This is a genomic window from Pseudoalteromonas sp. FUC4, from assembly GCF_008370255.1.
Classification (GTDB): Bacteria; Pseudomonadota; Gammaproteobacteria; order Enterobacterales; family Alteromonadaceae; genus Pseudoalteromonas.
The window spans coordinates 1-57,671 of the sequence record NZ_SEUI01000005.1; the positions used below are offsets into that span (position 1 = coordinate 1).

Here is a 57,671-nt window from a genome sequence, read left to right on the forward strand (position 1 = left end):
AACCGCTGGTGTTCGGGTTGTCATGCCAATGGCATTGCCCGGTAGCTACGTTCGGAACTGATAAGCGCTGAAAGCATCTAAGCGCGAAGCAGGCCTCGAGATGAGTTCTCACTAGACTTTTAAAGTCTCTGAAGGGCCGTTGAAGACTACAACGTTGATAGGCAAGATGTGGAAGTGGTGTGAGCCATTAAGCTAACTTGTACTAATTACCCGTGAGGCTTAACCATACAACGCCAAACGCGTTTTATGTGATAGTTTATACAGARGTTAATATGACTAAAGTAGATATTTACTGAAAGACTTAAAAAATATTATCAGATATTTTCCAAATTCAGTTAGTGCGTAGCGATACGAACTGACAACCTAATTTGCTTGGTGACAATAGCGTTTTGGACCCACCTGACTCCATGCCGAACTCAGTAGTGAAACGAAACAGCGCCGATGATAGTGTAGCATTTGCTATGTGAAAGTAGGACATTACCAGGCTTCAAATTCAGTCGAAGGACTTTAATCTTAATAATTAAAAATAAGAAAATTGAAAAGAATTTTCTTGGTGACAATAGCGTTTTGGACCCACCTGATTCCATGCCGAACTCAGTAGTGAAACGAAACAGCGCCGATGATAGTGTAGCATTTGTTATGTGAAAGTAGGACATTACCAGGATTTAATTAAGAGAAACCCGTTACAGCAATGTAACGGGTTTTTTGCTATCTACGATTTAATAAATACTCAGTAGCAGGCGCTCTTGAACATCTACATCCAGTGCTCCATAAAAAGCGGTTCCAATTGATGATAGCTTGTCGTATTTCACTGTAGATCTTCACCGCTGTTGGCCTACAACATTACTTGGATCTAATTAAAAGGAACCCCTTACAGTAGTGTGATGTTTTTTAATCTAGTAAAACCTATCTATAAATTCAACAACAAAACTAGGTGCACTTAATAGTGCGTGCTAAAATCCAATTTTTATGAATGATGATATAGAGGTCTAGATTGCCTACAGCTGATTACCAAAAGGTGCTTGATGAAATAGCACATGAAGTGCGTCCTTTATTATCACAGGGGAAAGTAGCTGATTATATACCGGCGCTTGCCGAGGTGGATCCTGAGCAATTTTCTATCGCTATTTATACAACTGATGGTAAGACTGTATGTGCGGGGGATTGCTCTCAACGTTTTACCATTCAGTCTGTTTCAAAAGTTATGACACTTACTATGGCACTACAGCGTTATGGTGATGAACTTTGGCATCGAGTTGGAAAGGAGCCTTCAGGTACAGCCTTTAACTCGCTTACACAGCTTGAGTTTGAAAAGGGGATTCCTCGTAATCCATTCATCAATGCAGGCGCAATTGTAACGTGTGATGCATTATACAGCCGCTTATCTGCGCCAATGCATTCTATGCTCGAAACGTTCAGGTTATTAGCTGGTAATAGAGGCATAGTAATTGATAAAAAAGTTGCTAATTCTGAGTATGAATTTAGGCATCGAAATGCTGCAATGGCGCATCTAATGAAGTCGTTTGGTAATTTTGAAAATGAAGTTGATGATGTTTTATGGTCTTACTTTAACTTTTGTTCTATTGAGCTTAATTGTATTGAGTTAGCCAAAGCTTATAATTTTTTAGCTAATAAAGGTGTTGATAATCGTTCGGGAAATCGTGTTTTAAGTAGCCGTCAAAACAAGCAGCTAAATTCGCTTTTATTTACGAGTGGTTTATATGACGCTGCGGGTGATTTTGGTTACAGAGTTGGCATGCCAGGTAAGTCGGGAGTGTCAGGGACTGTTTTAGCTGTGTTACCAAATAAGTTTACTGTAGCTGTTTATTCGCCGGGGCTTAATTCGTTTGGTAATTCTGTTGCAGGAATCGCAGCGTTGGAGCTGTTATCTAAAAAACTCGATATTTCTATTTTTTAGCTAAACGAAAGGGAGCAGTAATTGCTCCCTTTATAATTTATTGTTCCCAATAAACCTGCTCTAAACAATCTTCGCGTTCAGGTAAGCCACGAGATAAACGTGGAGAATGCTGAACTAATACTTCATAGCTGGCTCGGTTAGCATATTTACTAATTTGCGATAGTGACGAATAAGTAATAGCTTGTTGTTGATGCTTAGCTGAGTTTGCCACATTAAGTTTATGATAAACATTCGCTGATAAATCATGTAGTACAGCGGCTAATGCACAATCACCTGCACCATTGGTGTTTTTGATTGAATCAGGTCCACCCATAAATGGTGCTGTATGACTATATGCTCTGATAGGTTCATCACATTCTTCTTTACGCATTGCTCGTGAAAATTCGTAACGGTTAAAATCAGGTATTGCACCTGGTAATAACGGGTATTCGGTTTCACGCTTTAAACTTTCGTCAACGTAGCCGGCCATAAACAAGCCTTTTTCGCCAGCGGTGCAAATAACTAAATCTACCCAATCAAGTGCTTTATCAGCAGCTAAAAGAGGATCTTCAAAACCCGTAATGGCTAAACCTTCTTCTTCGTTCATAGCAAGAATATCAACATGCTTTTCAACAAAGTTTGCCCACCAGGTCGGGTCTTGTTCAATTAAGAATTTAGTTCCGAGTGTTAGCACAACTGGCACACCTGCATCATTAGCGTATTTTACCGCTTGCATGGTGGCTTCAGTCATCGTTTCACTACCTTGCGTACGCATAAGGTAGGCACTGATCACTAATGCTGATGAATTTTCAATAAGGTTTTTATCGATAGATTCAGGACGTAAGTGATTCATTAGGCCCGCACTTATTGCAAAAGTACGCTCACCTGTTTCATCAATCAATGTAAAACAACGACCTATAGGCCCATCTACTGGTTGAAGATAGTTTAAATCTACACGGCTTGAGGTATTACATAAAAAGCGGTAAGCATAGCTACCTATTTTTATATTTTCGCTCATTACGCCTAATAAAACTGAGCGATCATCTGCAAGTACAGAGTAGTTGTGCATAGTGTTACCAATGGTCCCACCGGCAAACTCAAAATCAACCATATCGTTTAATTTTAAACGATCGTATAAGGCGTTTGTTATGTCGCTATCAATAACTTGTGACATACCTCTACGTAGTTGAAATTCGTCAAGGAAAGCTTGATCAACTTTTGCCTCTATATCAACAACGATCTGATCGATACCCGTAATATAACTACGTTGTAATCGCTCTGTTGCGTTAAGTTGATTGGTAAGTGGATCTTTGGCTTCCACTGGAAAATAATGTTTATGCCTGCGGCGTCCAGGAAATTTCATTTGCTACCCGTGTTGTGAGCTAAATAAAAAAAGCGTGAGATTATAGCGTAAATCCACACGAGTGAGCCATTACAAACAGGTAAATATCGTTTTATTTTTGCAATAAAGTAATGAATGACGCACTTTAGGGTGCTAACTAGGTATAATTACAGCATAAAAAGTTATTTAAGTAGAAAGAATGAACGAGCCATTTAATGATTCCTACTGGATGGAGCAAGCGCTTTTGTATGCAAAGCAAGCAGAGTTGCTTGATGAAATTCCTGTTGGGGCGATTGTAGTAAAAGATAACCAGCTAATTTCAGTGGGGTACAACCGTTCAATAACCGATAACGATCCATCTGCTCATGCCGAAATGATTGCAGTGCGAGAAGCTGGAAAAGTACTTAATAATTATCGATTAATTGATTGCACGCTATATGTAACGTTAGAGCCTTGCTCTATGTGTGCGGGCCTGTTGGTGCATAGCAGAATAAAGCGTTTAGTATTTGGTGCCCTTGATGCTAAAACAGGTTCTGCAGGTTCAATTATGAACTTATTACAAGAACCTAAGTTAAATCATCAAGTAGAGGTGTGCGGTGGTGTTTTAGCACAACAGTGTGGTGATACTATTTCGAATTTTTTTAAGCGTAGAAGGGCTCAAATTAAAGCAGCTAAAAAAGCTGCTCGTGATGAACAAATAAATAAGCTTAGCTAAAGTTAACTAGCGATTGGCTCTATTTCTATTTCAGTCATTTGCTGCATAGCAAACATTCGGCGGCGCCAGATGATTTTTTTGTGCAGTTTTCTTAGCATAACACGACGGCGTGTGGCTGTTGAATAAATCACATTGCGCTTTAATTTTTGTGTGCGTCTACGTTTTAGCATGTTTTCTCCTAATGCAAGAGTGAGAAAGGCGCAGGGTATATCTTATAAAATAATAATATACGAGTAATACACATTAGTGATCATTTGATGACAAGTAAACAGATATTTAATTTACTTAAATTTTGCTTAACGACTTGCTCAAAAAACTGATATCTATACAAATATTAGTTATTGTTCTCACTGGGTTGTTCGGGCTCAATTATAGGCTGTTTTTTTGTTTGCGCTTCATCTTTGTTACTTCTATCGTCACTTTCTTCATTTAGCTTTGGCTTGGTATCAGTATCAGTTATCTGCTTTGTGATTGGTTCTGGTTCAGGCTCTACAGCAATAGCATTATTCTCATCTAGCCACACAAGTGCATCGTAATAGCGACGAATATTATCAACATATTTAACTGCGACATCGCCACGCGCATAACCATAGCGAGTTTTGCGGTAATAGCGCTTTTTAATTAACAGCGGCAAGCGTTTTTTTACATCAGCCCATTTATCAGGGCTTGCGCCTTGCTGCTCGGTAATTATACGCGCGTCGTTAACGTGCCCCCAACCTACATTGTAAGCCGCTAGTGCAAGCCATGTTCTATCGGGTTGCGGGATTCTGTCGGGAATACGTTTAATAAGCTTGCTTAAGTATTTAGCGCCACCACGAATATTTTGCTCTGGCTCTAATCGGTTAGTAACACCCACTTGTTTTGCTGTACTGCGGGTTAACATCATAATACCGCGGACGCCTGTTGGTGATTTAGCGCGAGGATTCCACATAGATTCTTGATAGCTAAGTGCCGCTAATAAACGCCAATCAAGGCTACCAGCATATTGTTCAAACCATGGTTGGTATGTTGGTAAGGTTTCTTTTATAGCTTCGATATAAGCAAGGGTATTTACATAGTTAAATTGGCGTACATGGCCAAAGTATTTTTCTTCAAGCACGTAGAGCTGATTACTCTGCTTTATATCGCCAAAAAATGGCACTAATAAGGAATATAAAGAATCATCTTTTGATTTGTTAAGTATCCATGCAATCGGGTCGTTATGACTAACAGAAAAACCGATACTTAAATTTGGATGATAACGGCGAAACAGTGATAACGTATGCGTATCAGCGAGTGTGTAATCTATCTCGCCATCAATAACTGCTTGAAGTAGTTCTTCTTCATCAAACTCTTCGCTTTCTATCCAAGTAAGATCTGGATTGTTTTTTTTCATTTTTTGCAGAGTAAGCGAATGACTACTTTTAGCGATAACAGTAAAGTTGCCATCTAAGTCGGCAAACTCTCGAGGACGAACACGTCCTTGCTTATAAACTAACTTTTGGCTGATTGTTCTGTAAGTTGGTCCATAACGGTATTGCTCTGCACGGGTTTTATTATAGGTAAGTCCTGAGGCAATTAAATCTAAATCACCGCTTTCAAGGCGTTCAAACATATCGGATAAGTTAAAAAATGGCACTATTTCAAGCTCTACACCTAAATATTCAGCAAATGCTTGAGATAGCTCATATTCAAAGCCTTGTTCACCTTGAACGGCTTGATAATAATTACTAGCACTTGCAAGTGTACCCACACGTATTTTGTTTTGCTCTTTTATTTGGGCGAGTTGAGTCGGCTGCTCTTGCATATCACATGCACATAACAGCATAACTAAAGTAATGATTATTATTAGTTTTTCTTTGAACATTGAGTGCCCCTTAAGCTCGCCAGCCACCGTTATAGCAAAACTAAGCCATCGCGTCACTTTACCTTTTATTTTATTAACCAAAAGAGGCTATAAATAAAGCTAAAAAGTTAATTTTATGAAAAGCGTAATTTTGAGTTAAATCTGAATGCTAATTGGACTATAATGCGTGCCTAAAATATCGTTCAATCCCTAACCCCGGATGAAATTACCTATGTTGATCCTTCGTGGTGCACCAGCACTTTCAGAGTTCAGAGTTAATAAAATTTTAGCGCGTTGCCAACAATCGCAACTTCCAGTCACTAACGTATACGCCGAGTATGCTCACTTTGCCGATTTAACATCGCCGTTGAGTAGCTCTGAGCAAACCAAGCTTGAAAAACTATTAACTTATGGTCCAACTATTGCTGAGCATACCCCAGCTGGCAAACTTGTACTTGTTACACCTCGCCCAGGTACCATTTCACCTTGGGCATCTAAAGCTACCGATATCGCCCACAACTGTGGTTTAAAGCAGGTTCATCGTGTTGAACGCGGTATTGCTTATTATATTGAAGGTGATTTAAACGCAGAACAACTTGTACAAGTAACTGCGTTATTACACGACCGCATGACTGAAGCCACACACAATGAACTTGAAGATGCGGCTCAGCTGTTTCGCAGTGATGCCCCACGCCAAATGTCGTCTGTCGATATTTTAGGTGGTGGACGCGAAGCACTAGCAACAGCCAATGTTGAACAAGGCTTTGCGCTTGCTGATGACGAGATAGACTACTTAGTAGAAAATTTTACAAAGTTAGGACGTAACCCTAACGACATCGAATTGTTTATGTTTGCACAAGCGAACTCAGAGCATTGTCGCCATAAAATATTTAATGCTGACTGGACAATCGATGGAAAAGAGCAGCCAAAATCGCTGTTTAAAATGATTAAAAATACGTTTGAGCTAAATCCTGAAAATGTATTGTCGGCGTATAAAGATAACGCGGCAGTAATGAAAGGCTCAAAAGCGGGTCGCTTCTTCCCAAATGCGCAAGGTGAATATGCGTATCATCAAGAAGACATTGAAATATTAATGAAAGTTGAAACTCATAACCACCCAACAGCTATCGCGCCATTCTCTGGTGCGGCTACAGGTTCTGGTGGTGAGATTCGCGATGAAGGCGCAACTGGTCGTGGCTCTAAGCCAAAAGCAGGCTTAGTTGGCTTTACTGTATCAAATTTACGTATTCCAGGTTACGAGCAGCCGTGGGAAAGCGATTTTGGTAAGCCGGGTCGTATTGTAAACGCACTTGATATAATGACAGAAGGTCCACTAGGTGGCGCTGCATTTAATAATGAGTTTGGTCGTCCTAACTTGTTAGGCTACTTCCGTACTTACGAAGAAAAAGTAACAAGCCATAATGGTGAAGAAGTACGTGGTTACCATAAACCAATTATGCTTGCCGGTGGTTTAGGTAATATTCGCTCTGATCATGTTCAAAAAGGCGATATTCCTGTTGGCGCTAAGTTAATTGCGCTAGGTGGGCCTGCAATGAACATTGGTTTAGGCGGTGGTGCTGCATCAAGCATGGCCTCTGGTCAATCAAACGAAGATTTAGACTTTGCTTCAGTACAACGCGAAAACCCAGAAATGGAACGTCGTTGCCAAGAAGTTATCGATAAATGCTGGCAGCTAGGTGACGAAAACCCAATTGCATTCATTCACGATGTAGGTGCTGGCGGTTTATCAAATGCGTTCCCTGAGCTTGTTAATGATGGCGGACGTGGTGGTAAGTTCCAATTACGTAGCATTCCTAACGATGAGCCAGGCATGGCACCACACGAAATTTGGTGTAATGAATCACAAGAACGTTATGTACTCGCTGTTGGCGTAGAGGACTTTGATCGCTTTGAAGCAATTTGTAAGCGTGAACGTGCCCAGTACGCTGTTATTGGTGAAGCAACAGCTGAACCTCACTTAACAGTGTCAGACAGCCACTTTGAAAATAACCCTGTTGATTTGCCGCTGGACGTATTATTAGGTAAAGCACCTAAAATGCACCGCGATGTAACGTCAAAGCACGTTGTTGGCAAAGCGCTTGATATCACATCAATAAATGCAGCAGATGCAGCGCAGCGCTTAATGCGTTTGCCAACCATTGCAGAAAAAACATTCTTAATAACAATCGGCGATCGCTCAGTTACGGGTTTAGTAGCACGCGACCAAATGGTTGGTCCTTGGCAAGTACCTGTTGCTAACTGTGCAGTAACTGCGGCAACGTATGATACTTACCACGGTGAAGCTATGTCACTCGGTGAGCGTACTCCGGCTGCATTACTTAATTACGGTGCATCTGCTCGTTTAGCTGTGGCAGAGTCGTTAACTAATATTGCTTGTGCAAATATTGGTAGCCTTGAAAACATTAAGTTATCGGCAAACTGGATGGCAGCAGCGGGTCACCCAGGTGAAGATGCTGGTTTATATGAAGCGGTTAAAGCCGTAGGGGAAGAGCTTTGTCCTGCGCTTGGTTTAACGATTCCAGTAGGTAAAGATTCTATGTCGATGAAAACGACATGGAAAGATGAAGGTGACTCACAAGATAAGTCAGTAACATCGCCGCTTTCACTGGTTATAACTGCGTTTGGTCGTGTTGACGACGTACGTAAAACAGTAACGCCACAACTACGTACAGATAAAGGCGATACATCGCTAATATTAGTTGATTTAGGTGCGGGTAAAAATCGCATGGGCGCATCAAGCCTTGCGCAAGTTTATAAGCAATTAGGTGATGTAACCCCTGATGTTGATAGCCCTGAGTTATTAAAAGGCTTTTATAACGCAATGCAAGCGCTTGTGGCTGATAGTAAGTTACTTGCTTATCATGACCGCTCAGACGGTGGTTTATTTACTACAGTTGCTGAAATGGCGTTTACGGGTCATACCGGTGTAACGGTTGATTTAGCAGCTTTAACAGGCTCTGACATTGAAGCGCTTTATAACGAAGAGCTAGGTGCGGTAATTCAAGTTGCAAATGCTGATTTAGATGCAGTAAATGCGGTGTTTGAACAACATGGTATAGCAGCAATTAGCCACAACATTGGCACGCTTAACAGTGACGATACGATTATATTTAACCGTGGCGAAAATACAGTACTTAATCATACGCGTACTGAGCTTCGTACTATTTGGGCTGAAACAACGTATCAAATGCAAGCACGCCGTGATAACCCTGAGTGTGCTAAGCAAGAGTTTGATGCTAAATTTGATGCAAAAGATCCAGGCTTAAACGTAAAACTTAACTTTGATTTAAACGAAGATATAGCTGCACCATACATTGCAACCGGTGCTAAACCGCAAATGGCTATTTTACGTGAGCAGGGTGTTAACTCTCATTTAGAAATGGCGGCAGCGTTTAATCGCGCAGGTTTTGCTGCTGTTGATGTACACATGAGCGATATTTTAGAAGGTCGTTTAACACTAGAGCAATTTAAAGGTTTAGTGGCATGTGGTGGTTTCTCATACGGTGACGTACTTGGTGCGGGTGAAGGTTGGGCTAAGTCTATTTTGTTTAACGACATGGCACGTGATCAGTTCCAAAACTTCTTCCACCGTGAAGATACCTTTAGCTTAGGTGTATGTAACGGTTGCCAAATGTTATCAACGTTAAAGGAGTTGATCCCTGGTACTGAACATTGGCCGCGCTTTGTAACTAATAAATCAGAGCGTTTTGAAGCACGCTTTAGTTTAGTAGAAATACAAGAGAATCCGTCTGTATTCTTTAACGGAATGGCTGGATCGCGTATGCCAATTGCAGTTTCTCATGGTGAAGGTCATGCTGAGTTTGCAAACTATGCAGCCACTAAAGCGGCGCTTGATAGCGGCACTGTAGCGGTTAAGTTTGTAGATAACTACGGTAACCCTACAACGCAGTACCCAGCTAACCCTAATGGTTCTCCAGAAGGTATTACCGGTATTACGTCAACAGATGGTCGCGCCACTGTAATGATGCCGCATCCAGAACGTGTATTCAGAAGCGTTGCCAACTCTTGGCATCCTGATGAGTGGAGCGAGGATAGCCCGTGGATGCGTATGTTCCGTAACGCACGTAAAAACGTAGGTTAATTATATTTACGTTTATACAAGTTAGATTCATAATCTTACTGTAAAATTAAAAAGGCTGCATTGTGCAGCCTTTTTTGATTAGTATAGTTTTAGCTAAAAGCACAAAGCATTTAAGGATAGTATGTTTAAGCGAATTGGTTTAATTGTTGGAGCTGTATTACTAAGTACCTTGCTGCTTGGTTATTTATTTCGCTTGCCGTTATTACAGTGGACTATAGCGCCTGAGCTTAAAAAAGCAGGCATTACGTTAAGTTGTCTCGATTTTTCAATTACGCCTGAACTAAATATTCATGCTGATAAAGTGTGTTTAAATTATCAAAATCAACAGTTACAACTTACTGGTATTACTGCAAATACAAAGCGTGTAGATATTGAAAATGCAGTGCTAACAGTTAATCCACTCCCTAAAAGTGATAATGCTAATCAGCTAGCTAAAAATCTCGATTTAGCACTTCCCTTAAATCGCCCATTAATCAATATTAAACAGCTTGTAGTAAAAAGTGATGAGCTCAATAAGCCACTTAAAATAAGCATATTAGAACCCGAACTAAATAAATTTAATGTCTCGGGTGATATAAACGCGAGCGCAATTTTGACTGCTAATAAAGTAAGTGGTCAGTTTGAAATTAATGACACTCTTTTAAAGCACGTTATAAACACTAAAAATGCATTAATTGCAGATGCTAACTTTAATACTCAGCAAGCATTTAGCTTTGATGGTATAGAACTTGAGTTAAATGGCGATATTAGCTCCCAGTTTGCTCACACGTATAAACAGTGCAAAGTTAACGTATTAACTACGGGGAAGTTGGCGACGCATTTTAATTTAAATAGCCAAGCGTTAATATTTAATACCGATTTGCTTAATAACAAAATTAATTTAACGCCAAGTTGTACGAATTTAATTCCGCCAAGTGAATACGCAGGCTTTATTAGTAAACAAGTGCCTTTAAATTGGCAACTAAAACTCCCTCAATCAATTAGCTTAGAGAGTAGTGAGTTGAGTGTACCTGTAATTAATTTGGTAAGCGTGGGCGATAAGCAATTTGATATTTTAATAACAGATACAACACTAAATATTAAATCTCCATTTGAAGACTTACAGACGACTTTATCAGCTCAAATAAATACACCTGATATAAATAATATTAACGTTAATGCTCAGTTATCTGACGCTGCAATTAAAGGCGATTATGGCGTTATGCTTGAAGGCTTGCCTGAGTTTACACCTGCAACAGCGAATGGGCTTAGCCTTAGTGGTCACTTTGATATAAGTGAGTTTATAGACTCAAAACCAGTCGGGCTTATAAATGCTAAATTAACGCTTAATAGTGTAGATGCGTTTGATATAAATGCAGTGCAATACCAAGGTGATTTAACAGCAAAAATGGACAAACAGTTAAACGCAGAGGTCGCGTTAACTCAGCAGTTAAAAAGTGCAGAATATAAAGAATTTAAAGTCACAGATATAAGTAACACATTAACAGCAAATGCTAATTTAGGCGTAGGTGAGTTATTTGCTGATCTAACAGCAAAAACAAATATAAAGGCTGTTAATAGCCCTGACATAAAACTTAATAATATAAAAGTAGAGTCTACGGGGCTACAAAGCCGTGCACTAAAAGCCACGCATCACGCATTTATAAACGATGTTGAGTTAGTGATAAATCATCATATGTCCTCGCAAGCTCATCCGTTTGAAGTGGTTATTCCTGAACAAAGTGCGCTGCCGTTAAATGCGTTTATCAGTCAATTTGAGCCACTTGCACAGTTAACAGAGGGCGAATTTAATGGCTATATTAGTGGCGATGTAAACTTACAACGTGCATCGTTTAATATGGGGATTAGTCATACAAGTGCACTGTATAACGATTACCTTGCAAGTGACTTAAACAGTGTATTTAGCGGGGAATATAATTCAGGTAAGCTTAATGTAAAACCAACTACCTTTAATTTAAATGAGTTTAGAGCGGGTGCCGTAGTTAAAGCGATTGAAGGGCAATGGCAAGTTAATAACAATACTGCGCTTATAAATGATGTAAAAGGAAATGTGTTTGGTGGCGAGTTTTCTTTAGATACCTACAAAATAGGGAAGCCAAACCAAGTTGCTAATGTTAAGTTTGAAAATATTGATGCAAGCAAACTTGTTACACTCGACGATAAGTCGGGCATTGTATTAACGGGACGCTTGGCGGGGTCTTTACCTGTTCACTTTGATAGTGGAAAAATTGAAATAATTGACGGTAGCTTATTTAGCCAAGGAACAGGTAATTTAAAAATTACCAATAATGCCGCGTTTGATTCAGTGATGCAGCAACAGCAAGAGTTACAACCTGTGTTAGGGCTATTAACTAATTTAGATATTCAAAAACTTAATAGCAGTGTGGCACTAAAAAATGATGGTTGGTTAAAACTAGGGGTTAATTTGCAAGGCTATAATAAAGCAGAGCAGCAGCAGGTTAACTTTAATTATAACCACGAAGAAAACGTATTTACACTTTTGCGCGCACTGCGTTTAAGCGACGAAATTACACAGAAAGTTGAGCAACAATACTCACAAAAAGGAAACTAATAATGAGACAGTCGTTATTGATAAAAGTACTGCTCGCGCTGAGTGCTATTAGTGCACTAAGTGCTTGCACGCATCGTGTTGAGGTGTCTGCTAAAGAGCCCATTACTATTAATTTAAATGTGAAAGTTGATCACGAAATTCGCGTAAAAGTAGATAAAGAACTCGACAATTTATTTAGTGACGACAGTGAGTTATTTTAAGGAGCTAGAACATGAATACGAAGAAAAAATTAAACATTATTACGTTAGTTAGTGCAGTATGTATGTCGTTCTCTGCGTGGGCTATTAGCCTTGATGACGCTAAAAACCAAGGTTTAGTAGGTGAAGATAGCTCTGGTTATTTAGGACTTGTTGTACAAAACGCAGAGGCAAAAGCCGTTGTTGATGACATAAATGCAAAGCGTAAAGCGCAGTACTTAAAGCTCGCTAAAAAGAATAACTTGTCACTTTCACAAGTAGAGGCACTCGCCGCTGCCAAAACAATTGAAAAAACCCAAAGTGGTCATTACGTTGAAGTAAATGGTAACTGGGTTAAAAAATAGCGATCCCAGCTAGCTTTACTTTGCTAAAGCTAAGAATAAAATCAAGAATAAAACCGAGCCTCTAAGCGCTCGGTTTTTTACAGCCTTCGAGTAACTGCTGCCAAAAATCAATCCCCTTACGTCTTGCTAAGTTTATATTATGCTCAGGAATAGATTCAGGCTCGTTATAATTATCAAGTGCTTCGCTCATGCTTGCTTCGCGGATTAAATGCAAAGTAGGAAAGGGCGCTCTATTTGTGTAGTTTGCGGCATCGGTTTCATCACTGTCAGCAAATACGTAGTTAGGGTGAAAGTTAGCGATTTGATACTTCCCTTCAAAGCCTTGCGCGACTAAAAGTGCATTAGCTAAATCGACCAAGTCTAAAAAGTCTTCAAAGTCACTAAAGCCGTTGTCAAACATGATAAGTGTTGTTTCGCGCTCTGGTTCACGGTCAAGCTCAACACATTGCTCAAGCATATCCATTACAGCATCATCCATACTCGTTGCTGAGCTTACTATGTAATGAATACAGTTATTTTCTACTTCTTTTCGAGCAAACGGGCAAAAGTTATATTTAACAATAACAGATGATACCCATTCGCGGGTTTGGCTTATAGCTATGTTGGTCACGGTTTTGGCTCTAAATATTGATTAATAATGGTAAGTGTTTTTTGTATAGCACCTTGGTTTTTAGTTACGCATTGCGCAGCTTTAATACCTAAGGTTTGGCACGCTTTTGTGTTTTGGCTAAACGTTATAAGCTGCTTTGCGAGTTCGTCGTTACTATCAACCACTACAGCGCCTTTAAGTTTTATTAGCTCGGGGTAAACATGATTAAAATTGTATGTGTGTGGGCCTGTTATTACACCTACCGAAAACGCAGCGGATTCTAGTGGGTTATGCCCACCTCTGCGAATTAAGCTGCCGCCAATAAAGCTCACATTTGCAGCGCCATATAAACACTGTAACTCACCAAGCGTATCAGCAAGGAGTACTTGCTCATTATTATAGTTATTTTGGCTACGACGGCTAAAGCTAAGTGGGCTTTGTGTTAAAAGCTCTGCCACTTTGTCAAATTGCTCTGGATGGCGCGGGGCAATTATAAGTAATGCGTTCGGTTGCTTTTTTAGTAACTCTTGATGGGCTGAAAGTACCAGCTCATGTTCAACAGGATGTGTTGAGCCTGCCACCCACACAAAGCGTTCATTACTACTATAAAGTTGTTTAAGGTTGAGTACTTTGGCTAATTGCTCTTCACTTGGTGTTATATCAAATTTTATAGAGCCTGTTACATGGCTTTTTGAAGTTTCGAGACCAAGCTCTATAAAACGCTCAGCATCTGTTTTGTTATGGCTCGCAAGTACTGTAATTGAGCGCATAATAATGTGCGTTAATTTGGCTACCTTTTGATAACCCTGCTGTGACTTCTCTGAGAGCCTTGCATTGATAACAAGTACCGGTATATTTTTTTTGTGACTTATCGCCATTAAATTTGGCCATAGCTCGGTTTCTAAAATACATAATGCTTGTGGCTTAATACGCTTTAAAAACCGGGCTGTCGCAAACGGAAAATCGATTGGTAAGTAGCTACACGCCACAGTATTTTTAAACTGGTTAAGTATTTGCTCTCTGCCTGTTGGGGTATTACAGGTTATAAGTATATTTAAATTTGGATGCGCGTTTTGAAGCGCTTTAATAAGCGGCGTTGCGGCAAGTACCTCACCAACAGAAGCACAATGAAAAACTAGAGGTTTGGTTTTAGTCGTAAATAAAGACTTACTGACAAACCCAAAGCGCTCTTTAAAGTGTGCACGATAGCCTTGGTTTTTTTTACCTCGTAAAATATAGAGATAAAATACAATCAGTGGGCTAATAATAATTAATGCGAATGAGTAAAAAATGCGTGCCATACTGATCTTTCTTAAAGGGAAGTGGCGCTAGTTTACCGTGAAATAGCCGTTTTCTAAACATACTCGCAATAAAATATGGTCTGGGTTCAGTTATAACCCGATAAAATGCACACAATTAAATAAAATTATGGAATAATGGATTTAATTTTTCCCTGCTATTTCAGTTCCTAGAGGAATTTTTCATGTCAATTATCGATTCAGTGGCAACTAGCTACGTTGAAACATTAAACCGTCATCAAGCATTATTTGAAACGATGGAAGCTTATCATCAAGAATCTATGCAACTGTTAGAAGCATGCCACAGTGCATTACAAGCTGGTGGCAAGATTGTTTGGTTTGGTAACGGCGGTAGTGCAGCCGATGCGCAGCATTTAGCAGCAGAATTTGTAGTGCGTTATAAATTAGAACGTGGTCCGCTTGCCTCAATGGCATTGACGACTGACACCTCTATTTTAACAGCACACAGCAACGATTATCACTTTGATACGGTGTTTGAACGTCAAGTCCAAGCGCTATGTAAGCCAGAAGATTTAGTGATTGGTTTAACCACATCAGGTACTAGTAATAATATTAATTTAGCATTAGAAGCTGCAAATAAACTAGGCGCTTTTACAGTGGCATTAACTGGGCGTGATGGCGGTAAAGTAAAAGACATTGCTAAGTTACCTATTATTATAAAAAATGACGAAACAGCACGTATTCAAGAAGCTCACATGTTTATAGGTCACTGGTTATGTGAAGCCATGGATATGGTGGTTGCGGAGCAGCAGTAATGGATTTATCGTTATTAAAAAACTTATCAGCGGCACGAATATTAGTTGTTGGCGATGTAATGCTAGACCGCTATTGGTATGGTGATACAGGGCGTATTTCACCAGAAGCACCAGTACCTGTTGTTAAAGTAAGTAAATTTGAAGACAAAGCGGGCGGCGCAGCTAACGTTGCAAAAAATATAGCGCGGTTAGATGCAAAAGTTGGCTTACTGGGCTTAATTGGTGAAGACGAAAGCGGGCAGATTTTAGAGACTATCCTAAAAGGTGAAAAAATAAGCTCACAATTAGTCAGTGTATGTGATTTACCGACTATTTCGAAAATGCGTGTTATTAGCCGCCACCAACAACTCGTTCGTCTTGATTTAGAAGAAACATTTACCGAGCAACATAGCCAACTTTTATTAAACCGTTTAGAGCTTGTACTTGATGAATACGATTTTATTGTGTTCTCTGATTACAGCAAAGGATCTTTAAGCTTAATTAAAGAGATGGTAAGCCTTGCTAAAAGTGCGGGTAAAACAGTTTTAATCGACCCTAAATCGCCAGATTTACATTTATATGAAGGTGCTGATTATATTACACCTAATTTACATGAGTTTAAGTTAGCGGGTGGTCAAACCGATTCAGAAGAAGCTTTAGCAGCAAGTGCGCGTGATTTAATTAGCAAAAATGGCATTAAAGCCATGTTGCTTACGCGTTCTGAGCAAGGTATGTCGCTTATTAATGCAGATGAAAAATTTGATTTTGCAGCGCAAGAGCTTGAAGTAAGCGATGTAACCGGTGCCGGTGATACGGTTATAGCTACACTCGCTGTTATGCTTGGCGCGGGCATGGAACCTAAAGATGCTGTCGAAATTGCTAATTTAGCCGCAGGTATCGTTGTGAGTAAGTTTGGTGCAGCAACGGTCTCGCCAGAAGAGCTAAGCCGCAAGCTTGGTCAGTATTTACATACTACGGGTGAGCATTACCAAACCCCATTTGATGATGTACTTCAGCATATTGAATTTGCAAAACAAAACGGTGAAACCATTGTATTTACTAATGGCTGCTTTGATATTTTACATGCGGGGCATGTACGTTATTTAGCACAAGCTAAAGCACGAGGCGATAGACTCGTTGTTGGATTAAATAATGATGAATCTATTACGCGTTTAAAAGGGGCAGAACGTCCTATTAACCCGCTAGATGAGCGTGCGATGGTACTTAGCGCACTTTCATCAGTTGATTGGGTTATTCCGTTTGGTAGCTTAGATGAAAACGATACTCCCGCTAAATTAATTGAGCAAATAAGCCCTGATATTTTAGTTAAAGGTGGCGACTACACCGTAGAGCAAATAGCGGGTGCTGAGCATGTACTTCGTCATGGCGGAAAAGTTGAAGTGCTTGAGTTTTTAGATGGGTGTTCAACATCAAAAGTAATTAGTAAAATTAAACAGTAACTACTGATTTAATTAAAAAAATACAAAAAAGGGATTAAAACAGTGTTTTGATCCCTTTTTATTTTTAATAAAGTAACTTATTAAAAATTGAATTCATACTTAGCAAATGCAGAAGTATCGTTTTCAGCACCGTCATTGTTTGATGCAAATGCACCTAAAGTGACGCGCCCCCCCATAGAAAGCATTCTGTAACGTACTTCTAGCTGTTTAGAGTTAAACCCAGTTTTAGTGATGGTGTTTCCTAAGTCAGGATTGTTAGGATAACGATCGCGATTGTCACTATTATAATCAACACTGCGCAGTTTTACCTGCCAATCATTACCATTTGACAGTTGGCCTAATAAAGTTAGAACAACTGATTGTGCATCATTATCATAAGTTGAACCAATTGTACGGCCGTGGTAGCGATAACCAGATTTGTAATCTGAGTGCTCATAGTAGCAATTTTCATTTGTAGACTCTGCTGAACATGAAACACCTGTATCTATATATTCAACATTTACTAATATATTTTGATCGTATATTCGTTGTGTCGTTTGCACACCAAATAAATAAGCTCTATCGGCTGGCTTAAACTGTGAACTAGCATCTTCGCCAATCGTACTGGCATATACAGCATAAGGTTGATTAAAAAGTGTATCTGACCAACGAACGTCAATACCCGCTAGCTGATTACCAATTTTTGACTCTAATTGGCTATCGCAATTATCAGTGCCATCAATACATGCCGTTTGCCCAGTGATAACATCAATAAAGTCTCCTGCAGAGCTTGGTTGACCTTCGCCAGCCCATTGAGCAGACCAACTCACGGAAATTTCTAATTGTTGCATTGGACGAATGTTTAATCTGCTGCTCCAAAGTAAAGCATCAGGAACAACACGCGTTGATTCAAGCTTTGCCATTTGTGCAGTAAAGCCCCATTGGCCGATCCAACTTAACCATGGTGTTTCAAAAGCGGTACTTTTTTCTCGAGTAACACTAAGCGCAGGTAAAGGTTTTGCATTACCAGACATAATTAAGCTGTTATCAACACCTGGGCCCCAAAATTGTTCAACAGCACCCGCTCTAAAAATCCAGTTACCTAAGCGATATGCTAAGTAGCTGTCATCAAATGAGGTGTCGTTACAATCAGTTAAAGCTTGCACATCAGTGGCTATATCGTCAGTCGTTTTCCCATCAACTAAACATTTTTTACCATCTTTACGATAATTTACAGCTATTTTAGCCGCAAAGTTATCACCTAAATAGGAATAAGCAGCAGAAAGCTCGGTCTCTTGAGTATCAGTTGCACCAAAGCTCGTTGCTACAATAGGATCTGTCGCTGCAAATGCTGAAAATTGAACGCTATGCGAACTACTATTCTCTGATTTATAACGGTGTTTAACGCGTAATAAAGCATCCTGTAAACTTGGAGATAATTGCTCCAGCGGTATGCTTTGCACATCACTTATAAAACTCTTCCACATAAGCGGGTAGGTGGTTACAGGCGCCAAAATAACACCCGCATCAGCTAATTGTTGAATATCAGCTCTTAACCCGTAATCATCAGGCTTTACCCAGGGTTCAGCATTTACTGATGCGCTTACTGCGCAAAAAAGAGTAGAGAGAAGAAAAATTCTGTTTCGCAAAGTTCAGATCCTTGTGATTTATATTGTGGCTAAGTTTATCAATCAAAGCGGTGGAATGCAGTAAATAATCAATTTTTTGGCGTTAATTTAATGCATAAAAATGTAACCTGTCTATCGCATGAAGTATCTGATTGGTATACTACTGCTCAAATAGGAAATTGAGAATGCAATGAGCAACAAACGACTTTTATTTATTCCAGTATCATCGCCAGAAGGCATTGGTGAGTATATGCGCTCGTTGTTGTTAGCTCAAAGTTTACAGGCAGAAGTTGCTGATTCTCTCGATATTCATTTTATATTAAATAAGCATACTCCTTATGCTAAAACTTGTCCTTTTAAAACTACACTGCTCGAACACTCAGCAACTAAAGAGCTAGATTCAGTTTGCGATTTTATAACGCAATTTAAACCTGATGTCGTTGTTTTCGATTGTGCAGGGCGCGCGGGCCACATGAAAGCAGCTAAAAAGGTAGGTGCTAAAGTTATATTTATTTCTCAGCATGCTAAAAAACGTGCTAAAGGTTTAAAGCTTAACAGGGTAAATTTAATTGATGCACATTGGGTGGTTCAACCTGATTACTGTATTGAACCACTTACATGGACAGAAACTACCAAGTTAGACATGTTTTCTTTGGCGTATCCTCGTAATGTTGGGCCTTTTGTTGCATTTGCTTCTTGTGTGCAAAAGCGGGATGTTTTAAATCGCTATAATTTAGTACCGAATGGCTACTTTATTGTTAATGCGGGTTCAGGCGGCCATAGTGTAAACAACCTAAACTGCGCTGATGTATATTTTGAAGCTGCACTCAAAATAACTAAACTCACAGGCCTAAAAGGCGTTGTTGTTTTTGGTCCAAATTATAATCAAACCATTCCCAAAAGTGATGAGCTAATTTGTTTAACAAGCTTGCAAAACACTGATTTTTTAGCATTAATGAATCAAGCTAAAGTTGCATTACTGAGTGGCGGCGATACCCTACTACAAGCAATTGCCGTTAAAACACCTATTGTTGCATGTGCAATTTCTAAAGATCAAAATACACGTTTGGATCACTGTGTTAATACGGGTGTTGTAATTAAAACAAATCTTGATATAGATGAAATCACTACAAACATAGCTCAAGTTATTACCGAGCCTTTTTATAGTCAGTTTATTGATAAATATAACCAGCTTGATAATTCAAATAGTTATGATGTAATAATTAATGGTATAAAAAATATGCTTATAGGAGATCGCTTATGAATATAGTGATTGTAATTGATTCACTAGTAGGTGGTGGTGCTGAAAAAGTAATGCTTACTTTGGCTGAAAAAATGGCGAAACTACAGCACAATGTCACTATATTATCTCTTGCGAGCAACGCTGAGTATGACATCCCTGATATAGTTAAAGTTGATAGCCTTTTTCCTGATAGAGCATCTAAAGTAGATAGATTTTGGCAGCGAAAAAGCAGTATTTTGAGATTAGAAGCGTGGTTTGAAAAAAAACAAAGAGAGATTGGCAATATTGATCTAGTGCTTTCTAACCTTGATAGAAGTAATAATTTACTTGCGCCTAGTAATATCAAAAATGTTCACTTTGTTATTCATAACTCCGCCAATGCAGAGCTTGCACGTCAAAAAAAATTAGGTCCATTTTCATATTTATATCTTAAAAAAAGTAAACAAAACTTAAATGGTAAATCACTTATTTGCGTATCAAAGGGTGTTGAAAAAGAAATAACACAAGGGGATTTAATTAACCCAAGTGCAATTGCGACTATTTATAACCCGTTCGATTTTGAAAAAATAAGACAGCAAGCAAATGAGCAAAATAACAATATCCCAAATGAGCCCTACTTAATTCATGTAGGAAGGCTCGCCAAACAAAAACGCCACGATATATTATTTGCAGCATTTGCAAAGCTTGATAAAAAATACAAGTTAGTCCTTTTATGCAATAAACCTGCAAAAGCGTTAAAGCTTGCACAGCAATATGGCATAGAAAAACAGTTAGTAGTGCCTGGATTTCAACAAAACCCCTACAACTGGATTAAGCAGGCCAAAGCATTATTGCTGAGTTCTGATTTTGAAGGACTTCCAACGGTATTAATCGAGGCTTTAGCGGTGGGTACTCCGGTAGTTAGTACTAATTGTACATTTGGACCAAGCGAGATATTAACAGGCGAGCTGAGTAAATATTTAATACCCGCTGGACAAAGTGAGGCATTAGCCAATGCTGTTAAGTTGATATTAACTGACAAACCTAATCTAGAAAACGCTGAAATTCTAAAACAAGTACAGGCAGAGCAGGTCGCTCTGCAGTATTTAGCCTTGGCTAACTAAGTTAACTTATATTAGGTTAACTGATATTGGCGAGCGCTTTAGAGTAGTTGCTATGCAGAGTTTGAAAGTCATTCACTTGCCAATTAAATGACTCGTTTCGACCTTGTTCTTTTAAAAATGAGCGCTCAAGTCGTTCCATATTACTTTGTTGCCATGGTGGATTAGGTGTTTTTATTTCACCTCTATCAAAGTCGATAATATACACATCACCAGTCTCATCAAACAAAATGTTATTAATGTTTAAATCGGCGTGATACACACCTTTTGAATGAAATAGCGCGATTGTTTTAGCAATGCGTTCCAACTCATCTTCAGCCAATGGGCGTTCAATTAATATATCGAGTACACTTTTAGCGCCTTTAACAGCCTCGGTAATAATATCACCACGATAAATTAATCCGCTGCGGGTTACTTTAGCTGCAATAGGGGTGGGTACGTTTAAACCAAGCTCTAAAAGTTTACTCATTAAGCTAAACTCTTTATACACGCGGGTTTGTTCAAGCCCAGGGTATAAATATTGATCGCTTAGTAATTTACCGACTAAACCACCACGCCAATAATGCCTCAGCACGGCTGTTAATTTGTCTTGTTTAAAAAACCATGCTGTTGCTCTGCCTTTTTTAGCACCCACAATTTTATTTTGTTGTTGCCAATAATTTGCATCAAACCAATCGAGGGTAATTTGGCTTGTGTATTTAGAATGGCTTAATACAGTGTGATTGCCTTGCACGTGTTGTTTAAACATAGCTCTGCGTAATTGCTAAATAATATGTCTATATTAGCGCGTTTTAAAGCGCAGGATAAGTGCTTGCAATAGCGTGATTATAATTTAAGATCGGCTTTTGTATTTAATACCTAAGGGAATGTGTGACTCAAGCTCCTAATTATTCATCTATTTGTATATTAAGACTCTCAGCCATTGGTGACGTATGTCATGGTGTGAGTGCTGTACAAGCTATTCAAAAAGCACACCCTAATGCAAAAATCACCTGGGTTATTGGCAAAATAGAAGCCATGCTACTTGCTGACTTACCTGGTGTTGAGCTGGTGGTATTTGATAAAAAGCAAGGAAAAGCAGCACTTAAAAGCTTAAAACAACGCTTTAAAGGTCAACAGTTTGATGTGTTACTTAATATGCAAGTTGCACTAAGGGCTGGGTTTGTAGCGCGTTGTATTCCGGCAAAAGTAAAAATTGGTTTTGACTGGGCGCGCTCAAAAGAATTGCACAGTTTATTTATTAATAAACGAATAGAGCCACAAGCTCAGGCGCACGTTCTTGAAGGCTTTAAAGGTTTTGCAAAAGCCATTGGTGTTGCTGATTATAAACCGAGTTGGAACATGCCATATACCGAGCAAGACCAAGCGGTTGCAGATGAGTTACTAACATCAGAATACCTAACTAATAAACTATTAGTAATATCGCCCGCAGCTAGTAAAGCGCAGCGTAATTGGCTCGCTGATCGTTATGCCACATTGGCTGATTATGCAAGCGAGCAAGGCTTTAAGGTGGTATTGACGGGTGGTCCAACAGAGCTTGAAATTAACCTAGCAAATAGCATTATTGAGCACAGCAACACGCCTATTTTAAATCTAGTAGGTAAAACAAAACTCAAAGAGTTGTTGTGTGTGTTAAAGCGTGGCAGCTTAGTGCTTGCGCCCGACACGGGTCCTGCACATATGGCAGTAACAGTTGGTACGCCGGTTATTGGTTTATATGCACATTCAAACCCCGCACGCACGGGTCCTTACTTATATCAAGATTACGTGGTTGAGGTTTATCATCAAAATTTGCTTAAGCAAACAGGTAAAACAGCTAAGCAAGTACCGTGGGGTACGCGTGTAAAAGGCGATGATTTAATGAGCCAAATTACAGTTGATGATGTAAAAGCGATGTTTAACCATGTCGTACAAAAAGAGTCTTTGTAATGAATGTACAACAAAAAAATAAAGCACTTTTTTTAGACCGAGATGGCGTGGTAAACGTTGATCATGGTTATGTGTATCAAAGCGATAAATTTGAATTTATTGAAGGTGTTTTTAGCACCTGTAAAATATTTTACGATGCAGGCTATAAAATCATAATCGTCACTAATCAATCTGGAATTGGTCGAGGTTATTACAGCGAAGCTGATTTTTTAGCACTGACCGAGTGGATGAAAGACCAGTTTAGTGCTCACAGCATTGAAGTTATCGATGTGTATTTTTGCCCACATCACCCTAAAAAAGCGCGCCCTGAATATTTGAAAGAGTGCAGTTGTAGAAAGCCTGCGCCAGGTATGTTATTACAAGGCATACAAGAGCATAACATCGACCCTGCTTGCAGTATTATGGTGGGCGATAAACTCAGTGATATGCAGGCTGCGAAAAAAGCAGGCATAACTACACGCGTTTTAGTGCGTTCAGGGCAAAGCTTTGATGAAAGCGCTAAGCAAGAAGCTGATTTAATTATCGATTCTATAAGCAGTTTACCTGCACTTTTAAACACATAAATAAACTAAATAGACTTAGCTGTAAACTGGCAGGAATTACTTCCAGTTTAGGGCGTTTGCGACGAACTGCAAACCGTGCATTTTACCCATTAAACTTTTACAATACCCCGCATAATAAACCGCCGCGAAAGTGCGGTTGTTTACCCGTTCAAATATATGGAGAACCTAGATGAGAGCATCTGCTTTTTTTAGCCAGTTACAACAGCAAATTGAAGACGTAAAAACCGAAGGTTTGTATAAAAACGAACGTATTATTAAGTCCCAGCAGCAAGCTCAAATTGAAGTTGCATCAGGTAAAGTAATCAACTTTTGTGCTAATAACTACTTAGGTTTAGCTAATAGTCCAGAGCTAATTGAAGCGGCGCAAAATGGTTTAAATAATCATGGTTTTGGTGTGGCTTCAGTACGTTTTATTTGTGGCACGCAAGATATCCATAAAACGTTAGAGCAAAAAATCAGTGCGTTTTTAGAAACAGAGGATACGATTTTATATTCTTCATGTTTTGACGCAAATACAGGTTTGTTTGAAACTATTTTAGGCGCAGAAGACGCTATTATTTCTGATTCATTAAATCATGCATCAATTATCGACGGTGTACGTTTATGTAAAGCTAAGCGTTTTCGTTATGCAAATAACGACATGGCTGATCTTGAGAAGCAACTTATTGCAGCAGATGAAGCAGGCGCTAAAACTAAACTAATTGCTACCGATGGAGTGTTTTCTATGGACGGCGTTATTTGTAATTTAGAAGCTGTGTGCGACTTAGCCGATAAATATGATGCGCTTGTAATGGTAGATGACTCTCACGCAGTTGGCTTTGTTGGCGAAAACGGTAAGGGTACACCTGAGTACTGTAATGTATTAGACCGTATAGATATTATTACCGGTACATTAGGTAAAGCGCTAGGCGGTGCATCAGGTGGTTATACATCAGGTAAAAAAGAAATTGTTGAATGGTTACGTCAGCGTTCACGTCCATACTTGTTCTCAAACTCATTAGCGCCTTCAATTGTTACTGCATCAATTAAAGTACTTGAAATGCTTGAAAATGGCGGCGAGCTTCGCGCTAAACTTTGGTCAAACGCTAAATATTTCCGTGAGCAAATGGAAGCTGCTGGTTTTACGTGTGCAGGTAAAGATCATGCAATTATCCCTGTAATGCTTGGAGATGCCAAAGTAGCCTCGTTAATGGCTGATAAATTACTTGCTGAAGGCATTTACGTAACCGGTTTTTCATTCCCTGTAGTACCAAAAGGGCAAGCGCGTATTCGTACACAAATTTCAGCGGCGCATAGTATTGAGCAACTCGATACAGCTATTGATGCATTTACCCGTATTGGTAAAGAAATGGGCGTTATTTAATTTTATTTTAAACCGAAGCCTCGCTTCGGTTTTTTAGTTGAGTGTGGATTATGAAAGCATTATCTAAATTAAAAGCAGAACCGGGCATTTGGATGACAGATGCACCAAAGCCAGAAGTGGGTCACAACGATTTACTGATTAAAATTCGCAAAACAGCTATTTGTGGTACCGACGTACATATTTACAAGTGGGACGAGTGGGCAAGTAAAACCATTCCAACGCCTATGGTTGTTGGTCATGAATATGTTGGTGAAGTCGTTGATATGGGTCAAGAAGTTCGTGGCTTTCAGGTTGGCGACCGCGTATCTGGCGAAGGGCATATTACGTGTGGGCATTGTCGAAATTGTCGTGCTGGACGTGTACATTTATGCCGTAATACAACGGGTGTAGGTGTAAACCGTGAAGGTGCGTTTGCCGAATATTTAGTTATTCCTGCATTTAACGCATTTAAAATTCCAGATAATATTTCTGACGAACTGGCTTCTATTTTCGACCCATTTGGTAACGCAGTTCATACCGCACTATCGTTTGACTTAGTTGGCGAAGATGTACTTATCACTGGTGCAGGCCCAATTGGTATTATGGCAGCAGCTGTTGCAAAACATGTTGGTGCTCGCCACGTTGTAATTACCGACGTAAACGAATACCGCTTAGATTTAGCTCGTAAAATGGGGGCTTCACGCGCTGTAAACGTGGCAAGCGAAAAACTTGAAGATGTAATGAAAGAGCTAGGTATGACAGAGGGCTTTGATATTGGCCTTGAAATGTCAGGTGTGCCAAGTGCTTTTAATTCAATGCTTAATAACATGAACCACGGCGGCAAAATTGCCATGCTAGGTATTCCACCATCAGATATGGCGGTTGACTGGAACCAAGTTATTTTTAAAGGCTTAGTGATTAAAGGTATTTACGGTCGCGAAATGTTCGAAACGTGGTACAAAATGGCAAGTTTGATTCAATCTGGTCTTGATTTAAACCCAATCATTACTCATCAATATTCTGTGGATGACTTCCAAGCTGGCTTTGATATGATGATTTCAGGTCAGTCAGGTAAAGTAATTTTAAACTGGGACTAGTTTAAACTTATTTTACGAGAAGGGCGGCTTTAGCCGCCTTTTTTATACTATTAATTAAAGAGACTTCAATGGCATTTAAACATATTTCTATAGCGCAAACGTTAGAACTTTTAGATAAAGAAGACGTTGTAATTGCAGATATTCGCGATCCTAATTCGTATCAAGCAGGTCATATCCCAGGTTCTGAGGCACTTTCTAACGGTAATATTGCCCAGTTTATGATGGAAAAAGAATTCGATCAGCCAATTATAATTGTGTGCTACCACGGTATGAGCTCTCAAGGCGCAGCTAGCTACTTAGTTGAGCAAGGTTTTGAAGACGTTTACAGTATGGATGGCGGCTTTACAGCTTGGGAAGCTGCTTACAGCGAGAAAGTAGAGCGATGATAGAGCTTGGCAGTTTAAATAACCCGCGCGCCGCACAGGGCTTTATAGATTATTTAAAAAGCCAAGGTTTAGATGCAAAGATACACTCGGCAGATGGCAGTAATGTCATTATTAGTGTGACTGAGGAGGACTTTCATCAAGTTCAGCCGTTATGGGCTGAATTTACACAAAACCCTAATCATGAAAAATACCTACAAGCATCTTGGGATGTAGGCAGTACGCAATCGCCGCTTAAATATCAAGGGCAATCGCTCAATCTAATAGCCCGTTTTAAAGCGCTCAGCTGGTTAAATCAAACCGTAAGTATTGTAAGCGTAATAATTTATTTTGCTTTTTTACTAGGTGGTTTTGAGACCATTTACACCATGATGCAGTTTAAACCTACGCAGCCTTTAAGTTGGTTAACGCCTGCGTTCGTACATTTTAGCGCGATGCATATAGTGTTTAACTTGATTTGGTGGATGTCGCTTGGTGACAATATTGAAAAACAATGTGGAAAACTAAGCTTAATAGGCTTATTTTTAGTGACTGCACTTATTAGTAATTGGGCACAATATTTAATGGTTGGTCCCAACTTTGGTGGCCTAAGCGGTGTGGTATATGGGTTACTTGGTTTTTGTTGGATTCATAGTTTTTTAAATCCTAATAAACCTGCGCTGGTCAGTACCGCAATTATTGGCTTTATGTTGATTTGGCTAATACTTGGTTTTGCAGATGTATTGTTTGTTGGTATGGCTAATTGGGCGCACTTAGGTGGGTTAGTTAGCGGCATGGCTTTTGCCTATACCGCCAAAATATTTAACGTAAAACGCTAGCCGTTAAATATTAATGATATAAATATTTAGTGAACAAGACTTCACGGATGATCTCTTGTCCTGTTTCTTCTTTTAACAGACTTTTTAGTTTTTCGGCGCACTTTGCACGTATTTCTTCTCGACCAGTAAGTGATTTTATTTTCTCTTCAGACTCCTTTGAAAATATTTCTACTAAGGCATCGCGCAGTAAAGGGGTGTGGTGCTCTACTATTGCAATATCTGAAGTGTCATTAAGCATTAAATCTATAGTTACGCGCACATAGCCCATTTTTTTACTTGATGGGCCAATATAGTTAGTAATTATATCTGGCTCAAAACCAAAATAACCAACTGTGGATTCAGCTCGAGCTGTAAAGCTTATAACGCTCACAAAGAATGTAAAAAGACCTGCGTATACTATTTTTTTCATATTTAAAGCGTTTCTAAAAACCTGTTGTAAATAGTTTATACCCAATGGTGTGTAATAAACAGCGCCAAGCAGTTATTTATCTTAGTTATTTATGGCAGTAAATCATCACTTTTTCAAATGCATTGGCAATGTTATTATTGTTCCGGTTTTTATTTAATTGAGCAATTGTGGCTACTTTTCCTATTTCTTTGTCTGCCAACTGGCAACATACTTCACAAGTGAGTGGCTTAACAGCGACTGAGCGTGATTGGCTATTTGAGCCTCATTCATTAACGGCTAAATTAAAAAGTCGATCGCAAAAATTCTCTGTAAAAGTACTTAGTGAGCAAACGTTTGATTTATCGGTTGAGCAACAAAAATTACTTAGTTGCACAGCCGTATCGGCACTAAATAGAGAAGTAATTTTGTTATGTGATGATAAGCCAATGGTCTACGCACAAAGTTGGCTACCCGACAATAAACGACAAGATAAATCGTATAATCCTCTGCTTAACATGGGAGAGCGACCTCTTGGTGATGTTATTTTTCAAGATCCTCAATTAGTGCGCACTGGTATAGAAGTAGCATGTTTTAACAGCGAGCATTCATTGCAGCAGTTGGTGTCTCAATTAAATTTATCTAAACAAAACTTACTAGGTCGTCGAAGTGTGTTTTCGCTACGAGATTATAAGTTTTTAGTGTGTGAAGTCTTTTTACCCGGGGCGTATTTGTACTCATGAGATTAGCTACTTTAAAGCCAAAACATATTCCTTACTACGTACAGCTAATGCGTATAGATAAGCCTATAGGTACCTTGTTATTACTTTGGCCAACATATTGGGCTTTGTGGCTTGCTAATAGCGGAATGCCTAGTTTGCTAAACTTTATCGTATTTACATTCGGTGTGATTGTTATGCGAAGCGCAGGGTGCGTAATTAATGACTTTGCAGATAGGAAAATAGATGGCTCGGTAAAGCGGACTGCTCAGCGGCCGCTTGCTTCAGGGCAGGTTTGCAGTGGTGAAGCACTTAGCCTATTTTTACTGCTAATTGTTATAGCATTTATTTTAGTATTAATGCTGAGCGTTAATACTATTTTGCTTTCTTTTGGGGCGTTGGCCTTAGCCTTTTGTTATCCCTTTATGAAGCGCTATACTCAATTACCTCAAGTTGTTTTAGGAGCTGCATTTAGTTGGGCTATTCCAATGGCGTATATGGCTTCAATTAATGGTTTACCATCGCAAGCATGGCTATTATTTATAGCTAATATTTGTTGGACAGTTGCCTACGATACGATGTATGCCATGGTTGATAGGGATGACGATTTAAAAATAGGGGTAAAATCAACTGCTATTTTATTTGGTAAATACGACCGCCACATTATCTTTTTACTTAATGCCGTATTTATAGCACTGGTTGCTTTTATTGGTATAAGTAATCATTTAGGCGTTGCATTTGGCATTGGTTTGAGTGTTGCAGCTGGTTTATTATTCTACCAACAAATACTTATTCATAAACGAGAGAGGGACGCCTGCTTTAAAGCATTTTTAAATAATCATTATGTGGGTTTGGCTATTTTTATGGGATTATTATTTTCATACCCAATGGCATTTTAAAAGCCACAATAAAGGCTGTTAAAATGCACTATTTAGAGCTACCTGGGCGGATCAATAATCCCACTAATTGAAGCGTTTTTTCTAAACCATCCAGCAATAGAGTAGCGCTCATCAACTGCGGGAAGTACTTCGTGAGCAAAGCGCTCGCTTTCAAACATAACTAATGTACCAGCCGTTGGTTTAATCGTTATTTCTACTTCTTTACTTTTAGGTTTATAAATAACAAGTTCGCCACCATGCTCTGGTGTATTTAAATAAAGCACCGTTGTAAATACACGATTAGATCGACCTTTAAATGCATCTAAGTGCTTTTTGTAAAAGTCCCCCTGCGTATATTTTGCATAATGACATTCGTAATCAAATAGACCCATAAAAAAGCTACGATTTAACGTGGTTTTTATACTTTGCATTATTGCTTGATAAGTAAGCTGTGCTTGAGAACTGCCATCAAACCAATAAGTTTTGTCAGTACGAATAGTTTTATCTATTTGTAAGTTATTTAATCGACCAATACCGGCAAGGCTAAAGTGGGGGTTTATACGGTGACAATCTGCAACTAAATCGTTAACTAAATCGGCAATAAGCGCGTTATGAATTACGGTGTAACCTTGGCGTTCTATATCATCTAAATAGACATCAGGACCAAAAAGTGTGTTCATCCACATCAGCTGTTTAAAAAAGGTGCGACAGTGTAGCCGAAAAGCGATTTAAAGCTACTGTTTATTACGCCGCACTTTTTAAAATATTGGATTAGCTAAATGTAGCTCCCGCTTTCTTTATAAGCGATAGTAAATGCTCTACATGTTCAGTAATAGAGGTTTGCTGGCTTGTTTGTACTACGAGTTGTTCGTGGTTTAAATCTTTATTTGTTTTCAGTTGCACGAGTTCAGGATTTTCTGCGATTGTGTTTGCATGTTCAATGCTTGCAATAGCAAAATGATCTGATTTAACTACGCCAGCCATTACTTGCTCAATACTGCCCACTTTAATACTTGATGATTTATTTAAAGAATCAATAGCTTCATTAAGCATGGTTTGCACTTGTTTCGATTGAGAGAAGCAGCCAAACATAGGATAGCTATCAAGGTTTTGCTTACTTATATCGTTTTTATGTGCGAGAGGGTGATTTTTTGAAACAAATAATACAAGCTGATCTGGTAAGTGAATATCACTGCCAATACTATTAATCGCTTGAGAGTATACACTTATGTCTATTTCACCTTGTTGGAGTCTGCGTGTTAGCTCTTGTTGATCTTGTAATTGCATTTCAATTTTTATATGAGGATATTGAGCTAAAAACTGCCCACAAGAAATAGGTACTATGCTGCTTGCCTTATTGGTATAGCCAATAACCAGCTTTTCGTTAGCATTACCGTTTACTGATTGAAAAATCCGTTTTTTCGTTAGCTCAAGTTCCGATAGAGTCGTTTTAGCATATTCAAGAAAAAGTTCGCCTTCTGGCGTTAATTTAACTGAACGTGTTGAGCGTTTAACTAATTCATATCCCATTTCATTTTCAAGTGTTTGAATGCTGCGCGTTAGCGCTGAAGTACTGATTTGGGTTTGTTCAGCTGCTTGTCTAAAGTGACGTAACACTCCAAGTGCTACAAATTGCTCTAATTGTTCAAATCTCACTTTATAGTCCTTTTTTATAAGTAAGTCGCAGATACAGCGGACATCAAATATATTAATTTTTATTCTAAAGTTTAGTAAAATTTTATATTGAAATATATTTTCAAGTTCATACATGTTTCCAGCAGGATACCCCCCTTTTAGTATTAATTAAAGAAAAAAGCGACCAAATAGTATTACTTTTTTACTTGAAGACTAGCTGTTTATTGCTCTTTATCGACATTTTTGCAATTGACTATTTTGATAAAGTTATTCTTAGTCAATAGGTTAATTGGATAGTTGGAGTCTTATTGTTCTAATTAATAAAAAAGTATGCCCCAAAATGGGGCATGCATATAAGATTATTGTGACAAATAATAGGGAGGCGATAAATACAGATTTATTTCACAAAATTCCGGCTAATTCTATTGCTTAATGGTTTGTTTTCAATGCTTTGTAGTTCTATTTCAATTGCATCGCAGGAAATATGTATTTCAAATAAAGACGTTAATAACGATAGACTTAAGCAAGCTAAACTAACACCAAATAAAATAATGCCCGTGGTATTAAATTCAATAAATAAAGCAAACATTGAAAATGTACACAGTAAAAAAGAGGCGACTCCGTATACTTGCATTGTTCTAATTAGCTTAATGCGTTTACGTAAATTAGTGATTTGAGCCACTACAACAGGGCGAATAGATTCACCCTCGCGCGTATTTAACTCCCTAATTAATTGCGCTAAAACTAAAAATCGGTTTGTATAGGCTAGCAATAACAGCGATATGGCCGGAAAAAGTAGGCCCGGGGTTGTAAGTGTCATGTTTATTCCTTAAAAGTGCAGCATGCTAGTAATCTAGCGCAGGATATTGTTAACACAAAATAAATGAGGTGAATATTGCAAAATATTAATAATAAAAACTCAACAGATAGCTCTTTTCAATGGGTTACAATTTATAAAGCCGAAAACACCCTTGAAGCCAATATTATTAAAGGTTTAATACAAACCAGTGGCATTGAATGCAAAATAAAAGGTGAGATGCTCCAAGGCGCAATGGGAGAAATTCCATTTGATCAAACACAAGTTAGTGTGCAGGTTTATGCGATAAAAGAGCGCCATGCGCGACAAATATTGGTAAACTATCAACAAGTAAAACAATCCGCTCCAGATTGGGTATGCCCTAACTGTAATGAGCATAATGGATCAACATTCGATTTTTGTTGGTCGTGTGAGACGTTAAAGAATGACTAAAGCAAATAATTTTCAGCGTATTAGAGAGCTTAACTATTTACAGAAAGCCGTTTTAGCGAGTGCTTTAATAGAGCGAATGCTGCCAAATTACGGTTTATTTAGCGAAGCAACGGGATTTGGTGACGAAACTTTATTACGTAGTTCGCTTAATGTTTGTTGGGAAAAAATATTACTGCCTAAAAGTAAAATAGATCTCGAAAAACAAGTTGAAAAAATAGAACCAAATGTTCCTGAACTTGCTGATTTTGATATGTTTGGTACTTACCCTGCTATTGATGCTGCAACGTCTTTACTTAGCTTAATGCACGGTTTAATGGCGCAAGATGAGCAAGAGTTTATTAGTGTCAGTAAAATATCTCAAGCAACAGTGGCTCGATTTATTGAATATCAAATGACGGTTGAAGGTGAGGTTGCAGATAACACAGCGGTTAGAGAGCACCCACTAATGCAATACGAAATTGAAGTATTAGGTGAGCTAATTAATTTTGTAGAAAATATGGGGCGTATCACCTCTGATAGCGTAAAAACACTTAAAAAGTTTGCCCTAGAAGATGGCCAAACAAATATTGGCCTTACGTTATAAAAGTAGCAAAGTAGAATTTTAAAGGCAGGAGAAGTACAGTGCGAATTTTAGGCATTGAGTCGTCATGTGATGAAACAGGTATTGCAATATACGATGACGAAAAAGGCTTGTTAGCTCATCAATTATACAGCCAAGTAAAAGTACACGCTGATTACGGCGGTGTAGTGCCAGAACTTGCATCGCGCGATCATGTTCGTAAAACATTACCACTTATAGATGCAGCATTTGCACAAGCAGGTTGTTGCCCAGAAGACTTAGATGGCATTGCTTATACTGCAGGCCCAGGTTTAGTTGGTGCATTATTGGTAGGTACGTCTATTGGTCGCTCATTAGCATACGGCTGGGATATACCTGCCGTAGCAGTACATCACATGGAAGGGCATTTACTTGCTCCGATGCTTGAAGAGAATATTCCTGAGTTTCCGTTTATTGCATTGCTTGTATCGGGCGGTCATACCATGATGGTTAAAGTAGCGGGTATTGGTCAATACGAAGTATTGGGTGAGTCAGTTGATGATGCCGCAGGCGAGGCCTTTGACAAAACAGCTAAGTTACTTGGTCTTGATTACCCCGGTGGTCCGCGCTTAGCTAAAATGGCCGAACAAGGGGTCGCTAAGCGTTTTGTATTTCCTCGCCCTATGACCGATAAGCCAGGTCTTGATTTTAGTTTTAGTGGTTTAAAAACAGCGGCATCAATCACGATTCGTGAAAATGACGACGACGATCAAACCAAAGCTGATATAGCGCATGCATTTCAAACGGCGGTTATTGATACGCTCGTTATTAAGTGTAAGCGTGCGCTTAAACAAACAGGTATTAAGCGTTTAGTAATCGCCGGTGGCGTAAGTGCAAATACACAACTACGTTTACAGCTTGAACGCGTAATGAAAGGAATGAAAGGTGAAGTCTTTTATCCACGTACTGAATTTTGTACCGACAACGGTGCTATGATTGCGTATGCTGGAATGCAACGTTTAAAAGCAGGGCAATTTGCCACGCTTGATATGAAAACAAAACCTCGTTGGCCAATAGATAGCCTTGAGCCGATTTAACTGCTCATATTTTAAAGATGTTTATTTTCATCAGTGGGTGCTTTTTTAGCGCCCACTTTTGGTTCGTCCCCACTAAATAGTCTAATAACATTAGTACGATGACGAAATATAATTAACAGTGTAATAAAAGCAACAGGAAGTGTATAAAGTGGTTTTATCAGCCATGTATATACAGGCGCTAAGGAGACTGCTACAAGCGCTGCCAGCGATGAATAGCGTGTTATTGCCACAATAACTAACCAAGTACACACAAGTAAACCAGCCAATGATAAGCCAATAGGTAATAATGAGCCAAATGCCGTTGCTACGGCTTTACCGCCTTTGAAGCTAAAAAACAGTGGGTACATATGACCTAAACAAGCAGCTACTGCAACTAAACCAAGCTCTAAAGGTTCAACTTCTAAAAAATAAGCCCCCCATACAGGAATAGTGCCTTTTAAAATATCAAATACTAAAACTAAGCAAGCCGGAAATGCTCCGCCTAATCTATAAACATTTGTAGCGCCTGGGTTGTTAGAACCACTATTACGAGGGTCGGGGAGTTTGAACAACCGCGACACTAAAATAGCCGACGAAATCGACCCAAGTAAATAAGCTAAAACAAACATTATAGTGGCTAACACACGCTTCCTTATTTTTTAATTGCTATACCAATTGATAGTGCTTTTAGGCTATTATTGGCAGCAAAATTTATCGTAAAAATTATTAACAGGCTATTTAATAGCTAGTTTAGTTATTTTGCTATTGTAGAAGTTATTTTTACATATTTAAACACTGGCTAAACCATAGTCAGTATTAATTTTATTAATGCTTAGTAGTTTATTGTTATTTGGAGTATCAATGGATAAGGTTTTTATATCTCAATTGCACGTCGACACTATTATTGGAGTGTACGACTTTGAAAAAGAAAGTAAACAGAGCCTTTATTTTGATATTGAAATGCTAAGCGATATTAAGCCTGCAGCTGAAAATGACGATATTAATTTAGCACTCGATTACTCAAAAGTAAGTGAGCGAGTTATTGAGCACTGCACTTTAAAACCTGTAGAGTTGCTAGAAACTTTAGTTGAACAATTAGCGCATATTATTTTAAGCGAGTTTAATACTCCACAAGTTACTATAAGAGTAAGTAAACCAGCAGCAGTAGCACAAGCGCAAACTGTAGGTGTTGAAATTACACGTGTTAAGGCAACAGGCTAAATGGCTCAAATTTATATCAGCCTAGGGTCAAATATAAATAAAGCGCATTATATACAATGTGCATTAATTGCACTTAAGCAGCACTTTGAGCATATTGTGCACTCGTCTGTTTTTGAAAGTGAAGCAGTAGGGTTTGCTGGCAATAATTTTTATAATTCAGTCGTTGGTGCTACAACTGATATGTCGCTTGTTGATGTATGCGCTTTATTAAAACAAATAGAGTGTGATAATGGACGCACAGCGAACGATAAAAAATTTAGTCCACGAACGCTCGATTTAGATTTACTATTTTATGATGATGTAATTTGCGCTTCTCCAGCCCAATTACCACGAGATGAAATAACTAAAAACGCATTTGTATTACAACCTCTTAGCGAGGTTGCCCCAAATTTCTATCATCCTGTAGCTAAACAAACGATTGCGCAGTTATGGAGTGAATATAATAATCCTCAACAAAAGCTATGGAAGGTGGAGTTTTCTAACCCATGAGTATCATCGAAATAATTATTTTAGCCCTCATACAGGGATTTACTGAGTTTTTACCAATATCTAGTTCAGCGCACTTAATTCTCCCATCACAAATTTTAGGCTGGGAAGATCAAGGGCTTGCGTTTGACGTAGCAGTACATGTTGGTACTTTAATAGCCGTTGTTATTTATTTTCGCAAAGAGGTCGTCGACATACTCAGTGCGTGGTTTAAATCCTTTGGTGCACAAGGGACTAATGATGATAGTAAGCTAGGTTGGTGGATAATTTTAGGCACTGTGCCTGCCGCTATTTTAGGCTTACTTTTAAAAGACTTTATAGAGTTGTACCTACGAAGTGCTTGGGTAATTGCTACTACCACAATTGTGTTTGGTTTATTGCTTTGGTACGCGGATGCAAAAGGTAAGCAAATTAAAACGATTTATCAGCTTAATTGGAAAACAGCACTTATTATTGGTTTTGCACAAGCTGTTGCAATGATCCCGGGTACTTCTCGCTCAGGTATCACGATGACTGCTGGTTTAATGCTTGGAATGAATAAACAAAGCGCAGCGCGTTTCTCATTTTTATTAGCCATTCCTATCATCTCTATGATGGGGCTTTATTATATTGCAGAGTTGGCACTGGGTGATCATGTAGTTGATTGGAACACATTATTACTCGGTGTGGTACTATCGTTCTTATCGGCTTATGCATGTATATTTATGTTTTTAAAAGTAATAGAGCGAATGGGTATGTTGCCATTTGTGATATATCGTTTATTGCTTGGTGTAGGTTTAATTGTATTTTTATCGTTGTAAGTAGTCGTTAATCACTAATTAAATGTAATTGGTATATACAAAGCCAAAAAAAAGCACCTTTAGGTGCTTTTTTGGGTTTTAAACTCAGCTTATAAATTTAACAAATAAGATTCTATAAACTGACGTTGGTTGGCGGCCTTTGGTGCTGTTTTAAATATAAGCGTATTGCCATTTTTACGTAGTTTTAGCTCATTAGTAAATTTACATTCGATAGCATTGAACTGCGCTATGTCATTTTTAAAGCTTTGATCTTTTTCGCACATGTATGCCATTTCGTTTGCAACTTGTGCACAAAATGAACCTACTGCATACTCTTTTAGGTTTTCATCATCAATGCTTTCCCAGTCAACATTGGTATTTATTTTTAACCCGCATTGCTTATCTATTTCGCTATTAGCGGCAGCTATATTTTTTTGCTGATAGCCTAAATGTTTTTCACGATTAAACTTTGCAAGTTTAGCTTGAGTGCCTTTACTTAATTGTTGCTCGTATTGCGCTTTTAAATCTTCAACAATGGCAGGGTTTGACTCTTCTTTTTTTGATAAGTAAGTACCATCACGAGTGTCTGGAATATAAAGGTTGTAAGAGCAACAGCGGTAGCCTTCCTCAACACTTACTAAACTTCTCTGTGTACCATCATACGTATATTTGTACGCTTTATTACTACCATGAGGTTTTAAATCGGTTAAAAATACAATGCCATCAATATCATGGTTTATCCCCGTTACTTTTACTAAGGCTTGTTTTTTATCTGTTGTTGGGGCAATAACAACATTAACGCCTTCGCCCGAACTAAGTTCTATTGGGTACTTTGCAAATTCCAAAGCAAAGCTTTTTTGACTAAGCAAAATACAGGCTATAAAAAATAGTTTTTTCATATTAAGTCCTTTTTAAGTTTTAAAGTTATACAGCAGGCTGGTTTATAACATTGATAATAATTGATTAAAAGCAATACAAGGTAAGTAAACGTGCCTATTTTTTAATTTTTAGCGTTTAAAAAATTGATTAACGTGTTTTTGGCACGAGTGAATTGTGCAGACGTACATAGTAACTAAGCACGAATTTTGGCATTATAGCGCCATTAAACTTTGCATAGCGGTAAAGTGAGTATAGGATTTAAGGAAAGTATATGCATATACATATTTTGGGCATTTGTGGCACGTTTATGGGCGGTATTGCAGCCATTGCTAAATCGTTGGGTCATAAAGTTACAGGGTCTGATCAAAACGTTTACCCACCAATGAGTACGCAACTTGAGGAGCTTGGCATTGAACTAACTCAAGGCTACGCGGTATCTCAGTTAGAGCCAAAGCCCGATATGGTCGTTATTGGTAATGCAATGAGCCGTGGTAACCCGTGTGTTGAATATGTGCTTGATAAAGGCTTGCCTTATACATCTGGCCCTGAGTGGCTCAAGCATAATTTATTACAAAACTCGTGGGTACTTGCTGTCGCTGGTACACATGGTAAAACAACCACAGCAAGTATGCTTGCGTGGGTGCTAGAGTACGCAGGTTTAAAACCAGGGTTTTTAATTGGCGGCATAGTGCAAAATTTTGGTGTATCGGCAAAAGTGGGAGAAACGCCATTTTTTGTTATTGAAGCCGATGAATACGACACTGCTTTTTTTGATAAGCGCAGTAAGTTTGTGCATTACCTCCCGCGTACACTTATCTTAAATAATCTTGAATTCGATCACGCTGATATTTTTGAAGATTTAAACGCAATAAAAAAACAATTTCATCACTTAATGCGTACATTACCTCAAAGCGGCAAGGTAATTTGGCCAAAGCAAGACGTAGCGCTTAATGATGTAATAGCACAAGGGCTTTGGAGCGAAAGCGAAACGCTAGGCGATGATTGGAGCTATGAATTAATAAAAGCCGATGGAAGTGAGTTTAATGTATTACTTAATGGCGAAAAGCAGGGCTCTGTGTGCTGGCAAGCAATAGGCGAGCATAACGTTAAAAATGCGATTATGACTATCGCAGCAGCGCGCCATGTAGGTATAGCCATTGATCATAGTATTGATGCTTTAGGTGAGTTTATTAGCCCTAAAAGGCGCATGGAGCTAAAGGCTGATATAAATAATATTAAAGTGTATGACGATTTTGCACATCACCCAACAGCAATTAAAACAACGCTTGCAGGATTGCGTGCAAAAGTAGGCGATGAAAAAATTATCGCTATTTTAGAGCCGCGATCAAACACCATGAAAATGGGCGTACACCAATATACATTATTAGATTCATTACGTGATGCTGACAACGTACTACTTTTTGAACCAGAGAATCTAAATTGGTCGCTAAAAGAGCAAGCAGATAAAGCAGGCATGCAGTGCTTTAGCAGCACACAAACAATTATTGATACGGTGCTTGAAAATATTGAGCCTAATCAACATATTTTAATTATGAGCAATGGCGGCTTTAATGGCCTCCATCAACGTCTTGTTGATGGTTTAGCTGATAAATACAGCGGAGAATAGTGTGCAATTTAAAGATAGAATTACGCTCGCTTTTAGTGGTGCATCTGGTGCGCCTTATGGGCTAAGGTTACTTGAAGTATTACTTGAGCAACAATTTCAGGTCTACGTACTCATCTCAAGTGCAGCACGCGTGGTGCTTGATACAGAATCAAATATTAAGCTCTCTGGAAATGAAGATAAGGCCACAGAGCAGTTAAGTACGCTGTTTAATGCCAAACCTGAACAGCTAAAAGTATACGGTAAAGATAACTGGTTTAGCCCTGTGGCTTCGGGCTCTGCTGCTCCAAAAAAAATGGTAGTATGCCCATGTAGTGCTGGATCGGTTTCTGCAATTGCAGTAGGGGCGTCTGATAATTTATTAGAGCGCGCCGCTGATGTGGTAATTAAAGAACGCGGGCAGCTAATTTTAGTACCGCGCGAAACACCATTTAACGAAATTCATTTAGAAAACATGCTTAAGTTATCTCGTTTAGGGGTAACAATTATGCCAGCCGCACCTGGTTTTTATCATAAGCCACAAAGTATTGAAGATTTAGTTGATTTTATGGTGGCGAGAATTTTAGATCATTTAAATATTGAACATAACCTAACAAAACGTTGGGGTTATGGTGAGGGTAAGTAATGAATAAGCAAAATATTGCTTTAAATATAGAAGGCCTTACCAAGGTTTATAAAAATGGTGTTGAGGCTATCAAAGGCGTTGATTTACAAGTTGAAGAGGGCGATTTTTTCGCTTTGCTTGGTCCAAACGGAGCTGGTAAATCAACCACTATTGGTGTTATTTCGTCACTTGTTAATAAAACAAAAGGCAAAGTAGAAGTATTTGGCTGTGATATTGATACTGATTTAGAGGCTGCAAAAGCGCATTTAGGCTTAGTGCCACAAGAGTTTAACTTTAGCCAGTTTGAAACGCTTAGCCAAATACTGGTTAACCAAGCCGGTTATTATGGTGTGCCACGTGGTGAAGCCCATAAACGTGCTGATAAATACCTAGCGCAGCTAGGGTTATTAGAGAAAAAAGACAAGCAAGCACGTACGCTTTCAGGCGGAATGAAACGTCGATTAATGATTGCACGCGCCCTTATGCACGAGCCAAAACTACTTATACTTGATGAACCAACAGCGGGTGTAGACATAGAGCTTCGTCGTTCAATGTGGGATTTTTTACGCCAAATAAATGAGCAAGGCGTTACTATTATTTTAACAACACACTACCTTGAAGAAGCTGAGTTACTGTGTAAAAACATAGCGATTATTGATTCAGGTCGAATTGTTGAAAACACGACCATTAAAGCGCTGCTTGCAAAACTTGATAAAGAAACCTTTATTTTAGATTTAAAAATGCCAGCAAACCCTGTCACGCTTGAAGGCTATAAGTTTACGATGACGGATGATCATACTGTTGAAGTTGAAGTCGCTAAATCACAGGGCTTAAATGCGGTATTTAACGCATTAACAACTCAAGGTAATACAGTATTAAGTATGCGAAATAAAGCAAACAGACTAGAAGAGTTATTTGTAGGATTATTAGAGCAAGGGCGGGGCGAATAAATGTTTAAATATGGCGTAGCCTTAAAGAGTTTATGGATTAAAGAGTGCATTCGTTTTTTACGTATCTGGGTACAAACCTTAGTGCCGCCAGCAATTACGATGAGCTTATATTTTGTTATTTTTGGTAACTTAATTGGTTCACGTATTGGTGATATGGGCGGCTTTAGTTATATGGAGTTTATTGTACCAGGCCTTATAATGATGTCGGTTATTACTAATTCCTATTCCAACGTAGCCTCTAGTTTTTACTCAACAAAATTTCAAAAAAGCATTGAAGAGCTTTTAGTTGCACCTGTGCCTAATTACATTATTGTACTGGGTTATATGGGCGGCGGTATGACGCGCGGTATTATGGTGGGCTTTATAGTTACCTGTGTATCGTTATTATTTGTTGATATTCAAATTCATAATATTTTTGTAATTATGGCGACGGTTATTTTAACCTCAGCTGTGTTTGCTTTAGGTGGTTTAATTAATGCAATTTACGCAAATAGCTTTGACGATATAAGTATTATTCCCACCTTTATACTAACGCCATTAACTTACTTGGGCGGTGTATTTTATTCAATTACATTATTGCCAGAATTTTGGCAAAACGTATCGCAAATAAACCCTATCATATACATGGTAAATGCATTTCGTTATGGCTTTTTAGGTGTGTCGGATGTTGATTTAAGTGTAGCGTTAGGTGTTATTTTGGTGTTTATTACGGTGTTATTTACTTTAGCGCTAACTTTAATTAAAAAAGGTGTGGGGCTAAGACACTAATGAGTGATGCAAATTCACGTAGTATTGTATCTAATCAAGCGGGTATTCACGAAAAGCTTGATGAAATAGTAAATAAGCATTTAGATGTCGAGTTTAAAAAACCAATTGCAGCGCATACGCAAACTGCATTTGACGAGGTTAATGCTAAAGTACAAGCTTTTAATGGCCCGCTTATTTTAGACTCGTGTTGTGGCGTGGGTGAAAGCTCAGCTAATCTAGCTAAGCGTCACCCTGATGCCCTCGTTATAGGTATTGATAAATCGTCGCATCGACTTGATAAACACGACGTTGAATATAAGCAAACTGACAGTGGTCAGTACATCTTAGTGCAAGCAGATTTAAATGACTTCTGGCGTTTAGCGGTTGCTGCTAATTGGCAACCTACGCACCATTATTTGTTGTATCCAAACCCATGGCCTAAATCTAAGCATATTCGTAGGCGCTGGCATGGCGCAGCTATTTTTCCGTTTATCGTTAAGTTAGGTGGGCAATTAGAAGTGCGCAGCAATTGGGATATTTACGTGAAAGAGTTCGCAAGGGCGCTTGAACTAACTGGCAACTCTTGCGATGTGACTCTTTATGAGTCAGACGATGCAATTACGCCTTTTGAGCGTAAATACTGGGCCAGTGGCCAGCAAAGCCACCGGCTCGTTATTAACTTACCTAGGGCGTGTTGACCTTTCGTGATTGATTTTGCAGCAGCATGTTTGGTTTTTAGGCAAGGCGGAGCCTATGTAGTGTGGTTATTCCCCATAAATAGGCGATAACGCAGCATAAAGACCAAACATGTGCTGCCCTTTGGGTTCTTTCTAGGGACGATTAACTCTTTGTTGCTCTGTTTTTACTTAGTCCACTAGGTTACAAACCTCGCGCCGCGATTTAATCGCCCCTAGATTGAACAAATTTCAATCCACAAAGATCAACACGTCCTGGTTAAAGTAAGTTAAAGTGCTAATTCTTCTGTAACCGTATTAACATGTGGCACTGGATGGGCAAAATAGTTGCCTTGCATTAGTGTCACATTCGCCTTTTTAAGTGCGGTTACTATGGTTGCATTTTCTACCGACTCTGCCATTAGTTGCAAACCAAGTTGATTTGCAAAACTGGCTATGTGCTCAATAAACAAGTAGATATCTTTGTCATTCACTATTTGCTTTATTAGTGCGCCATCTAATTTAATACCATCTACTTCAAGCTTAAGTACGTTTGATATATTTGAATAACCACTACCAAAGTCATCAATAATAACCTTAACGCCTTTTGTTTTAACCATTCCAATAAACGCTTTTACTTCAGAAAAGTTGGCAATAGCTTGGGTTTCTAAAAGCTCTAATGTGATATTACCAGGATGCGGATAGCGCTTAAGTTCGTCCGCAATAAACTCACTTAAATTAGGGTCGAGCATATCTTGTGCTGTTATATTTAAGCTCCAGCAAATATCGGTTTTTCTAAAGCGACTAACACATTGTGAAAATATAGTACGGGTAAGTATTCCGTCCATTCTTGAGCGGGTAACAACATTTAAAAATGCATCAGGTTTTAATACTTCCCCTTGCGCTGTTACCATTCGAGCTAAACATTCGTATTGAACGACCTTATTGGTATTTGTATCAATAATGGGTTGAAAGTAAGGCACTATACGATTGTTATCAAACGCTTCACGTACTTCTTTAGCCATTTCTACATTATATTGATATTGCGTTTTTACATCGTGTAGCGCTTTTGAGTAGTTAACTACACTATGCCTGCCTTGTTTAGCTTGCAGGGCTGCTATATGAGCGTTTTCAAGTAGTAGCGATTTATTACCACTGGCAATACCTGCACATAGGGTTATGTAGATAAAAGGGTCAGTTAACACTGGGGTATTAAAGTTATATGTTTTTACAAAGTCGGTAAATTCGTCATTACTCATTTCTTTAGGCGCGAGTAATACTATTTTATTGGTTGCTAGTCTGTATATATGGCAGTGCGGAGAGCTCCTAAGTTTAAAGTGAATAAGTAAGTTTTTCATTACCTTGTCGCCCACTTCAGTACCATAAAAGCTGTTTATATCTTCTATTTCATTAACCCAAATAACGGCTAATTGCATGTGATGGTCATTACTTTTTTTTATGTAGTATTCAAGTGCGATATGATTTGAAAAGCCAGTACTTGAGTCAGTTGCTAAAGAGCGCTTTAGTAAATAAATATATATAGCGGCAACCAGTATCGCTATAAAAAAGAAGAAACTAGCCATTGCAGCAGCTTTTGATACGCTTTCTTTAAGTTTCTCGTTTAAATCATAAATAGTTATATCGGCACCCGTTAAATAGGTATTGCCGTTATTTGGGTCAACGTAAGGAATAAAAATTGTTTTAAAGTGGCCCCACTGATCGCTCGATATTTCAAATACAGGTTCTGTTGAATAAAAAGCACTTAGGTTGGCATCGGTGGCTTCAGGATAGAGATCTAAAAATTGTGTTACTTTGCCATTATTTTGATCGTCTTGCGTGTAACTTGATGAGCTAAAAAGCACCTTACCGTCTTTTAAAACCATTGAATAGACATAGGCAATATCAAGTGCTTGAGCAAACTCAGAGAGCTGCTTACTTTTATCTTGATAGTAAGAAAAACTTATATTATCGCCTTGATTAACCGCACTTAAATAATCGTCACCTAAAATATGTTTAACGCTGGTGGCGGCATTAAGTAAGCGATTATCAACCGACTGCATTATTTCAGCACGCGTGGTTTGGTAAGTGTAGTAAACGTAGGTTAGCAAGCTTATTAAAAACAAGCTAAAGCCTGCTACTATCCAACTAACCTTTACTCTTCCTTCTGGCATATGTGTCCCTTTTCTGTTATCAAATTTATTATACCCAAAATAAGTAAATGCCCAATAAATAATTATGTTTAGTCGAATTTTAATTAAATTATCATTTTTTTGTCATCGCTTTGATTGCTTTTGTAGGTTTAAGCGAGACATTTTAGTTATATTGCAGTAAAGTTAGCGCAATTTTTAAAGAAACACGATTGCTCTAAATATCCTATTAATTAGGCATTTTTAATGAGTAAGTACGTGTTTTAGCTACACACACTAGGTATTGAGATGGATCAAAAGCGTTGTGCCGTCGCCTCTAAAGAAAGCCTTAAGCGTATATTTACTGTACCTGAAGCGCCAGACTCAACTTTAAGCAAAATCGAGCTTGAAATTTCGAGTAATTTAGCTGGTTTCTTAAACGAAAATATAGCGGCAATTGAAAAACCATTACATGAGATCGAAAAAGATTTTCAATCAGCAGTGATCCCAGAAGATCCAACGTTTGTATCTGCTTATGCCCAAGACATTATGGAGCAACTTGTTGCACATTCTGTGCATACAGCTGCGCCTAGCTTTATTGGTCACATGACCTCAGCCTTACCGCATTTTTTATTACCGCTTTCAAAATTGATGGTAGGGCTAAATCAAAATCTAGTAAAAATAGAAACATCTAAAGCGTTTACGCCTCTTGAGCGTCAAGTGCTTGGGATGATGCATCATTTAGCTTATGGACAAGAAGACTCATTTTATTCTAAATGGATGCACAGTGCTAAAACCTCATTAGGTGCATTTTGCTCTGGTGGTACGGTTGCCAATATTACTGCGCTTTGGATTGCGCGAAACCGCTTATTAAAGACCGATGGCGATTTTAGGGGGATTGGTGCACAAGGTCTAATTGCCGGTATGCTGCATTATGGCTATAAAGGTTTAGCCGTATTAATATCAGAACGCGGACATTACTCTTTAGGTAAATCGGTTGATTTACTGGGCATTGGTCGCGATAACTTAATTGGTATTAAAACCTGCGAAAATAATAAAGTTGATGTAGGAGCTATGCGCGAAAAAGCACGTGAGCTTGAATCGCAAGGTATTAAAGTAATGGCCATTATTGGGGTCGCGGGTACAACCGAAACCGGCAATATTGACCCACTTGATGAAATGGCCGACTTAGCACAAGACATTAACTGTCATTTTCATGTAGATGCTGCATGGGGCGGAGCAACGCTTTTATCGAGTACGCACCGTCCTTTACTAAAAGGGATTGAGCGAGCAGATTCAATTACCATCGATGCACATAAACAAATGTATGTACCAATGGGAGCGGGTTTGGTTTTATTTAAAGACCCAGCTGCCACAGATGCAATAGAGCATCACGCTGAGTACATATTACGTAAAGGTTCAAAAGACTTAGGTAGCCACACACTTGAAGGCAGCCGACCTGGTATGGCAATGTTAGTACATGCTTGCTTACGTGTTATTGGTCGTAAAGGTTACGAAATGCTGATTGACCGAAGCATCAAAAAAGCACATTACTTTGCTGATTTAATTAAAGCTGATGAAGACTTTGAGCTTATTTCTGAGCCTGAGTTGTGCTTATTAACGTATCGTTATGTACCTAAGCAAATTAAACAAGCAATAGCTGATGCTGATGCCGCAACTCGGTTGGATATTTTTGCTTCGCTGAACCGTTTTACTGCCAGTATGCAAAAACGTCAGCGAGAGTCTGGTCGCTCATTTGTATCACGTACACGCTTAACGCCTTCTAAATACGACAATCAACCTACAGTTGTATTTAGAGTCGTACTTGCAAACCCGCTTACCTCAGGTGCTATTTTAAAAGAGATATTAGCTGAGCAAAAAGAGTTGGCTGCAACAGATCCGGTATTCAAAAAATACTTAAGAAAGTATATGTAGTCTAAATACAAAAAAGGGTCCATAAGGACCCTTTTTAATATCAAAGAATGGTTAATGTAAAATACGTGCTCTAATTGTACCCTCAACAGCGCTTAGTTCTTTAAGTGCTACTTCAGATTGATCTGTATCAACATCAATAACTACATAACCAATAGATGCGTCTGTTTGTAAGTATTGCGCAGCAATATTAATACCGTGCTGTGCAAACGCTTGGTTAATTTGCGTTAGCACACCTGGGCGGTTGTGGTGTACGTGCAATAAACGGCTACGATTAGCAAGCTCAGGTAGCGATACTTCAGGGAAGTTAACCGCAGTGATAGTTGAGCCATTATCTGAATATTTAGCCAATTTACCCGCTACTTCAATACCAATGTTTTCTTGCGCTTCTTGTGTAGAACCACCAATGTGCGGCGTTAAAATAACATTGTCGAATTGGCGCAGTGGCGATACAAATTCTTCATCGTTAGATTTTGGCTCAGTAGGGAATACATCGATTGCTGCACCACTTAGTTTTTTCTCTGTAAGCGCTTCTGCAAGTGCATCAATATCAACAACAGTTCCGCGTGAGGCATTGATCAAAATAGACCCCTGCTTCATAACTGCAAGTTCTGCTGTACCAATAAGATTTTTAGTTTGCGGTGTTTCTGGTACATGTAAGCTAATAATATCAGAGCGTTGTAACAGCTGAGTAAGGTTATGAACTTGTGTTGCATTACCCAGTGATAACTTATCTTCGATATCGTAAAACTCCACGTTCATACCGATATTTTCAGCCATAATACCTAGCTGAGTACCAATGTGACCGTAGCCAATAATACCTAATGTTTTACCACGTGCTTCAAACGAACCATTTGCAGTTTTTAACCAGCCACCACGATGAGCCGCTGCATTACGCTCTGGAATACCACGTAATAAAAGTAGTATTTCACCAAGTACAAGTTCAGCAACCGAACGAGTATTAGAAAATGGTGCGTTAAATACAGCAATACCACGTTCGCGTGCTGCATCTAAATCAACTTGGTTTGTACCAATACAAAAACAACCAATAGCAACTAGCTTTTCAGCTGAGTCTAATACGGCTTGGTTAATATGAGTACGAGAACGAAGTCCTACAAAGTGAACATCTTTAATGCGCTCTTTAAGCTCGTCCTCAGGTAAGGATGTTTTAACGTAGTCGATGTTGCTGTAACCGTTACGTTTTAGTGTTTCAACTGCGCTTTGGTGAACACCTTCAAGCAAGAGAATTTTAATTTTGTCTTTTGCTAACGATACCTTACTCATAACCTCATCCTATTTTATTTGTGGCCCATTTTTGGTACCGATAATCACTTTATCAGCACCTCGCATCGCAAATAGGCCGTTGGTAACTACGCCAACAATTGAATTTATTTGTGTTTCAAGTTGTTTGGCATTGGTAATTTTTAAGTTAAATACATCTAATATGACGTTACCATTATCGGTAACTACGCCTTGGCGATAAACAGGGTCACCACCAAGTTTTAATAATTCTCGTGCAACGTAGCTGCGCGCCATTGGAATAACTTCTACCGGAAGCGGGAAGTCGCCCAATGTATCTACCAGCTTTGTGTTATCAACAATACACACAAATTGTTTTGCAACTGCTGCTACTATTTTTTCACGTGTTAGCGCTGCGCCGCCGCCTTTAATCATTTCGTTTTGAGCGTTTATTTCGTCAGCGCCGTCAACGTATACATCTAAAGCATCAACGTTATTAAGTTCAAACACTTCAATACCTAACGCTTCCAAACGTGCAGTTGACGCTTCTGAGCTTGATACAGCGCCTACAATAGTGTCCTTTACAGAGCCAAGGGCATCAATAAAGTGATTAACAGTTGAGCCTGTACCGACACCTACAATGGTGTTTTCTTTTACAAACTCGAGTGCTGCCCAGGCAGCTGCTTTTTTTAATTCGTCTTGTGTCATTGCTATGTGCTCATGTATGTCAGAAATATGCGGTTAGTAACCAAAATTAAATGTTACCAACAGTATGTTTTATCTGGGGTGATAATGGTTTTAAGTGGTACGTCCCACGACTCGATTGGTAGAACATCAACTTTTTGGCATTCATGTGCAAGGCCAATTAGTTGCGGTTTTTGCCAATTTTGTTCATGTAAACGCGCCAATGTCCGGTCGTAAAACCCACCTCCCATTCCTAGGCGATTACCTTGTTTATCAAATGCGACTAATGGCATAAGGAGGTAATCAAGCGCTGGTAATGGGCATATTTGAGAGCAGTTCAGCTTAGGCTCCAAGATACCATAGCGATTTGTCCTCATGGGTGAGTTTTTCTCATAGCGCTGAAATAGTAAATTAGCGCCATTAAATGGGTGTATTATAGGTAGGTAAACAGCATGGTTTAAGTTGCATAATTCTTTAATTAACAATGAAGTGTCTAGTTCTCCGTCGTTACTTAAATAAATGGCAATGTGCTTTGAGTTCGTGGTTTTTTCGCTTTTTAAGTGTTGAATAAAATTCATTTTCAGCAATTGCGCAGCAATTATTTGCTGATTATTTGACAAATTATTACGAATTTCACGAATGTTAGTTCTTATTTGTGCGCGCTTATTGCTCATTAAATTATTAAACCGCTACTAAAAAGAGAATAAATCAGGAAAAACTAAAAAAATAGCCAACACTATTAGCAACGTTGTGGCAGTAGCAATTAGTGAATATAAAAGTAAGTTACTGCGTTTTTTAGGAGGCGCTAAATCTTCATCTAGCATTAGGTCGTCATTTTGCCATTCGTCTACACTTTCGTCTGGTGTTTTTAATTGAGCTTCAGGAAGGCGTTGCTCTAGCTCATCTAGCTTTTCTTCAAGACGTATTAAGCTGCTAGTGATGTAATCTAGTGCATCAAAAATACGTTCATCACGTTGGTTGTTACTTGCAGCTGCGGGGGAGCTATTTTGAATGGTGTTTGAAACAGCTTGCAGCTTACTTTTAATACCTAAGCTTGCTAATAACTTACTCTGTTTTAACGCTTTGTCTTTATCGCTTGGCGCAAACAGCGGCTTACCTTTAAAAAAAAGAGCTACTTTTTCATCTGACGTTTTTAATTTTGCAGCTAAGTTTGCGCACGCTGTTTTTATGTCAACGTTATCGGCAAGTCCTGCAAATATAACGCGAAAGTTATCGGCCATTTAACTATCCCTAAAGCTTTATAATGAAGCGAGTATAAACCGAACCCCTTTATAAATGTATCTCTATGTAAAATAAAATTGTTAAACGTATCTATTTCCCAAAAGATGACTTACAAAAAAAGTTGATTAGTATTTCAATAGAATATTCCATTACTTGCAATTAAATGTGAATGGAATATTTTATATGTGAAATTTATTCTTTAATTACAAGTAATTACAGCTATTTCCTTGTTGAAATAGCTTAAACAAGTAAAATTGTTTTCCTAGGGGTATAATATATTAGGTACAGGATTTTGCTAAACACACACACACTTCCATCTAGTCGCTGGCTAGAATTTGTAAAAGAAAGCGGACGTATCGCCACTCTTTGGTTTGCTGGTGTACTACTTTTTATGGGCTTTCGGATTTTCTTTTTAATTCACTTTAGTGATCGTATAACTTCCGAACTAGATATTGATTCAATAATCGCGACATTAAAAGCGGGTCTAGCATTTGATTCTGCCGCGACGGGAGTCTGTTTTAGTATTGTTTTTATTTTAAACTGTATTTTACAGCCTCTGCGTTTAGGACAATGGGTTAGAAAAGCACGTATATATACAAGTCGAATATTTTTCATTACGTCAACAATACTATGTATAACGAGTATTACTTACATTGCTGAATATGGAAGCCAGTTTAACTTTTTTATGTTTGAAGGGCTAAATGACGATCAACAGGCAATTGCATTAACTGTAATCGAGCAATATAAACCGTGGGGTAGCCTACTTAGTTTAGTTATCTTATTAGCGATAGCATTTAAAATAAATAAACTAGTTGATAGGAAAAGCTATAGTGCTATCAACCATCTTTTCACCACTAATATATTAAAGCGTACGATTTTAGTTGCATTGATTATTGTTTTATTTGTTTGTGCAATAAGAGGATCATTTGAAACTCGTCCTGCTTCTCGAAAATGGTCAGCAGTAACGACAGATGCTTTTGTAAATAATCTTGTAATAAATCCGTTTCGAAGCTTTATATATGCCATTAAAGATTATAATGATTTACAAAGTTTTGGTTTAAATGGTCACAATCCTTACTTACAAAAAAATGCACCTGACATAGATAACCCTTTAGCGACGCTTGAGAAAAAAACCAGTGCGCCAATGTTAGCGGCACCTTCACAAGTGTTTTTTATTGTTATGGAAAGTTATGATGCTTGGCCGTTACAGCAAAAATATACATCGCTCAATTTAACTAATGAACTACGTAATTTAGCTAGTAAAGGTATATATTTAAATAATGTGTTACCTGCAGCAAGCAGTACTATGAATTCGCTATCTAGCCTTATGTCTGGTATAGCGTTTTCGGGCGTTAATATGAGCCGTATTGGACCACAAAAACCAGCGAGTAAGTTATCAATATTTAATCAACTTGAGCAACTAGGTTATCAAAGTCGATTTTATTATGGCGGCTTGCTGTCATGGCAAAATATAGGCGAATATGTGCTTTCACAAGGAGCTGATAAAGTATTTTCGGCTGCAGACACTGGAGGTAAAGGAAGTGCTGGTGTGTGGGGAATTGATGATGGTCAGTTATTTGATTTAGTCGATACTAAAACAGATGAAAAAAGTTTTAACTTAATCATGAGTGGGAGTTACCACGGACCATTTAACTTAGATTTAGATAAGTATGGGTATCCTTTAAAATCAGTTGCTGACTATCCAAAGGAAATTCAAGCTTTAGATGATGACTTATTAGACCCTTACGTATTAGGGCATTTATGGTATGCCGATAAAATGCTTGGTCAATTTGTTCGTAAAATGGAGCAGCGTTACCCAGATGCATTATTTGTAATTACAGGTGATCACTATAGTCGCCGTTATTTACATCATCGCCCTGATCTATATGAACTAACACATGTACCGCTTGTTATTTATGGTAAAGGTGTAAATCCAAACTGGGTATCGAGCGATCAATTAGCGAGCCATATGGATATTGCACCTACATTATTAAACTTAATAGCACCGCAAAATACAACATTTTATAGCATGGGCCAGTCGCTATTAAATCAACCTAAAGATCGTACTGTATTTGGTTTTCAAACTGTGCGTAAACCAGAACAGCTTTGGCGTGGTGATTTTTCGTCAATGTATGAGTATCAAAAAGTTGAACCAGAGGATCGGATTAACTTAGTACCACTTAAGCCGCAGCCTTTTGAACCAATTGATGTAGCAACAGAGCAAGCTTATAATAAGTATATGGCTACAGCGTGGCAGTTACTTACTAAAGGAATGGATTAATAGATTTAAAAGTAGCTTTTAAAGCTGCTTTTACTCAATTAGTTTACATATAAAAAAAGCGCCAATTGGCGCTTTTTTTATATTTACTTTGCCAATCAAAGGCCAGCAGCTGCACGAAGTGCATCAGCTTTATCTGTACGTTCCCAAGGGAATTCGTCACGACCAAAGTGGCCGTAAGCCGCTGTAGGAAGGTAGATAGGGCGCTCTAAATCAAGCATTTGAATTAAGCCATAAGGGCGCAAGTCAAAGTGTTCACGAATAAGCTCGATTAAACGGCTTTCTTCTAACTTGCTTGTACCAAACGTTTCAACGCTGATAGATGTAGGCTCTGCAACACCGATTGCGTAAGAAACTTGTAGTTCACACTTATCAGCAAGGCCAGCCGCAACTACGTTTTTAGCAACGTAACGTGCAGCGTATGCAGCTGAGCGGTCAACTTTTGATGGATCTTTACCAGAGAAAGCACCACCACCGTGACGAGCCATACCACCGTATGTATCAACGATGATTTTACGACCTGTTAAACCACAATCGCCCATTGGTCCGCCAATTACAAAGCGACCTGTTGGGTTAATGAAAAATTTAGTCGCGCTTGTAATAAGCTCTGCAGGAAGTACCGGCTTGATGATAGTTTCCATCACCGCTTCTACTAAATCTTTTTGTGAAATGTCTTCGCTGTGCTGAGTAGATAGTACTACTGCATCAATACCTACTGGCTTACCATTTTCGTACGCAAAAGTAACTTGAGATTTTGCATCTGGACGTAACCAGTTAAGCTCGCCGCTTTTACGTACTTGCGCTTGGCGCTGTACCAAACGGTGTGAGTAAGTAATTGGCGCAGGCATTAGCACTTCTGTTTCGTTACATGCGTAACCAAACATAAGACCTTGGTCGCCAGCACCTTGTTCTTCTGGGCTAGTGCGGTCAACACCTTGGTTAATGTCAGGAGACTGTTTACCAATAGTGTTTAAAATTGCACATGAATCTGCATCGAAACCCATGTCTGAATGCGTGTAGCCAATTTCACGTACTGTTTTACGTGTAATTTCTTCAATATCAACCCATGCGCTAGTAGTGATTTCACCACCAACCATAACCATACCTGTTTTTACGTAAGTTTCGCACGCAACACGGGCATGAGAGTCTTGCTCTAGGATAGCATCAAGTACCGCATCAGAGATTTGATCGGCGATTTTATCCGGATGACCTTCAGAAACTGATTCAGAAGTAAATAAATGTTTTGCCATTGTATTTCTGCTCACAAATATTGCGCTTCACAAACGTCGGTATTAGCGCTAAAAAATTAAGGGGCGTATTTTATCGAAAACAAAACACCTTGCATAGTGTTTTTACGCCTAGACGTCTAAATAAAATTACTAATAACTTTTTGGTCTTAAAAAATATTCATAATGCCTCACTTTTATAGGGTTTTTAATTGCACACAGCCCCCACAATAAGTAAGAATGGTCGCTATAAGCAAACCCAAGTTACTTGGGTGCATAAACAAACACATAAATACCCGCGCAAATACACATAAAGGTAGGAGAATTCATGCCATCTCGCAAAGAACTTGCAAATGCTATTCGCGTCTTGTCAATGGACGCAGTACAAAAGGCCAAATCTGGTCACCCTGGAGCCCCTATGGGCATGGCCGATATCGCTGAAGTATTATGGCGCGATTATCTAAAGCATAACCCAACTAATCCAGAGTGGGCTGACCGTGACAGATTTATTCTTTCAAACGGCCACGGTTCAATGCTTATCTATTCTCTATTGCATCTAAGTGGTTACGACTTACCACTGGACGAAATTAAAAACTTCCGTCAAATGCATTCTAAAACACCAGGTCACCCTGAATATGGCTATGCACCAGGAATCGAAACTACTACGGGTCCATTAGGTCAAGGGATCACAAATGCCGTAGGCATGGCAATTGCTGAAAAAGCGCTAGCTGCACAGTTTAACCGTGAAGGTCACGATATTGTTGATCACTTTACCTATGCATTTATGGGCGATGGCTGCCTTATGGAAGGTATTTCTCATGAAGCTGGTTCACTTGCAGGCACATTAGGTCTGGGTAAACTTGTTGCATTTTGGGATGACAACGGCATTTCAATCGATGGTGAAGTAGAAGGTTGGTTTACAGATGACACACCAGCTCGCTTTAAAGCATACGGTTGGCATGTAATTAGTGGTGTTGATGGCCACGACAGCGATGCTATAAGTGCTGCAATTGCAGAAGCTAAAAGTGTTACCGATAAACCATCACTAATTTGTTGTAAAACCATTATTGGTTACGGGTCACCTAACAAATCTGGTAGCCACGATTGTCACGGTGCACCACTAGGTGATGACGAAATTAAAGCGTCTCGCGAATTTTTAGGTTGGACTGGCGATGCGTTCGAAATTCCTGATGATATTTACGCACAATGGGATAGCAAAGAAAAAGGTCAGCAGCTTGAATCAAGCTGGGACGAAAAGTTTGCAGCATACGCAAAAGCATACCCAGAGCTTGCAGCTGAATATAAGCGTCGTATTAATAACGAACTGCCTGGCGATTGGGCTGAAAAATCTCAAGCGTACATTGAGCAATTACAAGCAAACCCTGCAAACCCAGCGTCTCGTAAAGCATCGCAAAATGCATTAAACGCATTTGGTCCGCTATTACCAGAATTTATGGGTGGCTCAGCCGATTTAGCAGGCTCAAACTTAACAATTTGGGATGGCTCTAAAGGTTTAACACACGACGATGCAAGCGGTAACTACATTTACTACGGTGTACGTGAGTTTGGTATGTCGGCAATTATGAATGGTATTGCCCTTCATAAAGGCTTTATTCCTTACGGTGCTACGTTCTTAATGTTTGTTGAATATGCAAAAAATGCCGTACGTATGGCTGCATTAATGAAGCAACCAAGCATTTTTGTATACACGCACGATTCAATCGGTTTAGGTGAAGATGGTCCAACTCACCAACCAGTAGAGCAAATTGCAAGCATGCGTTTAACGCCTAACTTATACAACTGGCGCCCATGTGACCAAGTTGAGTCGGCAATTGCATGGCAACAAGCTATTGAGCGTAAAGACGGTCCTACATCGTTAATCTTTACTCGCCAAGGTCTTGAGCAACAAGCGCGTGACGCACAGCAATTAAGTGACGTTAAAAAGGGTGGTTACATCCTTAGCTGTGACGGCAACCCTGAAATTATTTTCATTGCGACGGGCTCTGAAGTGCAACTAGCACAAGATTCAGCAACTGAGCTACGCAGCCAAGGTAAAAAGGTACGTGTTGTATCTATGCCATGTACAGATGCCTTTGAAGATCAAAGCGCAGAGTACAAAGAAAGCGTATTACCGGCATCTGTTACACGCCGCGTAGCAGTAGAAGCAGGTATTGCTGACTACTGGTACAAGTACGTAGGCCTAAATGGCGCAGTAGTAGGTATGACTACCTTTGGTGAGTCAGCACCTGCTGGTGAGCTGTTTGAGCACTTTGGCTTTACAGTGGCAAACATTGTAAGCAAAGCAAACGAGCTTTTTTAATCGCTTTGATTAAATAAAGTAAGTAATTGAAAAACCCGCACATGTTGCGGGTTTTTTTATGCCCTTACATGAAGCAACTTCACCTTGAACAATGCTGCTTTCCTTGCAAGAAAGTAAGCTATCAGGCAAGGTAGTGCGATAAAATTTATAAACAAAAATCTTAAATTAATAGCAGGAGCTAAAAATGCCAAAGTTCGATAACGTAAGTGTAGTAAAAAAAGCCAATGTATATTTTGACGGAAAAGTGTCGAGCCGTACCGTTATTTTAGGTGATGGCGAAGCGAAAACGTTAGGCTTTATGCAACCTGGTGAGTTTGTTTTTGATACAAACCAAAAAGAATGCATGGAGCTTTTAGCTGGCCAATGGGATATTTTATTACCAGGTGCGAGCGAGTGGAAAACATTTAACGCAGGTGAATCGTTTAATGTTGATGCAAATGTAAGCTTTAAAGTAAAAGTATCTGATTTTGCTGACTACTGTTGTTCGTACACAGATTAATCAATACAGCTAGACGTCTGAAAGCCCATGTACTATGGGCTTTGCATAAACTTTGCGCAACACATGATTTAAATCACCAAAAACCGCAAATAAACCTCAAATATCTCTCTTTTTTCCTTGTGTTAATCTAAATAGCCCCCAATACTATTTATGAGGTAACAAATAAAAGGATACCCTATGAAAATTAATCTTTCTGGTCACCATGTTGAAGTTACTGACTCTATTAGAGAGCACATCAACGAAAAATTTTCAAAAATCGAGAGCCACTTTCCATCGCTTATTGCACTCGATATTATTTTGTCTAAAGAGCATCATAAAATCCAAGCTGAAATTAGCACTAATTACGAAGGCACGCGCATATCGGTAAAAGGGGAAAACGAAGTTATGTACCCAGCCATTGCAAGCGCAGCTAAAAAACTCGATGCGGCACTAAAACATCGAAAAGGGCAGATAAAAGCAAACTTACACGAAAAGCCTGTTAGCACTACACCTGAAATCGCACACGAGATCATCCAAGAGATGGATCTTAAATAAAATTTAGTTCCAAAGTATTGTAAAAAAGAGCCGTATGGCTCTTTTTTATTGCCTGTAATTTAGGTAAGTTATGCGTTCTTGCAGTTTATTAATTAAAAAAATTAATAAAAAGAACACACAACACACATATTTTGAGAAATTAATGCACACAACAAAAGCAGTATGGAAGTCTCGACTAGGTGCGCTTGGGCCTGGAATACTCATGGCAACAGCCGCTATTGGCGGTTCTCACCTAGTTGCCTCTACGCAAGCTGGGGCAATATTTGGCTGGCAATTATTTTKGCTTATCCTTGTTGTTAATGTTTTAAAGTACCCGTTTTTTCGCTTTGGTATGGAATACACACTCGCCACTAAAAATAGCCTAGTGGAAGGGTATAAAAGCAAAGGCCCATTTTACTTCTACAGTTTTATTGGCTTAAACATCGTTGCCGCCGTAGTTAATACCGCTGGCGTATTACTGCTTACCGCAAGTTTACTGCATTACGCACTGCCTGTAGTGATAGAGGTAACACTGCTATGTTGGATATTATTAGGGGTGTGCTTAGCCATATTATTGTTAGGCCACTTTAAAGCGCTCGATAGTGTGGCTAAAGGCATAATGGGGTTATTAACGCTGGCTACCGTTATTGCGTTAGTTATCGCGTTTAGTAATGGCCCAATGGCGCCTGCTGACTATGTTGGCCCATCACCATATGAGCTTGCTATGCTGAGCTTTATGGTCGCGTTAATGGGCTGGATGCCAGCACCAATAGAAATATCAGCGCTTAGCTCTTTATGGCTAAAAGAAAAACAAGCCCAGCAAACAGTAACTAAAAGCCAAGGCCTGTTCGATTTTAACGTAGGTTACTGGCTTACAGCTGGCTTAGCACTGGTGTTTTTTAGCTTAGGTGTATTAGTGCAGTACGGGCAAACCAGCAGTATAGAACTCGGCGGTGTCGCGTTTGCCAAGCAGCTTATTGATATGTATGCATTAACAATAGGCGAGTGGGCAAGGCCGCTTGTATCAGCAATCGCCTTTTTATGTATGTTTGGCACTACACTCACCGTGCTAGACGGCTACGCCCGTACGCTTAACGAATCTCATAAACTACTTGGCTTTGGGCAATCAAAACACAGCTTAAATATTTGGTTAATACTACAAGCACTTGCCGGTATGGCCGTTATTTTATTTTTTAAATCAGCCCTTGGCCCCATGCTTACGTTTGCCATGACGCTTTCGTTTGTTACAACGCCTGTTTTTGCATGGCTTAACTTTAGCCTTGTGCGCTCAGAGTCAACTATCAAACATAGCGTATTATTGCGCAGCTTAACCTGGCTAGGCTTAGTGTACTTAGTTGGTTTTGCTGTTGCGTTTGTATTATGGAAACTAGCAGCCTAAATAGAGCCACTTACTTTAGGGTTTTAATTAAAGCCCTAAAGCCCTCAAGCATTAAATTCTAGGATTAAACGAGGTATAAATGGATATTAGAATAGGTGAGCTTTCAAACCCACACGTTATAAAGCTACTACAAGCGCATCATAACGATATGCTGAAACATTCACCTGTGAGAGCTTTTACGGTCTCCTCTTTTCATGAAGTTCATAAATTAATCTATATTCAACAACTGAATGAGCTGGAAATTTGTACAGGTACTAATGATACAGTTCTGTTATTCTGTCTTAATAGATACTAAAAATTCTCGAATTCATTTTCACACTAAAAACATAGCTATATATAACAAATAGTTCTAAAGTGTGTTTTTAGAGAGGTGCAAGGCAATTCACGGCGATTAAAGACGATTCACAGGAACGGTATTGTTGTAACTGTTGTAACGGTCAGTTATATTCTTTTACACGGTAAATATTTAAACAAATCAACATTTGTATATTTAGGTACCGCTTGGTAGTAAAGCAATACTACTACTTTTCCACGCCAGGAGACGTAATATGATTACATACAATGAAGAAG

Annotated in this window: 54 protein-coding genes, 3 rRNA genes and 1 pseudogene; 39 read left to right on the top strand and 19 right to left on the bottom strand. The window is 38.9% G+C overall.

The window, feature by feature from the left end:
* The 4 genes from EU510_RS14595 to glsB form a co-directional block, all read left to right on the top strand.
* Window positions 1–227, top strand: a 23S ribosomal RNA gene (locus tag EU510_RS14595); the annotation flags it as partial.
* 144 nt (window positions 228–371) lie between these two features.
* Window positions 372–486: ribosomal RNA gene (rrf, locus tag EU510_RS14600) — 5S ribosomal RNA — on the top strand.
* A gap of 63 nt (window positions 487–549) precedes the next feature.
* Window positions 550–664: ribosomal RNA gene (gene rrf / locus EU510_RS14605) — 5S ribosomal RNA — on the top strand.
* Between the two features lie 330 nt (window positions 665–994).
* Window positions 995–1,918: a glutaminase B gene (gene glsB, locus EU510_RS14610; RefSeq protein ID WP_149594096.1), complete on the top strand. Its 924-nt coding sequence runs from the start codon at window positions 995–997 to the stop codon at window positions 1,916–1,918.
* Between the two features lie 37 nt (window positions 1,919–1,955).
* Here glsB and EU510_RS14615 read toward each other — a convergent pair whose 3' ends face one another.
* Window positions 1,956–3,260: an inosine/guanosine kinase gene (locus tag EU510_RS14615; protein ID WP_149594097.1), complete on the bottom strand. Its 1,305-nt coding sequence runs from the start codon at window positions 3,258–3,260 to the stop codon at window positions 1,956–1,958.
* Window positions 3,261–3,438: 178 nt separating this feature from the next.
* Here EU510_RS14615 and tadA point away from each other — a divergent pair, with 178 nt between their 5' ends.
* Window positions 3,439–3,954: a tRNA adenosine(34) deaminase TadA gene (gene tadA, locus EU510_RS14620; protein ID WP_149594098.1), complete on the top strand. Its 516-nt coding sequence runs from the start codon at window positions 3,439–3,441 to the stop codon at window positions 3,952–3,954.
* Between the two features lie 2 nt (window positions 3,955–3,956).
* Here tadA and EU510_RS19925 read toward each other — a convergent pair whose 3' ends face one another.
* Both EU510_RS19925 and mltF read right to left on the bottom strand, forming a co-directional pair.
* Window positions 3,957–4,124: a hypothetical protein gene (locus EU510_RS19925; RefSeq protein ID WP_188085428.1), complete on the bottom strand. Its 168-nt coding sequence runs from the start codon at window positions 4,122–4,124 to the stop codon at window positions 3,957–3,959.
* A 164-nt stretch (window positions 4,125–4,288) separates the two neighbouring features.
* A complete protein-coding gene (gene mltF, locus EU510_RS14625; protein WP_149594099.1) occupies window positions 4,289–5,800 on the bottom strand; it encodes a membrane-bound lytic murein transglycosylase MltF in 1,512 nt (503 codons plus the stop codon).
* 211 nt (window positions 5,801–6,011) lie between these two features.
* Between mltF and purL the strand changes: the two genes are divergently transcribed.
* From purL to EU510_RS14645, 4 genes are all read left to right on the top strand, one after another.
* Window positions 6,012–9,902: a phosphoribosylformylglycinamidine synthase gene (gene purL / locus EU510_RS14630; protein WP_149594100.1), complete on the top strand. Its 3,891-nt coding sequence runs from the start codon at window positions 6,012–6,014 to the stop codon at window positions 9,900–9,902.
* A gap of 121 nt (window positions 9,903–10,023) precedes the next feature.
* Window positions 10,024–12,474: a YdbH domain-containing protein gene (locus tag EU510_RS14635; RefSeq protein ID WP_149594101.1), complete on the top strand. Its 2,451-nt coding sequence runs from the start codon at window positions 10,024–10,026 to the stop codon at window positions 12,472–12,474.
* 2 nt (window positions 12,475–12,476) lie between these two features.
* Entirely contained in the window at window positions 12,477–12,674 is a 198-nt protein-coding gene (locus EU510_RS14640) for a YnbE family lipoprotein (RefSeq protein ID WP_007378800.1), read from the top strand.
* A gap of 11 nt (window positions 12,675–12,685) precedes the next feature.
* Complete coding sequence (locus EU510_RS14645; protein WP_002961068.1) at window positions 12,686–13,015, top strand: YdbL family protein; 330 nt, start codon at window positions 12,686–12,688, stop codon at window positions 13,013–13,015.
* 61 nt (window positions 13,016–13,076) lie between these two features.
* On the opposite strand, the gene EU510_RS14650 is transcribed toward EU510_RS14645, so the two are convergent.
* Both EU510_RS14650 and waaA read right to left on the bottom strand, forming a co-directional pair.
* Window positions 13,077–13,625 (bottom strand): DUF1415 domain-containing protein, encoded by a 549-nt coding sequence (locus EU510_RS14650; protein WP_149594102.1) that lies wholly within the window; start codon window positions 13,623–13,625, stop codon window positions 13,077–13,079.
* Window positions 13,622–14,905 carry a lipid IV(A) 3-deoxy-D-manno-octulosonic acid transferase gene (gene waaA, locus EU510_RS14655; protein ID WP_149594103.1) on the bottom strand — a complete coding sequence of 428 codons (1,284 nt, stop codon included), beginning with the start codon at window positions 14,903–14,905 and terminating at the stop codon, window positions 13,622–13,624. Before waaA ends, EU510_RS14650 begins: the two co-directional genes overlap by 4 nt.
* Before the next feature lie 182 nt (window positions 14,906–15,087).
* On the opposite strand from waaA, the gene EU510_RS14660 reads away from it, so the two are divergent.
* Window positions 15,088–15,678, top strand: coding sequence for an SIS domain-containing protein (locus tag EU510_RS14660; RefSeq protein WP_002961065.1), 591 nt, complete (start codon window positions 15,088–15,090; stop codon window positions 15,676–15,678).
* Window positions 15,678–17,117, top strand: a complete 1,440-nt coding sequence (gene hldE, locus EU510_RS14665) for a bifunctional D-glycero-beta-D-manno-heptose-7-phosphate kinase/D-glycero-beta-D-manno-heptose 1-phosphate adenylyltransferase HldE (RefSeq protein ID WP_149594104.1) — start codon at window positions 15,678–15,680, stop codon at window positions 17,115–17,117. The genes EU510_RS14660 and hldE overlap by 1 nt, the downstream gene beginning before the upstream one ends.
* 80 nt (window positions 17,118–17,197) lie before the next feature.
* On the opposite strand, the gene EU510_RS14670 is transcribed toward hldE, so the two are convergent.
* Window positions 17,198–18,745: a capsule assembly Wzi family protein gene (locus tag EU510_RS14670; protein ID WP_149594105.1), complete on the bottom strand. Its 1,548-nt coding sequence runs from the start codon at window positions 18,743–18,745 to the stop codon at window positions 17,198–17,200.
* Between the two features lie 169 nt (window positions 18,746–18,914).
* On the opposite strand from EU510_RS14670, the gene EU510_RS14675 reads away from it, so the two are divergent.
* Window positions 18,915–19,988, top strand: coding sequence for a glycosyltransferase family 1 protein (locus EU510_RS14675; RefSeq protein WP_149594106.1), 1,074 nt, complete (start codon window positions 18,915–18,917; stop codon window positions 19,986–19,988).
* On the top strand, window positions 19,985–21,070 hold the full coding sequence (locus tag EU510_RS14680; protein WP_149594107.1) for a glycosyltransferase: 1,086 nt from the start codon (window positions 19,985–19,987) through the stop codon (window positions 21,068–21,070). Before EU510_RS14675 ends, EU510_RS14680 begins: the two co-directional genes overlap by 4 nt.
* A gap of 16 nt (window positions 21,071–21,086) precedes the next feature.
* On the opposite strand, the gene EU510_RS14685 is transcribed toward EU510_RS14680, so the two are convergent.
* Window positions 21,087–21,815 carry a 3-deoxy-D-manno-octulosonic acid kinase gene (locus EU510_RS14685; protein WP_149594108.1) on the bottom strand — a complete coding sequence of 243 codons (729 nt, stop codon included), beginning with the start codon at window positions 21,813–21,815 and terminating at the stop codon, window positions 21,087–21,089.
* Between the two features lie 122 nt (window positions 21,816–21,937).
* Between EU510_RS14685 and EU510_RS14690 the strand changes: the two genes are divergently transcribed.
* From EU510_RS14690 to glpG, 6 genes are all read left to right on the top strand, one after another.
* Entirely contained in the window at window positions 21,938–22,996 is a 1,059-nt protein-coding gene (locus EU510_RS14690) for a glycosyltransferase family 9 protein (RefSeq protein WP_149594109.1), read from the top strand.
* Window positions 22,996–23,559 carry a D-glycero-beta-D-manno-heptose 1,7-bisphosphate 7-phosphatase gene (gene gmhB / locus EU510_RS14695; protein WP_149594110.1) on the top strand — a complete coding sequence of 188 codons (564 nt, stop codon included), beginning with the start codon at window positions 22,996–22,998 and terminating at the stop codon, window positions 23,557–23,559. Before EU510_RS14690 ends, gmhB begins: the two co-directional genes overlap by 1 nt.
* A 169-nt stretch (window positions 23,560–23,728) precedes the next feature.
* The gene (locus tag EU510_RS14700; RefSeq protein WP_149594111.1) at window positions 23,729–24,922 is read left to right on the top strand and encodes a glycine C-acetyltransferase; all 1,194 of its coding nucleotides are present in this window, start codon (window positions 23,729–23,731) and stop codon (window positions 24,920–24,922) included.
* A gap of 50 nt (window positions 24,923–24,972) precedes the next feature.
* On the top strand, window positions 24,973–25,998 hold the full coding sequence (tdh, locus tag EU510_RS14705) for an L-threonine 3-dehydrogenase (protein ID WP_149594112.1): 1,026 nt from the start codon (window positions 24,973–24,975) through the stop codon (window positions 25,996–25,998).
* A gap of 68 nt (window positions 25,999–26,066) precedes the next feature.
* Complete coding sequence (gene glpE / locus EU510_RS14710) at window positions 26,067–26,384, top strand: thiosulfate sulfurtransferase GlpE (RefSeq protein WP_077537084.1); 318 nt, start codon at window positions 26,067–26,069, stop codon at window positions 26,382–26,384.
* A complete protein-coding gene (gene glpG, locus EU510_RS14715) occupies window positions 26,381–27,199 on the top strand; it encodes a rhomboid family intramembrane serine protease GlpG (RefSeq protein WP_149594113.1) in 819 nt (272 codons plus the stop codon). Before glpE ends, glpG begins: the two co-directional genes overlap by 4 nt.
* A gap of 10 nt (window positions 27,200–27,209) precedes the next feature.
* Here the strand turns inward: glpG and EU510_RS14720 are convergent, their stop codons facing one another.
* The gene (locus EU510_RS14720) at window positions 27,210–27,608 is read right to left on the bottom strand and encodes a flagellar basal body-associated protein FliL (RefSeq protein WP_149594114.1); all 399 of its coding nucleotides are present in this window, start codon (window positions 27,606–27,608) and stop codon (window positions 27,210–27,212) included.
* Between the two features lie 167 nt (window positions 27,609–27,775).
* On the opposite strand from EU510_RS14720, the gene EU510_RS14725 reads away from it, so the two are divergent.
* Window positions 27,776–28,327, top strand: a complete 552-nt coding sequence (locus tag EU510_RS14725; RefSeq protein WP_149594115.1) for a chorismate--pyruvate lyase family protein — start codon at window positions 27,776–27,778, stop codon at window positions 28,325–28,327.
* Window positions 28,324–29,202, top strand: coding sequence for a 4-hydroxybenzoate octaprenyltransferase (ubiA, locus tag EU510_RS14730; protein WP_149594116.1), 879 nt, complete (start codon window positions 28,324–28,326; stop codon window positions 29,200–29,202). Before EU510_RS14725 ends, ubiA begins: the two co-directional genes overlap by 4 nt.
* A gap of 38 nt (window positions 29,203–29,240) precedes the next feature.
* Here the strand turns inward: ubiA and EU510_RS14735 are convergent, their stop codons facing one another.
* The 3 genes from EU510_RS14735 to EU510_RS14745 all read right to left on the bottom strand — a co-directional run bounded on the left by EU510_RS14735 (window position 29,241) and on the right by EU510_RS14745 (window position 31,636).
* Window positions 29,241–29,861 (bottom strand): 2OG-Fe(II) oxygenase, encoded by a 621-nt coding sequence (locus EU510_RS14735; RefSeq protein WP_149594117.1) that lies wholly within the window; start codon window positions 29,859–29,861, stop codon window positions 29,241–29,243.
* A gap of 91 nt (window positions 29,862–29,952) precedes the next feature.
* Window positions 29,953–30,837 carry a LysR substrate-binding domain-containing protein gene (locus EU510_RS14740; protein ID WP_149594118.1) on the bottom strand — a complete coding sequence of 295 codons (885 nt, stop codon included), beginning with the start codon at window positions 30,835–30,837 and terminating at the stop codon, window positions 29,953–29,955.
* A 376-nt stretch (window positions 30,838–31,213) separates the two neighbouring features.
* Entirely contained in the window at window positions 31,214–31,636 is a 423-nt protein-coding gene (locus tag EU510_RS14745; RefSeq protein WP_010554403.1) for a DUF2721 domain-containing protein, read from the bottom strand.
* 75 nt (window positions 31,637–31,711) lie between these two features.
* Between EU510_RS14745 and EU510_RS14750 the strand changes: the two genes are divergently transcribed.
* Genes EU510_RS14750 through tsaD form a run of 3 tightly spaced genes read left to right on the top strand, consistent with a single transcriptional unit; the run spans window position 31,712 to window position 33,700 of the window.
* Complete coding sequence (locus tag EU510_RS14750) at window positions 31,712–32,065, top strand: DUF2007 domain-containing protein (protein ID WP_149594119.1); 354 nt, start codon at window positions 31,712–31,714, stop codon at window positions 32,063–32,065.
* Window positions 32,058–32,648, top strand: coding sequence for a YjaG family protein (locus EU510_RS14755; RefSeq protein WP_149594120.1), 591 nt, complete (start codon window positions 32,058–32,060; stop codon window positions 32,646–32,648). Before EU510_RS14750 ends, EU510_RS14755 begins: the two co-directional genes overlap by 8 nt.
* Window positions 32,649–32,686: 38 nt before the next feature.
* Window positions 32,687–33,700, top strand: a complete 1,014-nt coding sequence (gene tsaD / locus EU510_RS14760) for a tRNA (adenosine(37)-N6)-threonylcarbamoyltransferase complex transferase subunit TsaD (protein ID WP_149594121.1) — start codon at window positions 32,687–32,689, stop codon at window positions 33,698–33,700.
* An 11-nt stretch (window positions 33,701–33,711) separates the two neighbouring features.
* On the opposite strand, the gene plsY is transcribed toward tsaD, so the two are convergent.
* Window positions 33,712–34,323, bottom strand: coding sequence for a glycerol-3-phosphate 1-O-acyltransferase PlsY (gene plsY / locus EU510_RS14765; protein WP_149594122.1), 612 nt, complete (start codon window positions 34,321–34,323; stop codon window positions 33,712–33,714).
* A 217-nt stretch (window positions 34,324–34,540) separates the two neighbouring features.
* Here plsY and folB point away from each other — a divergent pair, with 217 nt between their 5' ends.
* The 3 genes from folB to EU510_RS14780 are packed head-to-tail and all read left to right on the top strand — an operon-like array spanning window position 34,541 to window position 36,186.
* Window positions 34,541–34,900 carry a dihydroneopterin aldolase gene (gene folB, locus EU510_RS14770; RefSeq protein WP_149594123.1) on the top strand — a complete coding sequence of 120 codons (360 nt, stop codon included), beginning with the start codon at window positions 34,541–34,543 and terminating at the stop codon, window positions 34,898–34,900.
* Window positions 34,901–35,389: a 2-amino-4-hydroxy-6-hydroxymethyldihydropteridine diphosphokinase gene (gene folK, locus EU510_RS14775; RefSeq protein ID WP_149594124.1), complete on the top strand. Its 489-nt coding sequence runs from the start codon at window positions 34,901–34,903 to the stop codon at window positions 35,387–35,389. It abuts the gene before it with no gap.
* Window positions 35,386–36,186 (top strand): undecaprenyl-diphosphate phosphatase, encoded by an 801-nt coding sequence (locus EU510_RS14780; RefSeq protein WP_149594125.1) that lies wholly within the window; start codon window positions 35,386–35,388, stop codon window positions 36,184–36,186. The genes folK and EU510_RS14780 overlap by 4 nt, the downstream gene beginning before the upstream one ends.
* 89 nt (window positions 36,187–36,275) lie before the next feature.
* Here the strand turns inward: EU510_RS14780 and EU510_RS14785 are convergent, their stop codons facing one another.
* Window positions 36,276–37,064 (bottom strand): hypothetical protein, encoded by a 789-nt coding sequence (locus tag EU510_RS14785; protein ID WP_149594126.1) that lies wholly within the window; start codon window positions 37,062–37,064, stop codon window positions 36,276–36,278.
* Between the two features lie 251 nt (window positions 37,065–37,315).
* Between EU510_RS14785 and mpl the strand changes: the two genes are divergently transcribed.
* The 5 genes from mpl to trmB are packed head-to-tail and all read left to right on the top strand — an operon-like array spanning window position 37,316 to window position 41,667.
* On the top strand, window positions 37,316–38,671 hold the full coding sequence (gene mpl, locus EU510_RS14790) for a UDP-N-acetylmuramate:L-alanyl-gamma-D-glutamyl-meso-diaminopimelate ligase (RefSeq protein WP_149594127.1): 1,356 nt from the start codon (window positions 37,316–37,318) through the stop codon (window positions 38,669–38,671).
* A gap of 1 nt (window position 38,672) precedes the next feature.
* Entirely contained in the window at window positions 38,673–39,293 is a 621-nt protein-coding gene (locus EU510_RS14795; RefSeq protein ID WP_002961027.1) for a flavin prenyltransferase UbiX, read from the top strand.
* Window positions 39,293–40,222 (top strand): ABC transporter ATP-binding protein, encoded by a 930-nt coding sequence (locus EU510_RS14800; RefSeq protein ID WP_149594128.1) that lies wholly within the window; start codon window positions 39,293–39,295, stop codon window positions 40,220–40,222. Before EU510_RS14795 ends, EU510_RS14800 begins: the two co-directional genes overlap by 1 nt.
* Window positions 40,223–40,990 carry an ABC transporter permease gene (locus EU510_RS14805; protein ID WP_002961025.1) on the top strand — a complete coding sequence of 256 codons (768 nt, stop codon included), beginning with the start codon at window positions 40,223–40,225 and terminating at the stop codon, window positions 40,988–40,990.
* Window positions 40,990–41,667 (top strand): tRNA (guanine(46)-N(7))-methyltransferase TrmB, encoded by a 678-nt coding sequence (gene trmB, locus EU510_RS14810; protein ID WP_149594129.1) that lies wholly within the window; start codon window positions 40,990–40,992, stop codon window positions 41,665–41,667. The genes EU510_RS14805 and trmB overlap by 1 nt, the downstream gene beginning before the upstream one ends.
* Window positions 41,668–41,933: 266 nt before the next feature.
* Here the strand turns inward: trmB and EU510_RS14815 are convergent, their stop codons facing one another.
* Entirely contained in the window at window positions 41,934–43,814 is a 1,881-nt protein-coding gene (locus EU510_RS14815; RefSeq protein WP_149594130.1) for a GGDEF domain-containing protein, read from the bottom strand.
* A gap of 264 nt (window positions 43,815–44,078) precedes the next feature.
* On the opposite strand from EU510_RS14815, the gene panP reads away from it, so the two are divergent.
* Window positions 44,079–45,704, top strand: coding sequence for a pyridoxal-dependent aspartate 1-decarboxylase PanP (gene panP / locus EU510_RS14820; protein ID WP_149594131.1), 1,626 nt, complete (start codon window positions 44,079–44,081; stop codon window positions 45,702–45,704).
* A gap of 51 nt (window positions 45,705–45,755) precedes the next feature.
* Here the strand turns inward: panP and serA are convergent, their stop codons facing one another.
* From serA to EU510_RS14840, 4 genes are read right to left on the bottom strand one after another with little or no spacing between them, the layout of a single operon-like run.
* A complete protein-coding gene (gene serA, locus EU510_RS14825) occupies window positions 45,756–46,985 on the bottom strand; it encodes a phosphoglycerate dehydrogenase (protein ID WP_024595232.1) in 1,230 nt (409 codons plus the stop codon).
* A 9-nt stretch (window positions 46,986–46,994) separates the two neighbouring features.
* Window positions 46,995–47,648, bottom strand: coding sequence for a ribose-5-phosphate isomerase RpiA (rpiA, locus tag EU510_RS14830; RefSeq protein ID WP_149594132.1), 654 nt, complete (start codon window positions 47,646–47,648; stop codon window positions 46,995–46,997).
* A 53-nt stretch (window positions 47,649–47,701) separates the two neighbouring features.
* Entirely contained in the window at window positions 47,702–48,298 is a 597-nt protein-coding gene (locus EU510_RS14835; protein ID WP_149594133.1) for a 5-formyltetrahydrofolate cyclo-ligase, read from the bottom strand.
* A gap of 18 nt (window positions 48,299–48,316) precedes the next feature.
* Window positions 48,317–48,865: a hypothetical protein gene (locus tag EU510_RS14840; RefSeq protein ID WP_149594134.1), complete on the bottom strand. Its 549-nt coding sequence runs from the start codon at window positions 48,863–48,865 to the stop codon at window positions 48,317–48,319.
* A 293-nt stretch (window positions 48,866–49,158) separates the two neighbouring features.
* Here EU510_RS14840 and EU510_RS14845 point away from each other — a divergent pair, with 293 nt between their 5' ends.
* Window positions 49,159–51,147, top strand: coding sequence for an LTA synthase family protein (locus EU510_RS14845; RefSeq protein WP_149594135.1), 1,989 nt, complete (start codon window positions 49,159–49,161; stop codon window positions 51,145–51,147).
* A 95-nt stretch (window positions 51,148–51,242) separates the two neighbouring features.
* Here the strand turns inward: EU510_RS14845 and metK are convergent, their stop codons facing one another.
* Window positions 51,243–52,394: a methionine adenosyltransferase gene (gene metK / locus EU510_RS14850; RefSeq protein WP_002958976.1), complete on the bottom strand. Its 1,152-nt coding sequence runs from the start codon at window positions 52,392–52,394 to the stop codon at window positions 51,243–51,245.
* Window positions 52,395–52,698: 304 nt separating this feature from the next.
* Here metK and tkt point away from each other — a divergent pair, with 304 nt between their 5' ends.
* The 5 genes and pseudogenes from tkt to EU510_RS20110 form a co-directional block, all read left to right on the top strand.
* The gene (gene tkt / locus EU510_RS14855) at window positions 52,699–54,690 is read left to right on the top strand and encodes a transketolase (protein WP_138489545.1); all 1,992 of its coding nucleotides are present in this window, start codon (window positions 52,699–52,701) and stop codon (window positions 54,688–54,690) included.
* 184 nt (window positions 54,691–54,874) lie between these two features.
* Window positions 54,875–55,189 carry a pyrimidine/purine nucleoside phosphorylase gene (locus EU510_RS14860; protein ID WP_002958974.1) on the top strand — a complete coding sequence of 105 codons (315 nt, stop codon included), beginning with the start codon at window positions 54,875–54,877 and terminating at the stop codon, window positions 55,187–55,189.
* Window positions 55,190–55,366: 177 nt separating this feature from the next.
* Complete coding sequence (hpf, locus tag EU510_RS14865) at window positions 55,367–55,723, top strand: ribosome hibernation-promoting factor, HPF/YfiA family (RefSeq protein ID WP_007376058.1); 357 nt, start codon at window positions 55,367–55,369, stop codon at window positions 55,721–55,723.
* Window positions 55,724–55,925: 202 nt separating this feature from the next.
* Complete coding sequence (locus EU510_RS14870) at window positions 55,926–57,101, top strand: NRAMP family divalent metal transporter (protein WP_149594336.1); 1,176 nt, start codon at window positions 55,926–55,928, stop codon at window positions 57,099–57,101.
* Between the two features lie 79 nt (window positions 57,102–57,180).
* Window positions 57,181–57,276: pseudogene (locus tag EU510_RS20110) on the top strand (GNAT family N-acetyltransferase); the annotation flags it as partial.
* Window positions 57,277–57,671: the final 395 nt, after the last annotated feature.

Excerpts from the sequence above, each read along its gene's own strand:
- trmB (WP_149594129.1), top strand. The coding sequence starts at position 40,990 with ATGAGTGATGCAAATTCACGTAGTATTGTATCTAATCAAGCGGGTATT.
- EU510_RS14780 (WP_149594125.1), top strand. The coding sequence starts at position 35,386 with ATGAGTATCATCGAAATAATTATTTTAGCCCTCATACAGGGATTTACT.
- tkt (WP_138489545.1), top strand. The coding sequence starts at position 52,699 with ATGCCATCTCGCAAAGAACTTGCAAATGCTATTCGCGTCTTGTCAATG.
- mpl (WP_149594127.1), top strand. The coding sequence starts at position 37,316 with ATGCATATACATATTTTGGGCATTTGTGGCACGTTTATGGGCGGTATT.
- EU510_RS14635 (WP_149594101.1), top strand. The coding sequence starts at position 10,024 with ATGTTTAAGCGAATTGGTTTAATTGTTGGAGCTGTATTACTAAGTACC.
- tdh (WP_149594112.1), top strand. The coding sequence starts at position 24,973 with ATGAAAGCATTATCTAAATTAAAAGCAGAACCGGGCATTTGGATGACA.
- glpG (WP_149594113.1), top strand. The coding sequence starts at position 26,381 with ATGATAGAGCTTGGCAGTTTAAATAACCCGCGCGCCGCACAGGGCTTT.
- purL (WP_149594100.1), top strand. The coding sequence starts at position 6,012 with ATGTTGATCCTTCGTGGTGCACCAGCACTTTCAGAGTTCAGAGTTAAT.
- EU510_RS14805 (WP_002961025.1), top strand. The coding sequence starts at position 40,223 with ATGTTTAAATATGGCGTAGCCTTAAAGAGTTTATGGATTAAAGAGTGC.
- EU510_RS14700 (WP_149594111.1), top strand. The coding sequence starts at position 23,729 with ATGAGAGCATCTGCTTTTTTTAGCCAGTTACAACAGCAAATTGAAGAC.
- EU510_RS14860 (WP_002958974.1), top strand. The coding sequence starts at position 54,875 with ATGCCAAAGTTCGATAACGTAAGTGTAGTAAAAAAAGCCAATGTATAT.
- hpf (WP_007376058.1), top strand. The coding sequence starts at position 55,367 with ATGAAAATTAATCTTTCTGGTCACCATGTTGAAGTTACTGACTCTATT.
- EU510_RS14815 (WP_149594130.1), bottom strand. The coding sequence starts at position 43,814 with ATGCCAGAAGGAAGAGTAAAGGTTAGTTGGATAGTAGCAGGCTTTAGC.
- rpiA (WP_149594132.1), bottom strand. The coding sequence starts at position 47,648 with ATGACACAAGACGAATTAAAAAAAGCAGCTGCCTGGGCAGCACTCGAG.
- EU510_RS19925 (WP_188085428.1), bottom strand. The coding sequence starts at position 4,124 with ATGCTAAAACGTAGACGCACACAAAAATTAAAGCGCAATGTGATTTAT.
- EU510_RS14800 (WP_149594128.1), top strand. The coding sequence starts at position 39,293 with ATGAATAAGCAAAATATTGCTTTAAATATAGAAGGCCTTACCAAGGTT.
- gmhB (WP_149594110.1), top strand. The coding sequence starts at position 22,996 with ATGAATGTACAACAAAAAAATAAAGCACTTTTTTTAGACCGAGATGGC.
- EU510_RS14640 (WP_007378800.1), top strand. The coding sequence starts at position 12,477 with ATGAGACAGTCGTTATTGATAAAAGTACTGCTCGCGCTGAGTGCTATT.
- EU510_RS14645 (WP_002961068.1), top strand. The coding sequence starts at position 12,686 with ATGAATACGAAGAAAAAATTAAACATTATTACGTTAGTTAGTGCAGTA.
- EU510_RS14660 (WP_002961065.1), top strand. The coding sequence starts at position 15,088 with ATGTCAATTATCGATTCAGTGGCAACTAGCTACGTTGAAACATTAAAC.
- EU510_RS14685 (WP_149594108.1), bottom strand. The coding sequence starts at position 21,815 with ATGTTTAAACAACACGTGCAAGGCAATCACACTGTATTAAGCCATTCT.
- EU510_RS14680 (WP_149594107.1), top strand. The coding sequence starts at position 19,985 with ATGAATATAGTGATTGTAATTGATTCACTAGTAGGTGGTGGTGCTGAA.
- EU510_RS14720 (WP_149594114.1), bottom strand. The coding sequence starts at position 27,608 with ATGAAAAAAATAGTATACGCAGGTCTTTTTACATTCTTTGTGAGCGTT.
- folK (WP_149594124.1), top strand. The coding sequence starts at position 34,901 with ATGGCTCAAATTTATATCAGCCTAGGGTCAAATATAAATAAAGCGCAT.
- hldE (WP_149594104.1), top strand. The coding sequence starts at position 15,678 with ATGGATTTATCGTTATTAAAAAACTTATCAGCGGCACGAATATTAGTT.
- EU510_RS14785 (WP_149594126.1), bottom strand. The coding sequence starts at position 37,064 with ATGAAAAAACTATTTTTTATAGCCTGTATTTTGCTTAGTCAAAAAAGC.
- EU510_RS14755 (WP_149594120.1), top strand. The coding sequence starts at position 32,058 with ATGACTAAAGCAAATAATTTTCAGCGTATTAGAGAGCTTAACTATTTA.
- EU510_RS14735 (WP_149594117.1), bottom strand. The coding sequence starts at position 29,861 with ATGAACACACTTTTTGGTCCTGATGTCTATTTAGATGATATAGAACGC.
- folB (WP_149594123.1), top strand. The coding sequence starts at position 34,541 with ATGGATAAGGTTTTTATATCTCAATTGCACGTCGACACTATTATTGGA.
- EU510_RS14675 (WP_149594106.1), top strand. The coding sequence starts at position 18,915 with ATGAGCAACAAACGACTTTTATTTATTCCAGTATCATCGCCAGAAGGC.
- metK (WP_002958976.1), bottom strand. The coding sequence starts at position 52,394 with ATGGCAAAACATTTATTTACTTCTGAATCAGTTTCTGAAGGTCATCCG.
- EU510_RS14615 (WP_149594097.1), bottom strand. The coding sequence starts at position 3,260 with ATGAAATTTCCTGGACGCCGCAGGCATAAACATTATTTTCCAGTGGAA.
- glpE (WP_077537084.1), top strand. The coding sequence starts at position 26,067 with ATGGCATTTAAACATATTTCTATAGCGCAAACGTTAGAACTTTTAGAT.
- mltF (WP_149594099.1), bottom strand. The coding sequence starts at position 5,800 with ATGTTCAAAGAAAAACTAATAATAATCATTACTTTAGTTATGCTGTTA.
- serA (WP_024595232.1), bottom strand. The coding sequence starts at position 46,985 with ATGAGTAAGGTATCGTTAGCAAAAGACAAAATTAAAATTCTCTTGCTT.
- ubiA (WP_149594116.1), top strand. The coding sequence starts at position 28,324 with ATGAGATTAGCTACTTTAAAGCCAAAACATATTCCTTACTACGTACAG.
- EU510_RS14835 (WP_149594133.1), bottom strand. The coding sequence starts at position 48,298 with ATGAGCAATAAGCGCGCACAAATAAGAACTAACATTCGTGAAATTCGT.
- EU510_RS14840 (WP_149594134.1), bottom strand. The coding sequence starts at position 48,865 with ATGGCCGATAACTTTCGCGTTATATTTGCAGGACTTGCCGATAACGTT.
- EU510_RS14745 (WP_010554403.1), bottom strand. The coding sequence starts at position 31,636 with ATGACACTTACAACCCCGGGCCTACTTTTTCCGGCCATATCGCTGTTA.
- tadA (WP_149594098.1), top strand. The coding sequence starts at position 3,439 with ATGAACGAGCCATTTAATGATTCCTACTGGATGGAGCAAGCGCTTTTG.
- waaA (WP_149594103.1), bottom strand. The coding sequence starts at position 14,905 with ATGGCACGCATTTTTTACTCATTCGCATTAATTATTATTAGCCCACTG.
- panP (WP_149594131.1), top strand. The coding sequence starts at position 44,079 with ATGGATCAAAAGCGTTGTGCCGTCGCCTCTAAAGAAAGCCTTAAGCGT.